This window comes from Ruegeria sp. BF12 (genome assembly GCF_056538705.1).
The window spans coordinates 1-57671 of record NZ_JBQFTP010000011.1 but is presented as its reverse complement, the minus strand read 5'-3'; the positions used below and the strand labels follow the sequence as shown (position 1 = coordinate 57671).

Sequence of the window (57671 nt, the reverse complement as noted above, 5' to 3'; positions counted from 1 at the left end):
TCGAACCTGATCCGGGCAATACCGGCGTAGGGAACGGTCTCACAGTGCTTAGACGTTTTCCATGCCCGTTGCCCATTATGAACCGGAGCAACGACATGGCACCTATTGCTTTAACAATCGCAGGATCTGACAGCGGCGGCGGGGCCGGAATTCAGGCCGATCTAAAGGCGATGTCGGCGCTTGGGGTTTACGGGGCCAGTGTGATCACCGCAGTGACGGCCCAGAATACCAGGGCTGTGACTGCTGTGCATGGTATTCCATTGGATATCATTGCTGCCCAGATCGACGCTGTTCTGACCGACCTTGATGTTGGCGCGATCAAGATCGGCATGCTGGCGACACCAGAGATCATCCACAGCGTCGCCGACAGTATCGAGGGTTTTTCCGGGCCGGTTGTTCTGGATCCGGTCATGATCGCAAAATCCGGCGATGCGCTACTGGTCGAAGAGGCCGTACAAACCCTGCGCGATGTGTTGCTGCCCCGCGCGACCGTTCTGACGCCCAACTTGCCCGAAGCTGCTTGTTTACTGGGCGTTGCGCCGGCGGCCACCCTGGATGAGATGGTCGCACAGGGACATGACCTGTGCGAGATGGGCGCAGACGCAGTTCTGATGAAAGGTGGTCACGGTACTGGCGATATTTGCCACGATCTTCTTGTTACAACCCAAGGTGTGACCGGAGAGTTCACGGCCCAGCGCCAACAGACCCATAACACCCACGGAACGGGCTGCACTTTGTCCTCGTCGATTGCGGCCGGGTTGGCCAAGGGTCTTTCACTGACCGACGCCGTGGCTCAGGCGCACGGCTACCTGCAAGGTGCCATCACACAGGCTGACGGTCTGAATATCGGACAGGGATACGGACCAGTACATCATTTCCATCAGGTCTGGCCCGCGTGACGGTCTGGTCGGTCATAGGGGCCGGTGTGGCCGGATTGGCGGTCGCGTCCGAGCTTGTTTCACGCGGGGCCAAGGTGCAGGTGTTTGACCCCGGCGGCTCACCTGGCCCGCATGGGTGTTCATGGTGGGCGGGCGGTATGCTCGCACCCTGGTGCGAATACGAAAATGCCGAGGAACCTGTCCTGCGCCTTGGACAGGCGGCGATTGACTGGTGGGCCTCGCGGACGCAGGTTCACAGGCGCGGTACGCTGGTCGTCGCAAGCCCGCGCGATCTGCCCGATCTGCGCCGCTTCGCCCGAAGGACCGAAGCCTTTTCTGAGGTCAACGGAGCAAAAATCACGTCATTAGAGCCTGATCTCAACAATTTCAGCAAGGGCCTGTTCTTCAGCGACGAGGCCCATCTGGACCCACGTCTGGCATTGCAGGACTTGTCTCGCCAGCTTTGGGATCAAGGAGTCGAGTTCCACCAAAAGCTCGCGCCGATGCAGTTGGAAAACGCCATTGATTGCCGTGGTCTGCATGCGCGCGAATACCTACACGACCTGCGCGGGGTCAAAGGTGAAATGCTGGTGATCCGGTGCCGGGACGTGACCCTGACCCGACCCGTTCGTTTGCTGCACCCGCGCATGCCGCTCTATATCGTGCCGCGCGGGGATGGCGTCTACATGCTGGGCGCAACGATGATCGAATCCGAGGATAGCAGCCGCATCACCGCGCGTTCGATGCTGGAGCTGCTCAGCGCCGCCTACGCGTTGAACCCCGCCTTTGGTGAAGCCGAAGTGTTGGAAATCGGCGTCGATCTGCGCCCGGCCTTTCCAGACAACCTGCCGCGTATCCGGCGGTTAGGACGAACAATCTATGCCAACGGCCTTTATCGCCACGGCTACCTTCTGGCCCCCGCGCTGGCGCAGGGGGTGGCTGATCTGGCGTTGGATAACAAACATTCGGAGATGGTCGATGAAGATCGTGCTTAACGGCGAACCGCGAGAGGTGCGCGCCGAAACCCTTGCCGAGCTTTTGCAGGAATGCGGGCTTTCGGGCCGTGTTGCCACGGCGGTAAACGAGGACTTTGTGCCTTCTGGCCGGCGCATTGCCCATGCGCTCAATGCCGGTGATCGGGTTGAAATCGTTGCGCCGATGCAGGGGGGCTGAGGGATGAAGACGTTCTACGGCACCCAACTACCCAACCCGCTGATGTTGGGCACGGCACAATATCCCAGCCCCGCGATCCTGGAACGGGCGTTTCGGGACAGTGGTGCCGGCGTGGCCACTGTATCGCTGCGGCGCGAATCTGGTGCGGGACAGGCCTTTTGGCAGATGATCCGCGAGTTGGGCGTGCTGGTCCTGCCCAATACCGCCGGGTGCCATACGGTCAAAGAGGCCGTAACCACCGCCCATATGGCGCGTGAGGTCTTTGACACCAGATGGATCAAGCTGGAACTGATTGGCCACTCGGACAGCCTGCAACCGGATGTGTTCCAACTGGTCGAAGCTGCCCGCATTCTCACCGAAGACGGGTTCGAGGTCTTTCCCTACACAACCGACGATCTGATCGTGGGCGAACGCCTGCTGGCCGCCGGGTGCGAGGTGCTGATGCCTTGGGGGGCGCCCATAGGGTCCGGGCGCGGCCTGAACAACGAATACGCCTTACGCGCGATGCGGGCCGAGTTTCCGGACGTGCCGTTGGTGATCGACGCCGGGATCGGTTTGCCCAGCCACGCTGCGCGCGCGATGGAGCTGGGCTATGACGCTGTTCTGCTGAATACCGCCGTGGCACGTGCCGGTGATCCGGCTGCGATGGCGCGCGCGATGTCGCTGACAATCGAAGCCGGGCAACTGGCCTATCGGGCCGACCCGATCGAGGCGCGCGACATGGCCGAGCCTTCGACGCCCGTCATCGGAAAGGCGTTCCTGTCATGACCCTCGACCAGTTTTACCCGATCTTCGACCATTCCGATTGGTTGCGCCGGATGCTGCCTTTGGGCGTCAAGTTGGTTCAGTTACGGATCAAGGACCAACCGGATGAGGTTGTGCGAGAACAGATCGCGATTTCAAGTGACCTCTGTCGCGCGCATGATGCCGTTTTGGTCGTGAATGACTACTGGCGGCAGGCCATCGATGCGGGTTGCGACTGGATTCACCTCGGACAGGAGGATCTGGACGACGCGGACTTGATGGCAATTCGCAAGGCGGGGCTGAAGCTGGGCGTCTCGACCCACGATGATGACGAGCTTGAGCGCGTCTTGGCCATGAGCCCCGATTACGTCGCCTTGGGGCCGGTATACCCGACAATCCTGAAGAAGATGAAATGGCAGCAACAGGGTCTACCGCGCGTGACCGAGTGGAAATCCCGCGTGGGGAGCATTCCTCTGGTCGGGATTGGAGGGATGAGCGTTGAACGCGCGCCCGGCGTCTTGCAGGCGGGTGCGGACATTGTTTCGGCCGTCACGGACATCACCCTGAACGCGGATCCCGAAGCGCGAGTACGCGAGTGGATCGAGGCCACCCGATGAGCCGCTATTCGCGCCAAATGATCTTGCCTGAGGTGGGCGAGCAGGGTCAGGCCCGTCTGTCCGGGGCGCGGGTTCTGGTGGTAGGTGCCGGTGGGCTGGCGGCACCGGTTCTGCCGTTGCTGGCCGGTGCTGGTGTAGGACACCTGACCATCATGGATCGTGATGAGATTGCGTTGTCGAATCTGCATCGCCAGACAGTGTTTACCGAGCGGGATTGCGGCCGCCCCAAAGCGGAGGTTGCAGCAGAACGTTGCCGGGCTCTCAACCGTGAAATCTCGGTTTTTGCTGAAATTCAGGCTCTAACAAGGGCAAACGCGCAGGAATTTGTTTCCGACTCGGGCATCATCCTTGATTGCGCCGACAGTTACGCCGTTAGTTACACGCTTTCGGACGTATGTCGCGAATTGGACAAACCCCTCATCAGTGCTTCGGTGCTTGGATTGTCAGGTTACGTCGGTGGCTTTTGTGGTGGTGCTCCGTCTTTGCGGGCGGTGTTCCCGGATGCGCCCGAAAGCGGTGCCAGCTGCGCCACCGCGGGCGTTTTGGGTTCGGTGGTTGGCATGATCGGGGCGATGCAGGCGCAGATGGCGTTAAAACTGATCCTTGGTGTCGAGCCTTCGCCCCTTGGTCAGATGGTGCAGTTTAACGCCCGCACGCTGCGCAGTACGTCATTCCGATTTGATGGCGCACCGGAACCAGAGCAGAGCTTTCCTTTTCTTTCCGCGAGCCAACTGACCCGTGATGACCTGATTATCGAGCTGCGTGACCAGGATGAGGCACCCGAACCGATCCATCCCGACGCGCACCGAGTGTCGCCCCGGGCTTTGAAGACAATTCAATGCACCGGCCAACGGCTGGCCTTGTGTTGTGCCACCGGTCTGCGCGCCTGGCGTGCTGCGGAAGAACTGAAACCGGATTGGCCTGGCGAGATCGTGCTCGTCGCGGCCTCAACCTCGTGAACAGAAGGAAACGCGAGAAATGAAAAAGCTGATGACAGCGATCGCCCTGCTGGCCGCCGCGCCGGCCTGGGCGGATGACAAGATGACGGTACTGCTGGACTGGTTCGTGAACCCGGACCATGGGCCTATCATTGTGGCGCAGGAAAATGGCTATTTTGCAGATGAGGGACTGGAAATCGAAATCGTCCCGCCAGCCGATCCCTCGGCCCCGCCGCGTCTGGTGGCCGCCGGTCAGGCCGATCTGGCCGTGTCCTACCAGCCGCAACTGCATCTGCAAATCCACGAGGGCCTACCGCTGAAACGCGTTGGCACGCTGGTTGCGACGCCGCTGAACTGCCTGCTGGTGCTTGAAGATGGCCCGATCAAAACGCTGGCCGACCTGAAGGGTAAAAAAGTTGGTTTCTCGGTCGCGGGTGTGGAAGAGGCCGTTCTGACCGCCATGCTGAACGTCCACGGCGTCGCGCTGGACGATATCGAGATGATAAACGTCAACTTCTCGCTTTCGCCGTCTCTGATGACCGGGCAGGTGGATGCGGTGATCGGCGCCTTCCGGAACTTTGAATTGAACCAGATGGACATCGAAGGCGTTGCGGGCCGCTGCTTCTATATCGAGGAAGAAGGTGTGCCGCCCTATGACGAACTGATCTATGTCGCCAACCCTGACACGATGGATGCCGAAAAGGTTGCCCGTTTCCTGGCTGCGACCGAGAAGGCGACCCAGTTCATCGTCAACAACCCGGAAAAAAGCTGGGAAATCTTCGCCGCCACCTCGCCCGAGCTGCAGGACGAACTGAACGCACGCGCCTGGGTCGACACGCTGCCCCGCTTTGCGCTGCGTCCGGCAGGGTTTGACGCGGGCCGCTACGCCCGGTTCGAAACCTTCCTGAAAGACAGCGGCATGATCGACAGCATCAACCCGGTCAGTGACATCTCAGTCGACGTGACCGTGCAATGAGCGACTATGGCAAAGCGTTCGCGCTGATGCGCGATGCCGCGCAGGAAACGTGGCGGGATTACACCCGCCACGCCTTTGTCGAAGGGATGAAGGACGGCACCCTGCCGCGAGAGGCATTTCTGCACTACCTGCGGCAGGACTACGTGTTCCTCATCCACTTCTCTCGCGCCTGGGCGTTGGCGGTTGTGAAATCCGAGACGCATTCCGAGATGCTAACCGCGGTCGCTACGGTCAATGCGCTGGTGGCCGAAGAAATGCAGCTGCATATCGGGATCTGCGAGGCCGAAGGGATTTCCAGCGAAGAACTGTTTGCAACACCCGAACGCGCGGAAAATCTGGCCTATACGCGCTTTGTGCTTGAGGCCGGGTACAGCGGCGATCTGCTGGATTTGCTGGCCGCTCTGGCGCCTTGCGTGATGGGCTATGGCGAAATCGGCGCGCGTTTGGCGGCGGAAGCCACGTCCGAGACTTATCGCGACTGGATCAACACCTATGCCGGCCCGGATTATCAGGACGCCTGCAAGACGGTTGGAGAGCTGCTGGATCAGGCTCTAATAAGGCGTATTGGTCCGAACTATGCGCTTTCACCCCGCTGGCAGCGCCTGTGTCAAACCTTCCGCACCGCGACCGAGCTTGAGGTCAATTTTTGGCAAATGGGTTTGACCCCGTGACACCAGCGCCCGATCTGACCGTCAGCGGATCCGCCTCCATCGACGGCGCGCCTCTGTTCGCGCCTTTGACCTTGACCCTTGCGGCGGGGCAATGGACCTGCCTGCTGGGCGGATCGGGCGTTGGAAAAACCACCATTCTGCGCCTGATCGCTGGCTTGGATACGGGTGCGGAATTCACCGGAGAGATCAGGGCCAATGACCGTCATCCCGTACCCGAGCGTGTCGCTTACATGGCGCAGGATGACCTGCTTTTACCTTGGGCCACCGTTGCACAGAACGTGTCGCTGGGCGCGCGGCTACGCGGCGAAAAGCCTGACTTGAAACGCCGGGATCGTCTGATCGAACGGATGCGGCTTGAGGATCACCTGATCAAGAAACCCACTGAGCTGTCCGGCGGTCAGCGGCAGCGCGTGGCACTGGCACGCACGCTGATGGAAGATCGCCCCATCGTGCTGCTGGACGAACCCTTCTCGGCCCTCGATGCGCGCACGCGTGCCGACATGCAGGATCTGGCTGCCGAAGCCCTGCAGGGTCGTACCGTATTACTGGTCACCCATGATCCCGGCGAAGCTGCCCGTTTGGGCCAATCGATCGTCGTCATGACGCGGCATGGCCTGACGCCCTGTAGCCCGCCCCACGCAATCGCGCCGCGCAAGGTTGATGACTTGGAAACACTGGAAACCCAAGGCGCACTGCTGCGTTTGTTGCGTGAGGAGGCAGCATGAAAGTGCTGTCAGCCCTTGCGGCGACGATGTTTGCGCTGGCCATTTGGCAGGGGATCGTCAGTCTGACCGGTCTTCCCAAGTTCATTCTTCCGAGTCCGGCTTTGGTGGCCGAGACGTGGTGGCAGAACCGTTGGATTATTGCAGAACACACGTGGGTCACTGCCGTCGAAGTTGTGCTAGGCCTCGCCTGCGGTACGGTTCTTGGGGTTTTGACCGCGTTGCAACTGGCCAACTCCCGGGCCGCGCGGGTGTTGGTGCAGCCGATGCTGGTGTTTACCCAAGCGCTGCCCGTCTTTGCATTGGCGCCTTTGCTGACATTGTGGCTGGGATACGGTCTTTGGTCCAAGGTCGCGATGGCAGTGCTGATCATCTATTTTCCGATCACCTCGTCGTTCTTTGATGGTTTGATGCGGACACCAGCGGGGTACCTGGATCTGGCGCGGACGATGCAGGCCAGTCCGCGCTCGGTGTTGTGGCACATTCGTATTCCCGCCGCTTTACCCTCGCTGGCCTCTGGCATGCGGCTGGCCGCGGTCTATGCTCCGATTGGGGCCGTAATCGGCGAGTGGGTCGGGTCGTCGCAAGGGCTTGGGTACCTGATGCTACTGGCCAACGGCCGTGCCAAAACGGACCTGATGTTCGCGGCGATGCTGACGCTGGGGGTTTTCTCGATCCTGTTGCACCTGATTGTCCGACGCGCCACGGCGCATATGGCCGGCGAAATGCGTTAACCATTCAGAAACCGATTCTGCGGCACGGTGGGACTATGACTCAGGACGCCTTTGCCGAAGCCCCGATGCTGTTTGAAACGGACGAAGCCCCGGCGCAACCGCTGCCCACGGGCCGGTTGCCGTCCTACATCAAGGATCACCGCAAACGCCTGCGCGAACGGTTCATGTCCGGTGGATCGGCGGCAATGCCGGATTATGAACTGCTGGAACTCGTCCTGTTTCGGTCGATTCCCCGGCAGGACGTTAAGCCTCTGGCCCGTGCGTTGATGGACACGTTCGGAGACTTCAATCGCGTTCTGACCGCGCCCGAAGAACGGTTGCGGCAGATTAAGGGCGTTGGGGACTCGGTGATTACCGACTTGAAGATCCTTGAGGCCTGCGCTCACCGTATGGCCCGCGCGCGGGTGATGCAGCGCCATGTGATCTCGGGCTGGGATGCGCTGCTGGACTATTGCCATACCACAATGGCTCATCGTGAAACCGAGCAGTTCCGTGTGTTCTATCTGGATCGCAAAAACGTACTGATCGCGGACGAAGAGCAGGCCAAGGGCACCGTGGATCACGTGCCGGTCTACCCGCGCGAGGTTGCGAAACGGGCGTTGGAGCTTAACGCGTCGGCCCTGATCTTGGTGCACAACCACCCTTCGGGCGATCCGACTCCGTCACAGTCGGATATCGACATGACCAACCGTATTCAGGACGCCTGTGTGGCGCTGGGCCTGACCCTGCATGACCACCTGATCATCGGCAAATCGAATGAGCTGAGCTTTCGGTCCGAAGGCTATTTGTGAAGGTTATTGAACCCACACCTCGACTCGCCGATTGACCTTGCGGCCCCAGTCTGTGTCATCGCAGGCCATGGGCATCGCCTCGCCGAAGGCGTCCACGGCGATTTCGACGCTTTCCGGAATGGCGGTTTCCACGGCGGACAAAACCGCGTTGCGAACGGTCTTTGCCCTCAGCAACGCGATCCGGGCATTTGCCGAGGCCGCGCCGTCTCCGTCGCTAAAGCCGACAAACGTAAGCTTGCGGGCGTCTATGGCTCCGGTTTCCAGCGCATGGGCCAATTGCCGGATGTTCGAGCGCGACTGAGCATCCGGGCGGGAGGAACCGGCCTCGAACCTAAAGGACAGGGACAGGCGCGATTGAGGACGTAGTGTGTCGATCATACGCTGCAGTTCTTCCAGCCCAACTTCGGCACCGCCCGAAACCACGGCATTGGCCAGGCGGTCGCCTTGCAGCCCAATCCGCATCGTTTCCGGAGATTGATCCACAAAGCCGGCCTTGCGGATCACCATTTGAGCCTCGGCGCTTTGGGTATAGGCCAGAAATTGCCGCGCGATGCGCGGCAGGCGAATGGCAGGCAAATACAGGAACATCGGTGAGGTCAGCGGGTAGTCCTCGGTCTTGATGGATTGCCTTGTCGCGACAAGGGCGTGACCGCATCCACCGGTCAAGGGCAGGGCGCGTGTGCCTTCTATTTCGGCTTGGCTGGCGATACCGATGGCAAAGGGATCGTCCGCAACGGTGCTCACGAGATCGCTGCTGCGGGGGTGACGGACCACCTCAGCCAAAAGCGTGGCCCTGGCTGGCACTAGCAGCTTATCCTCAACCCCTTGTGCCAGGCCGGAGCCGGTTTCGGGCAGGTGCAGAGAGACAGGCGCATCAGGCCCACCCAGTTCGGACCAGTTCGTGATGTCGCCGGAAAATACCCGCACAAGATCTGCGGGCGATATCTGCCGCACCGGGTTGTCACGCGCCACGATAGGCACCAACGCATCCAGAGCAATGACCCGCGAAGACAGATTGCCCAACCCGGCAGTTAGCGCATCTTTTTGCTCGGATGGGCGAATTTCACGCAGCGCCATCACCACATCGGTCTCGCTGGCAATCAGTTCCGCAAAACCGCCGCCCGTATTGCCCGGGTTGAAAAAGAACCGACCCAAAGGGGCATCGCGTCCGGTCTGGTGCAGCTCATAGGTAAATTCGCCCGTGTCCAAACGGTGCGGTGTGGCTGACAACCCTTCCTGCCGGGCGAATCCGACAATCAGCGCCGGTAGCACCTTTTCGGCCATGACCGAAGAACCGGAAAAGCGAATTTCGGCGACATAGTCGGTCAGACTGGGGCAGGCTGGCCCTTCGCAGGTTACGCCTGACCCATCTATGGTCAGCTCGCCGAACTGGGTGTCAACGCGGTAGAATTCGCCGTCAAAGCCCAACAGGTTGCCTGTGACTTCGACCTTCCCGTCCTGGGATGTCAGGGTAATGTCCTGTGCGGTCACGTTTGACGCCAGCGTCACCGATATCAGTGTGGCCGCTGCCACACGAAAGAATGTCATAAGAAAGCCAAGCCTGCCTGCGGTTTAGTTTGCAGCGATTGTCAGGTCTTGGAGCAGATTATTCAACACCAGAAACTCACCCGACTGCGCGCAATCAGGCAGGGTCAGCGTCAAATCGCGCGACCGCAGGCGGTGGTCGCTGCGCAGTTCCAGGGTTTGGACGCTCAGATCACGGCCGCAATTCACGTCCGTCACTTCGGCCTCAACCGTCAATTCGATTGATCCGCTCTGACTGATCTCAGCTGCCGGGAAAGAGTAGACTTCGATGTTCTGCGCGTCATCAAAGCCCGAATGACCCAGATGCATGACATTGCCCGCACCTTGCGTCGCAGGGTCCGAAGATACGTGGCCTGTTCCGCCATAGCTGGCCCCAAATTCCAGCGCATGGATTTGCAGGTCTGTTTCGCCCTGCCATTGCAATGCAATGCGGGTATAATCGACCAGATCGGGAATGTGAGTGGTGGCTACGGTCCCAGTCTGATCGTCAACCGAGATCAGAAAAATTGCATATTCCGACAGGGCCGGGATCGTCAGGTCCAGCCTGCCGTTTTCGTCCGTCTTTTGAGTAACCGTCAAACCGCTGTGATGAATTTCGATCCGCTCATTCGTGTGGCAGGGGGCTTTGACGGTCAATCTAGCGGCCGCGCCCGGAATGGCCTTGGCGCGGGCGCTGAGGGCACACTTTGCCTGATCAGAGGGGGCTGAACGACTGGGTTGCAGGGTGCGTTGTAAAGGTTGGCTGCTATTGGATTTGTCCAAAGCTGGAGTCGAGGAGGTCAAGACGATGTCCTCCAGCCCGGCGATAACCGTAGACTGGCTAGAATTCACTTCCAATTGCGCCTGCGCGTCATCAGGTTGCGCCGGCGTTCCATTTTGCATCAGGTAACCAATGGCCAAGGCACAAGCGACGGTGCCGCCGGTGGTCACGTAATTCTTTATTACGAACAAAACACCCTCCCCAGTTGAAGGAGCGAGTCGCACCCTGCAGTTGAATCACGGCCAATATGTGGCCGTGAAGCGGACTCAATGTGTCGGGGTCAGGGTGACGTCAGGTCAGTCTGCCGTGGCAATGTTTGAATTTCTTGCCGGACCCGCAGGGGCAGGGATCGTTGCGCGACGGGTTCCCCCAGGATGAAGGATCGTCTTCGACAAAACCGGGGCGCGCGTCGCCCGAAGCCTGCGCTTCGGCCACTGCTTCGGCGCGATCAGTGGCCTGATCCACCGCTTTTTGTGCCTGTGCCTGCTGCGCCTGCATCTGGGCCAGCATCTCGCGCTGTTCCTCTTCGGTCAGCGGGCGGACGCGCGACAATTGTTGGGTTACGGTCTCACGCAAACTGTCGAGCATGCTTTCGAACAGCTGGAAGCTTTCGTTCTTGTATTCGTTCAGCGGATCGCGTTGGGCATAGCCACGGAACCCAACCACCGAGCGCAGATGTTCCAGCGTCAGCAGGTGCTCTCGCCATTTGCCGTCGATGGTCTGCAGCAGAACCTGCTTTTCGATATTGCGCATGTTCTCGGGGCCAAATGCCACCGCTTTCTGTGCCATCATCTCGTCGGCGGCCTTGATCAGGCGTTCGCGCACCTGCTCGTCATCCACGCCTTCCTCGGCAGCCCAGTCCTGAACCGGCGCGTCGATGGTCAGTTTCTCTTTGATGGCTTCATGCAGGCCGTCTGTGTCCCACTGATCGGCGTAGGTTTTCGGCGGCATGTATTCGTCGATCAGGTCGTCGATCACCTGTTCGCGCATATCCGAGACGATCTCGGACAGGTCATCGGTCGACATGATTTCGCGGCGCTGACTGAACACAACCTTACGCTGGTCGTTCATCACGTCGTCGAATTTCAGAACGTTCTTGCGCATGTCAAAGTTGCGGCCTTCGACCTTGGACTGCGCTCGTTCCAGCGACTTGTTCACCCAGGGGTGCACAATCGCCTCACCTTCCTGCATGCCCAGTGTGGTCAGAACCTTGTCCAACCGCTCCGAGCCGAAAATACGCATCAGGTCGTCTTCGAGGCTCAGGTAGAACACGGTGCGGCCCGGGTCACCCTGACGGCCCGAACGACCGCGCAGCTGGTTGTCGATACGACGGCTTTCGTGGCGTTCGGACGCCATTACATAGAGGCCACCGGCGGCCAGAACCTTTTCCTTTTCCTCGGCATGGCGCGCTTCTTCGGCGGCGCGCAATTCGGCCGGGTCGGCCTCGGGGTTTTCGGCCAGTGCTTGCAGCACCTTCATCTCGACATTGCCACCCAGCTGAATGTCGGTGCCGCGACCCGCCATGTTGGTGGCGATTGTAACCGCGCCCAGACGACCCGCGTCGGCGACGATCTGCGCCTCTTGCTCGTGCTGACGCGCGTTCAGAACATTGTGCTGGATGCCTTCTTTTTGCAGCATCTGGCTGAGCAGCTCGGATTTTTCGATGGATGTGGTTCCCAGCAGAACCGGCTGACCCTTTTCCTGAGCTTCCTTGGTCTGCTCGATCATGGCGCCGTATTTCTCAGCGGCGGTACGATAGACCTGATCGTCTTCGTCCAGACGGGCAATCGGCTTGTTGGTCGGAACCTCGACCACACCCAGACCATAGATTTCGGCAAATTCCTCGGCCTCGGTCAGGGCAGTGCCGGTCATTCCACCCAGCTTGTCATACAGGCGGAAGTAGTTCTGGAATGTGACGCTGGCCAGCGTCACGTTCTCGGGTTGGATTTGAACACCTTCCTTGGCCTCGATCGCCTGATGCAGACCTTCGGACAAACGGCGCCCCGGCATCATCCGGCCAGTAAATTCGTCGATCAGAACCACATTGCCGTCGCGCACGATGTAATCCTTGTCGCGCGTGAACAGCTTGTGCGCGCGCAGGCCTTGGTTGACGTGGTGCACAACCGTGGTGCTTTCGGGGTCATACAGCGAATGGCCCTCGGGGATCAGACCAGCGGCGATCAATTGCTGCTCCAGAAACTCGTTGCCCTCATCGGTGAAGGTCACGTTCCGGGACTTTTCGTCCAGCGTGAAGTGGTCATCGCTCAGCAACGGGATCAAACTGTCTATAGCGGTATAAAGGTCTGAGCGGTCCTGCGAGGGGCCCGAGATGATCAGCGGCGTCCGGGCTTCGTCGATCAGGATCGAGTCGACCTCATCCACAATCGCGAAATTGTGGTATTTCTGGTAAATCTGATCCAGATCGGCCTTCATGTTGTCGCGCAGATAGTCGAAGCCCAGCTCGTTATTGGTGGCGTAAGTCACATCACAGGCGTAGGCGGCCTTTTTCTCGTCATCGGGCTGGCCCGACCAGATCACGCCGGTGGTCATGCCAACGGCGGCAAACACCTTACCCATCCACTCCGAGTCGCGCTTGGCCAGGTATTCGTTCACCGTGACCACGTGCACACCTTTGCCGGTCAGCGCATTCAGGTAGGCGGGGAAGGTGGCTACCAGAGTCTTGCCTTCACCCGTCTTCATTTCCGAGATGTTGCCCTGATGCAGAAACGCGCCGCCCATCAGCTGCACGTCAAAGGCACGCAGACCCAGCGCGCGTTTGGCACCCTCGCGGACGTTGGCAAAGGCTTCGGGCAGCAGGTCGTCCAGCGCCTCACCATCAAGTGCGCGTTTGCGCAGTTCGGCAGTCTTTTCGATCAAGCCCTCATCGGACAACTTTTCGAACTCAGGTTCCAGCGCGTTGATCTTTTCGATCAGGGGGCGGGTCGCCTTGATCTTGCGGTCGTTCGGTGTTCCGAACACCTTTTTGGCGAGCGTTCCGAGTCCCAGCATGTTCACTCCAGCGGATCTGTTCTTATCTTGGTTGCGACAGGCTTGCCCACCTTGCGCGCAACCCATAGATACGGGGGGTGAAAGGCGGCCCTGTCCAAGGCTTCAAAGCGATGTAAGCGGCAGGTTCTGAAGTGTCAACGCCGCGCCCTGTCGCGGCAAAGAAATAGGATGATTCCATGCCCAAAGGCCTCACTTTTCTGCCATCGCTGGCGCTTGCAGCCGTGATGGCGATGCCGCTTGCCGCCGAAACCAAGCCTGATCCGGATACCGTCGTCGCTATCGTGAATGGCGATGAGATCACATTGGGTCACGTTATCGCGTCCGTTGCGGCGCTGCCGCCGAATTACTCCGAGATCGAAGATGACGTTCTGTACGGCTTCATCATCGAGCAGTTGATCCAGCAGCAATTGCTTGCTCAGGAACAGGACGCGCTGACCCTGCTGAACCAGCTGGGGCTGGAAAACGAAGCCCGGTCCATGCAAGCGGTGCAGACAGTCAATGAGCTGGTCGGCGACGCTGCGACGGATGAGGCGATCCAGGCCGCTTATGACGCTCAGTTCGGTGATTTTCAGGGCGAAGATGAGTTTGATGCCAGCCACATTCTGGTAGAGACAGAAGAAGAGGCAAAGGCAATCAAGGCGCTGCTGGATGACGGTGCGGATTTTGCTGAGACGGCCAAGGAAAAATCCACCGGCCCGTCAGGCCCCAATGGCGGGTCTTTGGGATGGTTCGGCAAGGGTCGGATGGTGCCTGAATTCGAAACCGCCGTTCTTGAGCTGGAAAAGGGTCAGGTTTCCGAACCGGTTCAAACACAGTTTGGCTGGCACGTGATTATCCTGAACGATACCCGCAAGTCCGAGGCACCGGCGCTAGCGGCTGTACGCGACCAGCTGGCCCAGTCGATCCAGCAGGAGACCATTCAGGCCAAGATCGACGAGTTGACCCAGAAGGCGCAGATCGAACGTCCCGAACTGGAAGGCGCTGGCCCCGAGGTCATCCGCCAGATCGACCTGATTCAGGAGTAAGTCGCGTGGCCAAGATCACCAAGGTTTCTCCGCTGGCCCCGGCGGCATTTCCCGACTTGCCCGCCATTGACGGTGTACGTTTCGCGACGGCCGAGGCTGGCGTGCGTTATCGGGGGCGTACCGACGTTATGCTGGCGGTACTGGACCCGGGCACTTCGGTCGCCGGGGTGTTTACCCGGTCGGCTACCCGTGCGGCCCCGGTACTGGACTGTCAGGAAAAAATCGGCGCGGCCAGTGACGGACCTGCTGCCATACTTGTGAATTCGGGCAACGCCAACGCGTTCACCGGCCACTATGGTCAAACCTCGGTGGCCGAGGTGACACAGGCGGTGTCAAACACAACCGGTGTACCGGCCGAGCGGGTCTTTACCTCATCCACCGGCGTGATCGGGGAACCGCTGCCGCATGACCGCATCGTGGCGCAGCTTGAAGCGCTCAAGGCCAGCCTCAGCCGTCATGCGGTTGAGGACGCGGCGCGAGCCATCATGACTACGGACACCTTCCCGAAAGGCGCAAGCGCGCAGGTCGAGATTGATGGCAAAACAGTCTCTATTGCAGGGATCGCCAAAGGATCTGGCATGATCGCGCCCGATATGGCGACGATGCTGGTTTACATTTTCACCGATGCCAAGGTCGAACAATCCGCGCTGCAGGCAATGCTGGGCGCACAAACCGACCGGACGTTCAACTGCATCACGGTGGATAGCGATACCTCGACCTCGGACAGCCTGTTGTTGTGCGCCACCGGCGCATCCGGCGTGGATGCTACCGGCAATGACGCTTTTGCGGCAGCTTTGGAAAGCGTAATGCTGGATCTGGCGCAACAGGTGGTGCGCGACGGTGAGGGCGCCACGAAATTCGTGGAAATCCGTGTGACCGGCGCCGCTTCGGACGCGGATGCCAAGGTGCACGGGCTGGCCATCGCCAACTCACCGCTGGTGAAAACGGCCATCGCGGGCGAGGACCCAAACTGGGGTCGTGTCGTCATGGCCATCGGCAAGTCCGGCGCTACGGCGGATCGCGACCTGCTGAGCATCTCGTTCGGCGACATTCTGGTCGCCGAAAAAGGCTGGGTCAGCCCCGAATATCGCGAAGAGGACGCGGCCGAGTACATGAAAGGTCAGGATCTGGTGATCGCCGTCGATCTGGGGCTGGGCGAGGGCAAATCCACCGTTTGGACCTGCGATCTGACCCATGGTTATATCGAGATCAACGCGGATTACCGGTCGTGAAAACAGTTCTTGTTTCTGCGGTCGCCTTGATCGACATCGAAGGCCGGGTGCTGCTGGCGCAGCGCCCGGAAGGCAAATCCATGGCTGGCCTGTGGGAATTCCCTGGCGGTAAAATCGAACCTGGTGAAACCCCCGAGGCCGCCCTGATCCGCGAATTGCACGAGGAGCTGGGCATCGACACCTGGGCCTCTTGCCTCGCCCCGCTGACCTTCGCCAGCCACAGCTATGACGACTTCCACCTGTTGATGCCGCTGTTCGCCTGCCGCAAGTGGGAGGGCATTCCGCAGTCCAAAGAAGGGCAGGCGCTGAAATGGGCCCGTGCCAATGAGCTGCGAAACTACCCGATGCCTGCGGCGGATGTGCCACTGATCCCGATTTTGCGGGATTGGTTGTGATTGAGTGTGCTCGAAGACATTCGAACTGGTCCATCGGATGTAAGATGCGCTGACGCAGCGCTCACTCGATCACTCAAGACCAATGGAACTTTGAGACTAATACCGCTTCTGTGCCTCAAAGAATGCAGCAATGTCTTGCAAGTCTTGGTCGCTCAGCTCTTTTAGCTTCCCAGTCATTGCAGCGTTCTTGCTACTATCTTCGCGTGCACCCAACGCGTAGTTTCGCATCTCTTGAAGCAGGTAAACAGCTGGTTGACCGGCCAACATGGGAACCGGTTGAAACGACGTTGATCGGGCATTTCCATCGACACCATGGCAGTGGGCACAATCTGTTCGCGCAAGATTCCGACCGTTTTCCGGATCACCTTCCGCAAGCATAGGACTTGCCATGCATGAGACGGCCATCACCATTATCGCCAGGACACGTTTAGGCATGTTATGCCTCCGCGCAATCGTTTGCTCATCAGATTGTAACATAATCAATTACAACACGACAATCGCGGCGACTTGGCCTCCGACCTGCATCCACAAAAGGCTCAAACGAGCCACCCGCTCGCTTCGCATCAAAATTCGTTCCTCCAATCAGTGACTCCACCCCATGTTACAATTCGTAAGAATTGAGAAAACATCAGGAAAAAGTTGACGTTGATCTTTCCTGTGTCCCTTATCGGGGCATTGGCATCCGGGGTTGATCCTCGGGTTCGCCGTTTCCGGCCCGGAGAAGGGGTCGGATGGGGAGGAGAAAGAGATTGGCTCAGACGCAGTCGAGCGCTGAAGGGATGCACTCCCTTCCGGCGCTTCTACATCGCAATGCGGCCCGGTTCGGGGATGCTCCGGCTTATCGGGAAAAGGAATTCGGGATCTGGCAATGCTGGACCTGGGCTGAAGCAGCCAAGGAAATCCGTGCCATCGCGCTGGGCTTTCTCGAGCTTGGCGTCGAAAAAGGTGACCACATCGCCGTCATAGGCCGCAACCGCCCGGCGCATTACTGGTCGATGGTCGCTGCCCAGATGGTGGGGGCAATCCCCGTCCCGCTATATCAGGACGCTGTGGCCGAAGAGATGGCCTATGTGCTGGAGCATTGCGGTGCCAAGTACGTGGTCTGTGGCGATCAGGAGCAGGTCGACAAGGTCATCGAGATTCAGGAAAACCTGCATCAGGTCAAACATATTCTCTATACCGACAAGCGGGGGATGCGGAAGTACGACCACAGCCAGATGAACGCGTTGGAAGATCTGATGGCCGAAGGCAACGCCGGGCATCAACGGTTCGACGCGGAACTGGACAATCGCATCGCCGGGATCGGATATGACGACACCTGCGTGATGCTGTACACCTCAGGCACCACTGGTAAACCCAAGGGCGTGGTGCTGTCGAACCGGAACGTGATCGAAAGCGCCAAGAATTCGGCCGATTTCGATCATCTGACCCGGAACGAAGACATTCTGTCCTATCTGCCGATGGCATGGGTCGGGGATTTCATCTTCTCAATTGGGCAGGCCTATTGGTGCGGGTTCTGCGTAAACTGCCCCGAAAGCGCCGATACGATGATGACCGACCTGCGCGAAATCGGACCGACCTATTTCTTCGCGCCGCCGCGCGTGTTCGAGACTCAGCTGACCAATGTGATGATCCGGATGGAGGATGCGGGCAAGCTTAAGCAGCGCATGTTCCACCACTTCATGGCGCACGCCAAAAAGGTTGGCGGCTTGCTGCTGGACGGTAAGCCGGTCGGTTTTGGCGACCGTATCAAATATGCGCTGGGCAATATGCTGGTTTACGGACCGCTCAAGGATACGCTGGGCTATGGCCGCTTTCGCGTGGGCTATACCGCGGGTGAGGCGATCGGGCCGGAGATCTTTGACTTCTATCGCTCGCTGGGCATCAACCTGAAGCAGCTTTACGGCCAGACCGAGGCCACAGTTTTCATCACCGTGCAGCCGGATGGCGAAGTGCGCGCAGATACCGTTGGGGTTCCTGCACCGGATGTCGAACTGAAAATCGATGATAAGGGCGAGATCCACTACCGCTCGCCCGGTGTCTTCGTGGAATATTACAACAATCCGGACTCAACGGCCTCGACCAAAGATGCCGAAGGGTGGGTTGCAACCGGCGATGCCGGGTTCATCGAGGAAAGCTCGGGCCATCTGCGGATCATCGACCGGGCCAAGGACGTCGGCAAAATGGCCGATGGGTCGATGTTTGCGCCGAAATATGTCGAGAACAAGCTGAAGTTCTACCCCGATATCCTTGAGGTCGTGCTGTTTGGTAACGGCAAGGACCGTTGTGTGGCCTTTATCAATATTGACCTGACTGCGGTTGGGAATTGGGCTGAACGCAACAACGTGGCCTATGCGTCTTATCAGGAACTGGCGGGCCATCCCCGTGTGTTAGAGACGATTCAAAACCACGTTGAAGAGGTGAATAAATCCGTTGCCGCTGATGAAATGCTGTCAGGCTGCCAGGTGCATCGCTTTGTCGTGCTGCACAAGGAACTGGACGCGGATGACGGCGAAATGACCCGCACGCGGAAGGTACGGCGCGGGTTTGTCGAGGATAAATTCAGCGACATCATCGATGCGCTTTATGACGGGTCCAATCAGGTGTCGACGACAACCGAGGTCACGTATGAGGACGGCCGCAAAGGGTCGATCAGCGCAACGCTTGAGATCGTGGACGCGGCCGTCGTGCCGGTTGCTCAGCACAAGGTGGCGGCAGAATGAGGGCCGGTCGTGCGCCGCTCGACCTGCGGTCATCGCCCCGCCCGCCGTCCCGTTTTTCCGCAAGTCAGGGAGTGACTGATGCTGGATAACTCCGAAGGATATGTCACCGAAGACGGCCGCAAGATCGGCGGTGTGGTGATGGAGATGAAGAACATTACCCTGCGCTTTGGCGGCGTAGTGGCGATCAAGGATATCTCGTTCGATATCCGCGAAGGTGAAATCCGCGCCATTATCGGGCCAAACGGGGCGGGCAAGTCCTCGATGCTGAACGTGATCTCCGGGTTCTACGTGCCTCAGGAGGGTGAGGTCTGGTTCCACGGGGCGAAACGCCCTCCGATGCGCCCTTATGAAGTGGCGCGGCAGGGGATTGCCCGGACGTTCCAGAACATCGCCTTGTTCGAAGGTATGAGCGTTCTGGACAACGTCATGACCGGACGTCTGAATTACATGAAGACGAACATTCTGCAGCAGGCCCTGTGGAAGGGCAAAGCCGAGGCAGAAGAGGTCGAGAACCGTGAAACCGTTGAAAAGATCATCGACTTCCTTGAAATCCAGCACATCCGCAAAACGCCGGTTTCCCGCCTGCCTTATGGTTTGAAAAAGCGCGTCGAACTGGCGCGCGCGCTGGCGGCGGAACCAAAGCTGTTGCTGCTGGATGAACCGATGGCGGGCATGAACGTCGAAGAGAAAGAGGACATGAGCCGCTTTATCCTCGATGTGAATGACGAGTTTGGCACCACCATTGCCCTGATCGAGCACGACATGGGTGTTGTCATGGACCTGAGCGACCGCGTGGTCGTGATGGACTACGGCAAGAAGATCGGCGACGGCACCCCGGACGAGGTGCGCAGCAATCAGGAAGTCATCGACGCCTATCTGGGGGTGAGCCATGACTGACCAACTGACAGACATGAGAGGGGGCGCACATGCCTGATCAGCTGATTTTTGCGATGGAGGTCATCCTCAACGGCCTGATGGCGGGGGTGCTCTATGCGCTGGTGGCTCTGGGCTTTGTGCTGATCTACAAAGCCTCTGGGATTTTCAACTATGCCCAAGGGGTTATGGCCCTGTTCGCAGCGATGACACTGGTCGGGATCATGAACGGGCAGGTGCCGTTCTCGCATCTGATCAACGCAATATTCGGGACTCATATCCACAAGTTCGGATGGAACGTTCCGGCGTTTCTGGCGATTATCCTGACCATGGGTGTCATGGTGGTATTGGCCTGGGCGGTGCAGCGCTTTGTCATGCGGCATCTGGTCGGGCAGGAGCCGATTATCCTGTTCATGGCCACCATCGGATTGGCCTATTTCCTTGAAGGCGTGGCCGACCTGATGTGGGGCTCTGAGATCAAGACGTTGGATGTGGGTCTGCCGCAGGGTATCAACCTATGGATCGATGAGACCACGTTTAACATCTTTGGCTACGGGTTCTTCATCGACAATCTGGATATCGTCGCGACGATCATTGCCGCGCTTCTGGTGGCCGGGCTAGTCGCGTTCAGCCAGTACACAAAACAAGGCCGTGCGATGCGTGCGGTAGCCGATGACCATCAGGCGGCGCTGTCGGTCGGCATCTCGCTGAACTTCATCTGGATCATGGTGTGGTCGGTCGCGGGCTTTGTTGCCCTGGTTGCGGGCATCATGTGGGGCACCAAGTCGGGCGTTCAGTTCTCGCTGTCGCTGATCGCACTCAAGGCGTTGCCGGTGCTGATGCTGGGCGGTTTTACCTCGATCCCCGGAGCCATCGTCGGCGGCCTGATCATTGGTGTGGGCGAGAAACTGTTCGAGTTCGCCATCGGTCCCTTGGTGGGCGGCGCGACCGAGAACTGGTTCGCCTATGTGCTGGCGCTGATCTTCCTCGTGTTCCGGCCGCAGGGTCTGTTCGGTGAGAAGATCATCGAGAGGGTGTAGCCCGATGACCAAGCTGATCGCCATCGTCAACGTCATCTCGTGGGCCGGGTTCTGGGCTTTTGGGTACATCGCCCTCACCTCGGACGATCTGAGCAAAGGCCAGATGACGATTGCGGCGATCCTGGCCTTTGCCGGGTTGGTCATGGGCATCCTGGCCTACCTGAAACTCGTGCGCGCCTCGGAGGCGAGCGGATATGCAAAAGGGTCCAACCAACTGGACGCCGCAGCCCGCAACCGGGCGCAGGAAGAATGGGAAAAGTAAGACATGTTCTATCGTGAGGCCGGAGATTTCAAAACCTCCTACGTGGATGACAGCCAGACCTTCCCGATCAAGTTCGACCGCTATCGGTATTACGCGGTGCTTGCAGTGGCGTTCGGGATCATCCCGTTCATCATCAATGATTACTGGGCCAATGCCCTGCTACTGCCTTTCCTGATCTACGCGATCGCGGCGATCGGGCTGAACATTCTGGTGGGCTATTGCGGGCAGGTGTCCTTGGGTACCGGTGGTTTCATGGCCGTGGGTGCCTATGCCTGCTACAAGCTGATGACCGCCTTTCCCGATGTCAGCATGTTCATTCACGTCATTCTGGCAGGAGGCATCACGGCAATCGTCGGAGTGCTGTTTGGCCTGCCCAGCCTGCGGATCAAGGGCTTTTATCTGGCGGTGGCCACACTGGCGGCGCAGTTCTTTCTGGTGTGGCTTTTCAACCGAGTGCCGTGGTTCTACAACTACTCGGCTTCGGGCCAGATCAACGCGCCGGAGCGGGACGTGTTCGGCATTATCATCACCGGCCCGAACGCGCCGGCCTGGGCCACCTATCTGTTTTGCCTGATCTTCCTTGCTGTAAGCGCCCTGATCGCGCGCAATCTGACGCGCGGCACTACGGGCCGGACATGGATGGCGATCCGTGACATGGACATCGCGGCCGAGATCATCGGGGTAAACCCGCTGAAGGCCAAGATGAGCGCTTTTGCCGTCAGTTCGTTCTTCATCGGCATCGCGGGCGCACTGTTCTTTGCGGTCTACCTTGGCGCGGTCGAGGTCGGCGAAGTCTTCGGTATCCAGAAGTCGTTCCTGGTGCTGTTCATGATCATTATCGGCGGGTTAGGGTCTATTTTTGGGTCATTCGCTGGTGCGGCTTTCCTTGTTCTGCTGCCGGTGGTCCTGAAGGTTGTCGGCGTCGACGTGCTGGGCTGGCCCACGGATATCGTGGCGCACCTGCAGCTGGTAATCGTCGGCGCGCTGATCATCATGTTCCTGATCCTGGAACCGCACGGGCTGGCGCAGCTGTGGCGCGTGGCGAAAGAGAAACTCAGACTCTGGCCGTTCCCGCACTAAGGGGCCGGCCCAATGAAAAGACGGGCGGCACAAGCCCGAACGCAACATCGGACTAACCAAGGGAGGAGACACCCGATGAACAAGACACTGGCAACCATGGCGCTGGGCGCCCTGATGGCCGCAGGGCCGGCGATGGCGGATCTGGTAATCCCGGATCTCAGCTATCGGACCGGGCCCTATGCCGCAGGCGGTATCCCGTTCTCGGACGGGTACAACGACTATTTCACCCTGCTGAATGAACGCGACGGCGGTATCGGTGGCGAACCGATCCGCGTGGTAGAATGCGAAACCGGATACAACACTGAAAAAGGTGTTGAATGCTATGAATCGACTAAGGGTGAAGGCGCGCTGGTGTATCAGCCTCTGTCGACCGGTATCACCTATCAGCTGATCCCCAAAGTAACCGCAGACAACATCCCGTTGCACACGTTGGGCTATGGCCGCACCTCGGCGGCAAATGGCACCGTATTCAGCCACGTATTCAACTACCCGGCGAACTACTGGAATGGGGCGTCCGGCGCGATCAACTATTTGCTCGACGAGAATGGTGGAGACCTGAGCGGTAAGAAAATCGCGCTTGTCTATCACAACTCGGCCTATGGCAAAGAGCCGATCCGTACTCTGGAAACTCTGGCGGAAAAACATGGGTATGAGCTGGCGTTGCTGCCCGTTGACCACCCGGGCCAGGAACAGAAATCCCAGTGGCTCCAGATCCGCCGTGACAGACCCGATTATGTGATCATGTGGGGTTGGGGCGTCATGAACCAGGTCGCCGTGCAGGAGGCCGCCAATATCCGCTTCCCGATGGAAAATTTCATCGGTGTCTGGTGGTCCGGTGCCGAATTTGACGTCGAACCAGCGGGAGAAAAAGCCAACGGATACAAGGCATTGACCTTCACTGGGTTGGGTATGGACTACCCTGTGTACGGCGACTTGCAGAAACATGTCGTTGACGCAGGTAAAGCCGCTGGTGCTGGCGATCAACTGGGCTCGGTCCAGTACAACCGGGGTCTTTATGCCGCGATGCTTGCTTCCGAGGCAATCAAGACGGCTCAAGAGATCCACGGCGTTGCCGACATTACCCCCGCGATGATGCGCGACGGCATGGAAGCGTTGGAAATGACCAACGCAAAGATGGATGCGCTTGGCATGGCAGGCTTTGGACCCGAGTTCACGGTTTCATGTGAAAACCACGGCGGCCCCGGTTTGGTCGGTGTTGTCCAGTGGGATGCCTCGGCCAAAACCTGGAACACGGTTCAGGACTTCAAACCAACCGATGCCGAAGTGATCGGCGCGCTGATCGCCGAAGACTCGGCGGCCTATGCGTCCGAGAACAACATCGAACCGCGCTGTAACTAAGGCGCTTTGAACTCCGGGGCGGCGGCAGACCGCCGTCCCGAACCCAACACACGCACGAGGACACACCCAGATGCTGGATGCGGCTCAAACCACTGATGTGCAGGCGGAAACCCTGCTTGAGGTCAACAATATCGAGGTGATCTACAATCACGTGATCCTCGTCCTGAAAGGCGTCAGTCTGACCGTGCCCAAGGGCGGCATCACGGCCCTGCTGGGTGGCAACGGCGCTGGCAAGACCACGACCCTCAAGGCGGTGTCCAACCTGCTGCATTCGGAAAGGGGTGAAGTCACCAAGGGGTCGATCACCTATCGTGGGACCAGCGTGCATGAAAGCGATCCCGCCGATCTGGTGGAAAAGGGCGTCATCCAGGTGATGGAAGGCCGCCATTGTTTTGAACATCTGACCGTTGAGGAAAACCTGCTGACCGGGGCCTATACCCGCAAGGATGGCAAGTCGGCCATTCAGCAGGACCTTGAACTGGTCTACACATATTTCCCCCGCCTCAAGGAACGCCGCCGATCGCAGGCGGGCTACACCTCTGGCGGCGAACAACAGATGGTTGCGATGGGTCGGGCGCTGATGTCGCGACCTGAAACGATCCTGTTGGACGAACCCTCGATGGGCCTGGCCCCACAGCTGGTCGAAGAGATTTTCGGCATCGTGAAGGACCTCAACGAGAAGGAGGGCGTATCCTTCCTGCTGGCCGAGCAGAACACAAATGTGGCTCTAAGGTTTGCACATTACGGCTATATTCTGGAATCCGGGCGCGTCGTGATGGACGGTCCGGCCGCCGATCTGCGCGAAAACCCAGATGTGAAAGAGTTTTATCTGGGCATGTCCGACGAAGGCCGCAAAAGCTTCCGTGACGTGCGATCTTACCGCCGCCGCAAGAGGTGGCTGTAAGGGAATGGAGGATCTGGCGATGACCTATTACGACGCACTCGAAACCCGATCAGCCGATGAACGTGCCGCAGATCAGGCGCAGGCGCTGCGCACTCAGATTGACCGCGCTCTGTCCGCCCCCGGCTTTACTGCTCATCTGGCCGACGCCGACACTGGCGCTGTAAAGTCCGTTGAAGACCTGGTCAAACTGCCTGTGTTGCGGAAATCCGATCTGGCGCAGGCGCAGGCGTCGCGCCCGCCTTTCGGCGGGTTCACTGTCAAACCGGCGCGGCACTTCCATCACGTGTTCCAGTCGCCCGGTCCGATTTATGAACCCGGCAGCACGGATCATGATTGGTGGCGCATGGGGCGGTTCCTGAATGCGGCAGGCGTGGGTCCCGGTGATATCGTTCAGAACTGTTTTGGCTATCACCTGACGCCAGCTGGCATGATCTTTGAAAACGGGGCTCGGGCTGTTGGGGCTGCTGTGCTGCCTGCGGGCACCGGCCAGACGGAACTTCAAGTGACAGCGGCGCGGGATGTAGGCTGTACCGCCTATGCGGGTACGCCGGACTATCTGAAGGTCATTCTGGACAAGGCTGACGAGATGGGCGTGGCGCTGCATTTCTCGAAGGCCGTTGTCGGCGGCGGGGCGCTGTTCCCGTCTCTGCGTCAGGACTATGCCAATCGGGGCATTTCCTGCCTGCAATGCTATGCCACGGCCGATCTGGGCAATATCGCCTACGAGAGCGCCGCGATGGAGGGCATGATTATCGACGAACACGTCATCGTCGAGATCGTCACTCCGGGCACCGGAACACCGGTGGCTGTTGGTGAGGTGGGTGAGGTTGTGGTGACCTCTCTGAATCCTGATTACCCGCTGATCCGGTTCGCCACCGGTGACCTGTCTGCGATTATGCCGGGCGTCTCGCCTTGCGGGCGTACAAACGCCAGAATCAAAGGCTGGATGGGCCGTGCGGACCAGACCACCAAGATCAAAGGCATGTTCGTGCGACCTGAACAGGTGGCCGCACTGGTCGACAAGCACGAAGAAATCGTCAAAGCCCGTGTCATCGCCGCCCGTCAGGGTGAGATGGACACGATGACCGTTCAGATCGAAAGCGCGGGCGGGGATGATATGGCCTACGCCAAATCTGTGGTCGAGGTGCTGAAACTGAAAGGCGCGATCGAGGTCGTGGCCCCCGGATCGCTGCCCAAGGACGGTTTGGTGATCGAAGATCAGCGCGTCTACGAATGATCTTCTGACAATTCTGCGGCAGTATGTGCCGCAGAATTGTTCCCCTGCGGACTGGTGTTTCTTAGCATTTTGGTCGATTAAAGGCGGATCAATAGCCAACGCCAGTCACAAACCGGGTCCATGGCCGAAATCGACTATTCAGAACACGGAAAGCGCAATCGCGGCGCGCTGGGCACCCGGCTGGTGGGTATCGTTGCCTATCTGGTCGCGGCGGCTTGTCTGCTGCCGATGGTGGCGGTCGTATTGGCGGCGGTCACTGGCGGGACAGATACGGTCTCACACCTGTTAGTGACGGTGCTGCCCGGTTACGCACTTACAACTGTGATACTGGTCGTTTTGGTGGCGGCAGGGACTTTCTCCATCGGCGTTGGCGCAGCCTGGCTGGTGACGATGACGCGCTTTCCCGGTGTCCGTTTTCTGGAAATCGCACTGGTCCTGCCTCTGGCCTTCCCGGCCTATGTCCTGGCCTACGCCTATACGTTCATTCTGGACCATCCCGGAATTGTGCAGACCACGCTGCGGCAGGTGACCGGATGGGGGCCGCGCGACTATTGGTTCCCCGAAATCCGCTCGACCGAGGGCGCGGCCGTGATGCTGATCCTCGTGCTCTACCCTTATGTCTATCTGCTGGCGCGCGCGGCGTTTCTGCAGCAAAGCGCCACCGCCTTTTTAGCCGCCCGTGCGCTGGGCAAAAGCCCGTGGCTGGCGTTCTGGCACGTGTCTTTGCCGATGGCGCGCCCGGCTATTGCGGGTGGTGTCTTGCTGGCGATCATGGAGACCATTGCAGATTTCGGGACAGTGGCCTATTTCGGCGTTCAGACGTTTGCCACCGGCATCTACACCAGTTGGTTCTCGATCGGAGATCGGGCTGCTGCCGCGCAACTCGCCCTGTGTTTGTTGGGCTTTGCATTGCTCATGGCCGTGGCCGAGCGGATGCAACGCGGCAAGGCCAGGTATTATCAGGCGGGCAAAAGTCATGCTTCTCTGCCGTCGGCTCAACTGAAGGGTTGGCAGTCTGTGGCGGCCTTTACGCTCTGCATTATACCGGTGTTGCTGGGCTTTTTGCTGCCGGTGTTCATCCTGATCCAGATGGGTATGACGTCGGAACAGAACTTGCTGTCGCGGCGGTACATTGGGTTCATCCAGAACTCGCTGACATTGGCCGGGGTTGCGGCGGTTGTCACAGTCTGTGCCGCGATCTGCGTGGGGTTCTTTCAGCGGCTGCGTCCGGGTCGCAGTTCGGCCACCGCGGGCTATCTGGCGCGGCTGGGTTACGCTGTGCCCGGCGGCGTGATCGCCGTTGGTCTGATGGTCCCCTTTGCCAGCTTTGACAACGCGCTGGACGCCTGGATGCGCGAGACGTTCGACGTCTCGACGGGTCTGCTGGTCACAGGTTCGATCTGGCTGCTGGTGGCGGCTTACATGGTGCGTTTTCTGGCCGCTGCGCTGAGCGCCTATGAAGGCGGGCAGAGCACCGTTCATGCCAACATGGATGCGGCGTCACGGTCTTTGGGTCAAACGCCGCTGGGAACGTTGCGCCGGGTGCATCTGCCGATCCTGACACCTTCGTTGCTGACCGCGCTGTTGATCGTTTTTGTTGACGTGATGAAAGAGCTGCCCGCAACCCTGATCATGCGGCCGTTCAACTTTGATACACTGGCCGTGCAGGCGTATCGGTTGGCCTCGGATGAGCGGCTGGAGGGGGCTGCGGTGCCGTCTCTGGTCATCCTTGCTGTGGGGCTTTTGCCGGTGATTCTGATCTGTCGGCAGGTCGGGCGGCGCTAGGGCCCAGCGATCCAAAAATACCACACCTGTCGCCACCGGACTTGATTCAAACGCGTTTTCCGGCAAGGCTGAGGGTATGAACATGCAGCCTCCCAGCCGGTTTTCTGCAAACTCGGCCCAGATGCCAGTCGCGTTCGACCGGCGCGAGATGTCACATATCCTGTCCGTCTATGGCAGGATGGTCGCCGCCGGAGAATGGCGCGATTACGGCATTTCCAACCTGCGCGACATGGCGGTGTTTTCCATCTTTCGACGTACGGCAGAGCACCCGATCTATCGGGTCGAAAAGCACCCGCGCCTGCGATCGAAGCAGGGGATGTACTCGGTGATCGGTATGGATGGGCGCATCCTGAAGCGTGGCCATGATCTGCGCACTGTTTTGCGGGTCCTGGAACGCAAGCTGATCCGGTCCGTAGACCTTGATTAGAGCCGTTTATGGGCCGTTACAGGCCCGTCTCCCTGCTCCAGAATTCGGGTGATGGCCTGGTCCATCGGCTCAAACGTCACGTCCATGTGGTAGGCATTGGCATGCAGCAACATGTTGTCGCCATAGACCCATGCGACATGGCCCTTCCAGAACAAAAGATCGCCCCGTTTTGGTTCCGTCCCGGCGGAAAGTGCCTCGCCCAGTTTGCGTTCCTGATCCCCGCTGTCCCCAGGGCACGCCACGCCGCAGGCCAATAACCCGGCCTGAACCAACCCGGAGCAATCGATACCAGAACGGCTGTTGCCGCCCCACAGGTAGGGCGTGCCCAGAAACAACTCGGCCACAGTGACCGGATCGGTGAGCCGCGTTGCGCTGAGTTTGGCGTGAATTGCCGGTATGAACCCCAGTTCTGTCTCAAGAAACCGGTCCTGTTCGGACAGCACATGCAGTCTGCTGCCGAAACTCAGTGATACCCGGTCGGGGCTTTTCATGTCTGGCCGTTCATAGGCATGGGTCGCCGGTGCGGTGACCCAGTGGGTCTCTGTAGCCTCGGGTCCCAGATGTTCGGACCGGACCCAACCGGGATAGCCGTCCTTGTCCGAAGTGATCCGGCTCCATCCGTCGGTTTCCTCGGCAACATCTACCGGGTCACCAAACAACAGTTGCCGGTCCCGAGGGCCATTCGGATCGCGCAGCAGGTCCACAACCGGCTGTATGATGCGCCGGCGTGTCATAGGCCCAGAATTTCGGGCAGAGCGGTCAGCAAGGCGCGCGGTCCTTGTCCCAGTCCGCCTTTGCTGCGTCCGGGGGCTTTGCTGGGCTGCCAGGAATAGATGTCGAAATGCATGTAAGGAGTATCGCCCACAAACCGGCGCAAGAACAGGGCTGCGGTGATAGAGCCTGCAAATCCGCCTGCCGGGGCATTGTCCAGATCGGCAATGCCGGGTTCGATCATCGCCTCATACGGTTCATGGAACGGCATCCGCCAGACCGGGTCAGCGGCTTTCTTGCCTGCTCGTGCCAGTGCCTCCGCCGTGCTGTCGATATCGGTGTAGAACGGTGTCAGATCAGCGCCAACGGCAACTCGGGCTGCGCCGGTCAGCGTCGCCATCGAGATGATCAGGTCTGGCTCACCCTCGTCCGCCAATGCCAAAGCATCTGCCAGAACCAACCGTCCTTCCGCATCGGTGTTATTGATCTCAACGGTCAGGCCCTTGCGTGAGGTCAGGACGTCCCCGGGTCGGAACGCATTGCCGGACACCGAATTCTCGACCGCCGGGATCAGAATGCGCAGCTGCACCGGCAGCTCCAACGCCATGATCATCCGCGCCAGACCCAACACATTGGCCGCGCCACCCATGTCTTTCTTCATCAAAGCCATCGAGTTGCCCGGCTTAAGGTTCAACCCGCCCGTATCAAAACAGACGCCTTTGCCAACCAGCGTCAACTTGGGGCCGGATTTACCCCAGTTCATCTCGATCAGGCGCGGTTCCTGCGCGGCGGCGCGGCCAACGGTGTGGATCATAGGGAAGTTCTGTTCCAGCAGAGCGTCGCCCCGGATCACGGCACAGGATGCGCCGAATTCCTGCGCCAACACTTCGGTTGCCGCATGCAACTGGTCCGGACCCATGTCGGAGGCCGGAGTGTTAACCAGGTCGCGGGTCAGAGCCTCGGCATTTGCCAGAACCTCGATCCGAGCGGCATCGACACCTTCGGGCGCGACAAGGCGGGCCTTGGCCGCGGATTGCGTAGCATAGCGGTTATAGGCGTACCCTGTCAGCAACCAACCTAGGCATTCGGTGCTCAACGCGTCTTCGGGCACTCCGGAGGCGATGTGATAGGCCCCTTTTGGCAACGCTTCGGCCGCGGCAGCCAACGGGAACCGTTTTCGCGCGCGATTGGCGGCTTTGCCGTAACCAGCCAAAGCAAATCCCGACCTGGCCTTCGCGCCTGGAACCAACAACGCCTGACCCATCGCGCCGGTAAACCCGTTGGCCTCGACCCAAGACACGACGTTATCCGGCTGCTTTTGCAGCCAGGCGTCCAGATCGGGTTGCGCAATAACATGAAGCGGAACAGAAGATTCGGATGGCGAAGCGAAGGACAGGGTCATGGGGATCTCGGCTGGTTCGATTTGCGCCCAGCCTAGCTGCCCACAATCCGTCCGCAAGCCCCGTCAGACGGAAAGATCCTGCTGATCCCAGATCACGGTCAGTGATTTCTCACCGACACGGATCAGCCGCGACAGGGTGGCGCCGGTTGCAACGGCGTCCCCTGTATCCACGTTTTGCGCCACGTCGTCGGCCACCCGGGCCAGCGCGGTCATACCGACCTGCTCGGCGATGGCCACCAGCGAACGTGCGCATTTGCGCAGCCCGGCCCAGTCGCGTCGTCGCCAGAAACGCTCGCAATTCGACAGTCGTACCGCCAGTTCCTCGACCGTACGGCACAACACATCCAGGGCATTCTTGTCGCCCAACTGGTGATGTAACCCGTTCAACCTATCCGAATCCAGTCGCACGGTTTCTTTGTGTTCAAGCGTGATTATGTTAGCCACCACAATTACCCCAATTCTTTACGCCCCCACGGCATAGCTGGACTTTGGTGGTAGAATCCTTTGCAAAACCTTGCATCTGTGTTTGAAAATGGGTCGAATTTTTCGCGAATTCAGTTTACAGCAGCCGACAGACACAAGAACAGGGACACGAGAATGGACTTAGCCAAACCTCTGCCGACCTATCTGGTCAAGCGGTACCACGGCTGGAAAGCCACCACCTATTCGGAAAACCAGGTCTGGTATCGCCGCCTGGCCACCGAAGGACAGCGCCCACGTGCGATGGTGATTTCCTGCTGTGACAGCCGGGTTCACGTGACATCGATATTTGGTGCTGATCAGGGCGAGTTTTTCATTCATCGCAATATTGCCAACCTCGTGCCGCCTTATGCGCCCGATGGTGATCACCACGGCACCAGCGCGGCTATCGAATACGCGGTTACCGCGCTGAAAGTTGCACATCTGATCGTGCTGGGCCATTCGCAATGCGGTGGCGTTCAGGGCTGCATCGACATGTGCAAGGGCAAAGCGCCACAGCTGGAAGCAAAAGAAAGCTTTGTTGGCCGCTGGATGGACATCCTGAAACCGAAATACGATTTGGTTGCCGATGTTGAAGACGGCGTCGAACAGGCACGGCAGTTCGAACGGCAGGCGGTCGTGGCCTCGCTGGAAAACCTGATGACATTCCCCTTCGTGTCTTCGGCCGTCGAGGATGGCTCGCTCAGCCTTCACGGCTTGTGGACCGACATCGGTGAAGGCGGGCTGCAGTGCTATGACCCAAAGGAGAAGAAATTCGTGGTTGTCTAGACGACCCGATGTCTGAGAGTTTTTGTGGCGCGGATCAGGTCTCTGATTTCGCGCCATTTTTTGTTATGCTCAGGGCAAATCTTTTTGGATCAGGAGCGCACAATGCGATTCATTAAACGTATTCTCGTCACTCTGCTTTTACTCATTCTGGTTCTGGTCGGCGTCTCTTACCTTTTGCCCAGCAAGGCCGAAGTGTCCCGCAGCATTATGATCGACGCACCGGCCAGCGCGATCTTTCCTTATGTGAATTCGATGCAGGAAACCGAAAAGTGGTCGCCCTGGCTGTCGCGCGACCCTGAAACCCAACTGTCCTATAGCGGTCCCGAGGCAGGCGTTGGCAACACCCTGAACTGGACCTCTGAGCACCCGCAGGTTGGCTCCGGGACGCAAGAAATTGTCGAAAGCGTGCCGGACCAGACAGTCAAAACGGCGCTTGACTTCGGTCCGATGGGTACGGCTTCTGCATCCTTCGATCTGACGCCCGAGGGCAATCAGACTCAGTTAACATGGGGATTTGAATCCGATCTTGGCATGAATCCAATGTCGCGTTGGATGGGCCTGATGATGGATAACTGGGTCGGTGGCGATTACGAGCGCGGGTTGGCCAATCTCAAGGCACTTGTCGAAGGGCAGGGGTGATCAACGCCGGGCGCGACATTTGTTAAGATTTGGCGGTGGCGATACCTGACAAGATTGACCTGTAGAGCGACCAATTCTGTCACATCCTGAACCGATTTGGTCGGTGACACGCGTGAGTTTGTGGGAAGTGAAGTCCCGGTCAAATTCACCGGCTAGATCAACGATACGGAAGGCTATGATCCAAAGCCAAAAAGACCAAAAGAAGGATTGTTAACCTCAATTTCTTTTTGCCCTTCTAAATCAAAAGTACCCTGCAGGCTTCTGAACGCTGCCAATTTGAAAACAGTATTGCTCCGCAAAGCCTAATAAAAAAAAGCCCCACCGATCACTCGACGGGGCCTCGTTCATTTACGTCTGTGGACTTAGCCCTTCTTCAGAACCTCACGGCCCAGCAGTTCTGCGATCTGCACCGCGTTCAGCGCGGCACCTTTGCGCAGGTTGTCCGAGACGCACCACAGGTTGATGCCGTTTTCAATCGTCGAGTCCTGACGGATGCGGCTGATAAAGGTGGCGAAATCGCCTGCGCATTCGACCGGCGAGACGTAGCCACCGGCTTCGCGCTTGTCGATCACCATGATGCCCGGTGCTTCGCGCAGGATGTCACGCGCTTCGTCTTCGTCCAGGAATTCCTCGAACTCGATGTTCACAGCCTCGGAATGGCCAACGAACACCGGAACGCGGACGCAGGTGGCTGTGACCTTGATTGACGGGTCGACGATCTTCTTGGTCTCGACAACCATCTTCCATTCTTCCTTGGTCGAGCCGTCTTCCATGAAGACGTCGATCTGCGGAATGACGTTGAAGGCGATCTGTTTCTGGAACTTTTTCGGCGGAACGTCCGAGGTAGGGTTGTAGACCGCTTTGGTCTGATCCCACAGCTCGTCCATGCCTTCCTTACCGGCACCCGAAACCGACTGGTAGGTCGACACGACAACGCGCTTGATCTTGGCGCGGTCATGCAACGGCTTCAGCGCGACAACCATCTGCGCGGTCGAGCAGTTGGGGTTGGCGATGATGTTCTTGTTTTTGTAGTCGTGGATCGCCTCGGGGTTACATTCCGGCACGATCAGCGGAATCTCGGGGTCATAGCGATACAGCGACGAGTTATCGATCACCACGCAGCCAGCGGCCGCCGCCTTGGGGGCATAGGTCTTGGTTGCGTCCGAGCCAATGGCGAACAGGGCCATGTCCCAGCCGGTGAAGTCAAAGGTGTCGATGTCCTGGGTCGTCAGTGTCTTGTCGCCAAAGCTAACTTCTGTGCCCAGCGAACGACGGCTTGCCAGAACGGCGAGTTCATCGACTGGGAACTGGCGTTCCGCCAGAATGTTCAGCATTTCGCGGCCCACGTTACCCGTGGCGCCGGCGACAACGACGCGATAGCCCATTTCATGTCTCCAAAGTTAAGGACGCGCGTTCATAGCTGCGTTGCGGCGAAGAAAAAAGAGTTTTCGGGGTATTATTGCCGGAATGACGCCGATTTTACGCAATGCAGCCCGTCAGGCGTCGCTGAGAAGCCGTTCATAGAGGGCGACAAGTGTTTTTGCTTCACCATTGATGTCGAAATTCTGCTCGACATGGGCGCGTGCGGCGATGCCGGAACGGGCCAGGGATTCGCGGTCGAACAGCATCTCGGCGGCGGCGTCGGCCAGCGCGGGAATGTTCCCGGGTTCGACCACACGGCCCAGAGACGGGTCGGTGACAATCTCGGAGAACGCACCTACATCGGTGGCAACAACCGGCACGCCACAAGCCATCGCCTCGAGAGGCGTGAGGCCAAAGCCTTCCCACCGTTGAGGGGCGATGAACAGGTCCAGCACCTGATACCACTCGGCGATCTGATCGACGGTCACTTCGGGCATGAACAGAATGCGGTCAGCCAGGCCGGCCTTGGCGACCCTGTCTTTCAGTTCGGTCAGAAAGCCGGTGTGTTTCTCGGTCGCGCGTCCCATGACGATGCCATGGACGTCGTCAAACCGCCCGCACAGGTCGATCATTGCGTCGACAAACGCGTCGGTGCCTTTCTGATGCCGGATACGGCCATAGCAGCCCAGCAACAGGCCATCAGGCAAGCCCAGCCGGGCACGGACAGCGGCCTTGTCTTCGGGAGGCGTGAAATCCTGCAGGTTGATACCGTGCATGATCACCTGCGCATCACGCTCCAGATACCCGGCAGTTTTGCGCGAGGTGGCAACCACGGCGTCCATCTTGTCGATCAGCCACTTGGTATAGCCGCTATGGGCGCGTTGCGAAGCGCTGGTGAACAGCAGTTTCAGGCGCAGGCGGAGGATATTGCGCAGGAACAGGCCCAGCAGCATCTCGGTATTGCGGCGCGCATGCCAGACGCGCAGGGTTTTGCGTGACAGAAAAGGCAGGCGACCCAGCGGAATATGAGGGATGTCAGCGGGCAGGCCCGGACCTGTTGCGGCGATCTCGATCCACTGCACCTGCAGCGGCACAAGCCGCGCAATCGTCGCCGTCACACCCGAAAGCCTGCGTTTGAGATTGGGGGCAAGGACGCGCGGGTCGGACACTGGGATACTCCTGACTGATCCAGCGTCAGTCGACGCTGTCTCGGCTGAACAGATAGATCACGCATCCGATGGCAAGCGCGACCGCAAAAAAGCCGAATATCGCTGTGTAGGGCGCGGTTGGACTGATGTCCACCGTGGCCGCGTGTATCCGGCCGGTGACAAATTGCGCCAGACCTGCGCCGCCGATGCCAAAGAGATTCAGCAGGGTCATACCACGCCCGACCAGATGCGGCGGCACGAAGGCGCGGCCATGGGCCATAATGACCGGAAAGCTGGCGCCCAGAAAACCGATCGCTGCCATCAGCACCACGGACAGCCAGACCGCGCTGTCGATCCAGAGACACATCAGAACCAAGCCAGCCGCACCCAGCGCGTTGCCGCCGAAGATCACCCACTTCCGGGTGCCCAGCATCCGATCCAGCGGGCCATAGGCAAAGGTGCCCGCAATCATCGCGGCACCCATGATCAGGGTTGCGGTTCCGATCTGAGTGGTGCTGAGGTTGAAGATGTCGCTCAGGTATGGCCCGGCCCAAAGGCCCCGCGTGGCTGCCGAGGGCGCATAGGCGACCAGCATCAGCGGCAGGATTGCCCATAGTGCAGGTTCTTTCAGCAGATCCAGAAGTGAGCCACGATGTGCGGTCTCAACCCGTTTGGGATCATGCACGGTGAACAGGATGCCCAGCGCGATAGCGCCCGAAAACAGGGCAAGCACCCACATCGTTGCGCGCCACCCCAGAAGTTCTACGGCCAAGGCCGTTGGGTAAGAGGCCACCAGATTGCCGACGGAGCCAACACCCAACATCACCGCGGCCAAGGTCGCAAAGCGTGCTGGCGGATATTCCCGCGCAAAGATGTAGTAAGACGCCATCAGGACCGGAGAGCACCCAATGCCGATCAGCCCCATGGCGATCGCAATGTGAAACGGCGTGCTGGACAGCGCGAACAACGCCGCACCGCCTGCGCCTCCAACGAAAAGCAGAATCGCGGCCGTCAGGCGCGGCCCGACCTGGTCCAGCGCCCAGCCCACGGGCAATTGCATGGCGGCAAAGACCAGGAACCAGAGGCCGGAGGCAAAGGCCAGATCCTCGGGGGTGGCGCCAATGTCTCGCCCCAGATCGACGCTAAGCACTGCGAGAAAGGCGCGAAAAAACTGGCTGAGCACATAGCCCAGACACAACACCACCAGACCTGCCTTCATGAAAAGCCTCTTCCCCGAACCTGCGCAGAAATGCTTGGCACGTCACGGTGCCACACACAAGCGCGTGTGCTATACTGTTTTCACCGGACAGCGATCACATTCGGGCTATCCTTGTCCCTACCGAACATCCGAGGTGCCAATGAAAGACGCCCAGGCCGCGTTCTATGACAGTCTTCCCCTGTTGCGGGACTTCAACCGCCTGGTGGAGCCGGAACGGTTTTCGGCGGTGCCCAGTGACTGGGCGCTGGGCGTTGCGGATATCGTCGACTCCACCGGCGAAATCGCAAAGGGCCGGTACAAGACGGTGAACATGGTTGGTGCAGCAGTGATCTCGGCTATGATTAATGCGCTTCGGGGCAAAGAGTTTCCTTATGTTTTTGGCGGTGACGGTGCCGGATTTGCCGTACCTGCCAGCGAGATCGATACTGCGCGCGCCGTTCTGGCCGACGTTAGACGGTGGGCAGAGGAAGAGTTTTCGATATCTTTGCGCGGGGCGTTGGTGCCGGTTTCAAATATCCGTATGGCAGGCAAGGACCTACGGGTTGCACGCTACGCGCCATCCGACGGTGTAGACTACGCCATGTTCTCGGGTGGGGGTCTGGCTTGGGCCGAAGCGCAGATGAAAGCCGGAGAATTCACCGTCCCAGTTGCCGAGCCCGGCGCGCAGCCGAACCTGACCGGGCTGTCTTGCCGCTGGTCCAACAGCAGGGCGCGCAACGGCCAGATCGTGTCGGTCGTCGTGCAACCCACTGCAAGGGCGACTGAGAGTGATTTTGCCGATCTCGCCCGATCCGTTCTGTCCGCCTCGGAGGGTTTGGAGCGTTCGGGACATCCGGTTCCGGAAAACGGCCCGCCGATCAAATGGCCGCCCCCCGATGTCGGGCTGGACGCCCGCGTTGCGCGAGCCGGTCGCAACCTGCTTATGCAGCGGGTCAAGTTGCTGGGACAAAACCTGTTGATTGCCTTGTTGTTCAAATCGGGGAAACGGTTGGGCAATTTCGAACCCGAACACTACAAGCGCATGGTCAGCCGCAATGCCGATTTCCGCAAGTTCGACGACGGGCTGAAAATGACGCTGGACTGTGATCCGGCCACGCTGACACAGATCCAGACGATGCTGGAACTAGCCCGGGGTCGTGGAAAGATCCGCTATGGGCTGCACGCGCAGGACGAAGCGATGATGACCTGCTTCGTCCCCTCGGCCACGCGCGATGACCATGTCCACTTCGTGGACGGGGCCTCGGGCGGCTATGCGCAGGCTGCTGCCGCCATGCAGGCTTAACGTCTCACTTCGCCTTCCATTCTGCCGCCAAGGCTCGCGACACCTGCGCGAGCAGCATCACGTCAATGCCGACCGCCAGAAACTGCGCGCCCATCTCGAGATAGGCTTGGGTTGCTTCTGCGTTGGTGCCAAGAATGCCGGGAGCTTTGCCGGCCGCGCTGATCCGTGTCATCGCATCGGCAATGACGGCGCGCACTTCAGGCGCGGCGCTGTTGCCCTGGTGGCCCATATCTGTCGACAGGTCTGCCGGGCCGATAAAGACCCCGTCAATTCCCTCGACCTGCAGAATGTCATCCAGCGCCGCCATCCCGGCGCGATTCTCCACCTGAACCAGCAAGCAGATTTGATCGTCGGCGGATTGAATATACTCGGTGACCGACCCGTACATCGTCGCCCGGGCGGCACCAGCTCCGACACCGCGAACGCCTTGCGGCGGATACTGGCACGCCTTCACCAGTTCACGCGTCTGTTCGGCGCTTTCGACCATCGGCACCAGGATCGTCTGTGCTCCGGCATCCAGTACCATTTTGATCAGCGCGGTATCGCCCACCGGCACCCGCACCACCGGGTGCGAGGCGCTGGCCGTCAGCGCGATCAGCTGGTCGCGGATCGAGCGGATGTCGTTTGGTGCATGTTCACCATCAATGACCAGCCAGTCGAAGCCGGCGGTGCCCATGATCTCGGCGGTGACGGTTTCGGCAAAGCTCATCCAGCAGCCGATTTGTCGCTCTCCGTTTCTGAGGGCGTGTTTGAAGCGGTTCATGGGGGCGGGCATCGCGGAACCTCCTGTTTACGTCAGCGAGCGGGCGATTTCGGTAATCACGTCAAAGGCCATTCTAACATCGTCTTCGGTCGTCTCGAACTGACCGGCCTGGAACCGGATCACCAGATCGCCATCAACCCGGGTTTGTGTCAGATAAATGCGGCCATCATCGTTGATAGCATTCACCAGCCGCAAGTTCAGATCGTCCAGATCAGCATGACCCGACGGAGCATACCGGAATGTCCACAGTGACCACATCGGTTGGGTCACGATTTCGAAGTCCGGTTCAGCCGCCAGCCGGTCATGAAGTGCAACGGACCAATTGACGTGGTTGCGCAGACGGTCGCGCAGCCCTTCCAGCCCATAGGCGCGCATCACGAACCACAGTTTCAGCGCACGGAACCGGCGGCCCAATGGCACCGACCACTCCGAGTAGTTGATGATCCCATCCTTACCGTGGGTCTTCAGGTATTCCGGGCTGATGGCCAGCGTCTGCACCAGATCGTCGGGGTCTTTCAGGAAATGCGCGCAGCAGTCGAACTGAATGCCCAGCCATTTGTGCGGGTTGAAGACGATGCTGTCGGCCTGATCCACACCGGGCCAATAGCGGCGATATTCGGGGCAGATCATGGCCGACCCCGCCCAGGCCGCGTCCACATGGGAATAAAGCCCATATTTCTGCGCGATCTTCAGACATTCATCGACCGGATCGGTCGCCCCCGTGCCCGTGCCGCCGACGCAGAGAATGACGCCAGCAGGATGCAAACCAGTGTCTAAATCGGACTGAATTGCCGCTTCCAGCGCTTCGGGGTCCATCCCCCGCCAATCCCCTTTGATCGGAATACGCACCAGATTGTCCTGCCCGATCCCGGCAACCCATATGGCGCGATCAACGGATGTGTGCACTTCGGCCGAACAATAAACGCGCAGTGGTTTCCGCCCGAACAATCCTTGTTGGTTCCCTTGCCAGTTCAGGGCTTTCTCTCGCATCGTCAACACTGCGGCCAGTGTCGCTGAGGAGGCGGAATCCTGAATGACACCCGCAAAGCCTTCCGGCAGGTCCAGCGCCTGACGCAGCCAGTCCATCATCCGCGTTTCCATCTCGGTCGCGGCCGGCGAGGTCTGCCACAACATGCATTGCGGGGCGATGGCGCTAGCCAGGAACTCGGCCAGGACCGATGGGGCCGAGGCGTTCGAGTTGAAATAGGCAAAGAACCGAGGATGCTGCCAATGGGTGATCCCCGGCATCACGATGTCCTCGAAATCGCGGAAGACGTCCTCCATCGGCTGCGCGTGCTCCGGCGGATGTGCGGGCAGCGCGTTGAGAATGTCCCCCGGTTCGGTTCGGGCGCGTACAGGTTTGTCACCGACCGTCATGTGATAATCCTGTGTCCACTCGGCGATTTTCTTGCCCCAGTCCGAAAACTCATCCCACTTCATGCTAATCCTCAGATTTCCATCAAACCCGAGGCCGCCCCGAGCTGAGTTTCTTTATGTCGACAGTCATGGGCATTCAGCGCCAAAGGTCAATATTAATTGCTATGTTTACTAAATTTGATACCGCTTTGACGCGGGTTAGCGCCATTCATTAAGTCTCTAATAAACGAAATTCAGATAATAACGTACGAATTTGACTGGTCAGTTGCAGTAACGCCCGAATTCGGCAAAGATTCCGTATGACCAGCGACTTACCTAAAACGTCTCGCTCATTGCCGATTGCACTGCTGCGGGCGCGCGAAAGGGTCATGGGACCTATTCGGAATATGCTGGCTGATGCGGGTGTAACGGAACAACAATGGCGCGTTTTGCGCGTTCTGAAAGAGGAAGGCCCGCAGGAGCCAACGCGTATCGCGGATCGTGCGTGCCTTTTGCTGCCCAGTCTGACGCGAATCCTGCAAAAACTGGAAGCCAAGGGTTTGATCCGGCGCAAAGCTCATTCCGATGACAAGCGTCGCCAGATTGTCGACATCACCGCGAAAGGTGAAAAGATCATACAGGACAACATGCAGGTGACGCTGCACCTGGCCGAAGAGATCAAGGCCCAGTTGGGACCCGACCGGCACGAAGCCCTGTTGGATCTGCTGAATGATTTGCATGATCTGAAGACCTGATCGCGTGTGCTGCAGGATGCGGGCACAGCCCCCGCCGGAGAGATAGGGGGTATCCTCCGACGGGGTGGCCAGACTTTGACTGGACTTTCTGTCTGGCCCCGCGGCCAGATGTTCCGGGTTACCCTTTCCCATCCAGCTCACGTTTCAGAGAAACAGCCGACCTGAAATTAGGCGGACATCCGGACACAAAGACCGTGTTGGGGGTGATGATCTTTGGCCGTCGTTCTCTGATACAGTCGCACCCAACAGCGGGTGAGTGGCTTCAGCTGCGGCGGGTGTCTTGAGGTCAACGCTAGGTCTCCGGCTATATGTCTCCGGATTCGCATGACTTTCTTTGTCTGGTCACATAGCCCGTGTCGGGTGCTTGCCAAGGCAAAAAACCCAATTGTGAACACGCGCTGAAAGCTGCCCGTTCCCGCAATGGTGATAAAGGGTGCGTTCCCGCGCGGCTTGTCCAAGTGATCATGCCGACTTAGAAACGACGTGCGTGTTGCAGTTTAGGGGGCATTGATGCCGGACAATCTGTTTTCCTTACCCGAACCGGTCGCAATTCCGGTAGAGGGTGTTTCGTCAACATATCCCGTAGGTCGAATTTTCTGTGTCGGACGCAATTATGCGGCTCATGCGGCGGAAATGGGGAATGAAGTCGACCGGGAAGCGCCTTTTTACTTCACGAAATCTGCTGCGAACGCGGTTTTGTCCGGTGCGACAGTGCCATATCCACCGGGCACAGAGAATTTTCACTATGAGATGGAGTTGGCGGTTGCGATCGGCAAATCGGTATTCCGTGCAGGCAGTGCCGAGGCGCTGAGTGCTGTTTACGCCTATGGGTGCGCCTTGGACATGACCCGCCGCGACCTGCAAATCCGCGAGCGGAACAAGCAACGTCCATGGGATTTGGGCAAGGATCTTGAAAACGGAGCCGTGTTCGCGCCCTTGACCCGCGCTGCGGACTGGGCCCCGGACGCCAACAAACGAATTCACCTGAGCGTGAACGGCGAGATCCGGCAGGACGCGACGCTGGAAGAGATGATCTGGAAAATTGACGAGATCATCTGCCACTTGTCCGGTTTCTACCACTTGCGGCCGGGTGACCTGATCCTGACTGGCACCCCGGCAGGGGTTGGCCCGGTCCAGGCAGGCGACGTTTTGGAAGGCGGCATTGACGGGTTGCGGCCGATCGGCCTGACATTGACGCGGTGAAAAAGACCCTACTTGGGGGCTTTTAGCCAATCTGCCGCGAATACCACGCTGTCGAGTCCGGTAAATCGGCGGACGCGGTCGAGTTCTGATTGCAACCTGTTGGTCCGTGCATCGGACCAGCGCACGGATCGTTCCGGCCACAGTGCATTGACCTGAAGCACACCGCGATCCCGTTGCGCCTTCATGTCTATACGGCCGATCATCCGGTCACCTTCCAGCAGTGGGAAGACGTAATACCCGTAAGTTCGCTTTGCCGCCGGCACGAATACCTCAATCCGGTAGTGGAACCCGAACAGTCGCTCGGCGCGATTGCGATCCCGTAGCATGGGATCAAAGGGGCTGAGGACACGGATGCGGCCTGACGGGCGCGGCACGGTCGCGGCCATTTCCGAAACAGACGGGCGAGCGATCACTTTGCGCACATTCCCGTCCGCACACGTAATCTCGACCTCTTCCAAAACACCCTTGATTAGACCCTGTTCACACCAGGATTTCGCTTCGGACACGGAAACGGTATCCCAGAACGCGGCCAATTCGCCCGAGGTCGCGAACCCCAACCGATCCAGTGCCGCATTGCAAAGCCAGTTCACTGTTTCCTTGGCGTCGCAGGGGGCGTTCCCAGGGCAAAGATGCGTTTCGATCACCCGTTCCGTCAGGTCATAGCGCTTTTGAAACCCCTGCCGCCCTATGACCGTTAGCGCGCCTGAGCGCCACAGATACTCAAGCGCGGTTTTTGACGGGTGCCAGTCCCACCAACCGCCCGAGCCCTTTTTCTCATCCTTGCCAACATCGGATGAGGACACGGGGCCATGGTCGCGGATGTGCTGCAGGACAGTGGCAAACTGCTGTTCGAACCCGTCCCGGCGCCAGTTCTTCCATCGGGATTTCAGCAAATCGGCGTCGCGCTGAAAGCGCAGGTGCCAATGGGGATAAAACTCCATAGGAATGACAGCCGCGTCATGGGTCCAGTGTTCGAACAAAGCCCTGTCGCGTTCGTACAGACGTTTGAGATTGCCCGCGCGGTAGGATGGCCTCCGCGAAAACAGGATCATGTCATGCGCGCGCGCAACCGTGTTGATGCTGTCCAGTTGCACAAAGCCGAGCCGGTGGATCAATTCCAGCAGGTCCGAACCTTTGGAGCCACCTGACGGCGGTTCAGCCAATGCATGGCGATCCATGAACAGCGCGCGGGCTGTCCGGTTGTCCAGCCGTTGCATGGCCATGTGGTCAGCGCCGTTTCAGCGTGTCGCCATAACTGATCTTTGGGGTCAGGGTTACGCGTGTTTCGATCTCGGCATTGGGATCGGCCAATTGCGCCGCGATGATTTCCGCCGCCTTCCGGCCGATTTCCAACCGGCAGGCGTCCATGGTGGCCAGCTTGCGTGGCAGGCCCTGCAAAAGTTCGACGTTGTTGAACCCGGCCAGGCCGATCTGCCCTGGTACATCAATCCCCTGATCCAGCAGGTACAAAAGCCCACCGGCACCGATCATGTCGTTAGAGTAATACAGGAAATCCAGATCCGGAGACCGCTCCAGCATGGCCTGGGTCATCTCGCGCCCCTTGGCCAAGGCCGACCCGCCCGAATAGAACTCGCGATCTTCGATCTCGACGCCGTGTTTGCCCAGAACTTCGGTAAAGCCTTCGAACCGTTTGCGCGCGCGGTGGTCCAGCGGCATCTTGGTGCCCATGAACCCGATATGTTGATAGCCAGCCTTCAGGATCGCCTGTGCCATTTCTCGCCCTGCGCGACGATGAGAGATCCCTACCATCGCATCCACGGGTTTGCCGTCTGTATCCATGACCTCGACCACCGGAATACCGGCCGAATCCAGCATCGCCCGTGCCGCCTCGGTATGTTCCAAACCCGCGATGATTACACCGGACGGCCGCCACGAGAGCATCTCGTACAGCACCTTTTCCTCTTTTTCCGGCATGTAGTCGGTGACCCCGACAACGGGCTGCAGTTCGGTGTCTTCCAGCACCTGATTGATGCCGGTCAGCACCTCGGGGAACACCATGTTAGACAGCGATGGGATGATCACCGCCACGAGATTGACCCGGCTGGAAGCAAGCGCGCCTGCGATCTTGTTGGGCACGTACCCCAGCTCTTTCGCAGCTGCCAGAACACGGGTTCGCGTGGCGTCCGAAACATCGCCTCTGTTTCGCAGGACCCGACTGACCGTCATTTCTGACACTCCGGACGCTTCCGAGACATCACGAAGGGTAAGCGGGCGTTTGGTATCTGTTGTCACTGGGGTACCTGCGAAGTTGTTTTGCCCGATGGTAGCGTGAACAGAGGAAGATTTACAACCATTGTGCAAAGGCCATGACAACCCCGAAAAACCCGGTTACAGAGGGCGTTGCGCGCCCCCGTGGCTCAACTGGATAGAGCAGCCCCCTCCTAAGCGAATGGTCAAGGGGTGAATTTGTCTTTGAAATCAAGGGGCCGTTAAACTACTGAATGGTTGCGAACAGTCTTCCGAACTGTTTTTGTGAGAATGTGGCCCCGTGGCTCAACTGGATAGAGCAGCCCCCTCCTAAGGGGCAGGTTGTAGGTTCGAATCCTACCGGGGTCACCATTATTTCCCTTTTATCACAATTGGTTGTGGAAGAAAACCCTTTGAGCAACCACGTGCTCTACTACTACCGTAGACCGATGCAGATCCCCACCAAGTCGTTCAAAATTGGCTCTGTGCATGCCACGCATAGTAAGGTGATTTTTCTGTTCTGCGGGTGTCTATCTTTACCCTCTAACCTCATTGCCAGGATGTTCAATTCTCGAGTCAAACGCGGTCGAATTGAGCTGGGTGTTTAGACGCATTTGTACCGGGCTTGCTTGCCAAGCGAGATGGGCAACGCGCGCATAGATTAGCAACCGAGCAGTTGAAGGATGGAGGCAACACAAATCTCTTCCGGGAGTAACTGAAGGAACTCCGATATCGCTCAGCCTCGAATTCCCTTGGGGGCAGCAAGAGTTTTGGGGGGACCAGTCTGTTTATATCTGGTCGCGCGGTTCGCTTGCGCCGCAGCCTTTAGAAAGCGCATTTTTAGCGCTTTCGTATTGGGCTCACCAAAGACTGGATGCAGGTGATGACATCGACGAAATACTTAGGCTGGTTCTTTCTGGGAACGAGTGCGTGGCGGCAATCGGTGTTGCAGCTTCCATTGTAATCGAAGCAACACATGTTTCTGAAGTTAGCCTTCCGATAGTGGCCAACTTCCGTGTTTGGGACATGGACATTTATCGCCAGGCGCAAGAGTTTGGCCGGAACCTAAATTTGTTGGGTATTGATCCGCTACACGGTCTTTCCGAGCGAGAACGAGACGAATTGAAGTACATTGATGATCGCGCGCACAAGTCAATGACACTGCGGAACGTCGCGCCGGCTGCGCTGTTTACACCAGAAGAAGTGTTACGGGAGGCATTCAAGTCAAAGTTAACGAATTTCGACAGTCACCTGCCGATCCATTTCGAAGAAGAACTCGATGATCAAAATTGCATGATGGAAGTCCGGCGCCGGGCGAGCGAATGGGCGCGTATGGCCGAAACCAGCAGCTACCAAATCGTCTCTGAACCCGAGGCGGACGGTAAAGCCGCGATCGCCTATGTTCCGCCTCAACCATCGACCGAAAAGGAAAAAGAAGAGCAAAAAGAAGCCCAGGCAAGGCTTGGCGAGTACAACGTTTTCCTATGGGCCAAAGCGCATTTGTGTGGCGATACACCCTCGGTTGACTTTGCCATGGAGGATGTCATTTCGTTCGCAAAAGAGCGCATCCGCAAGGACTCCTTCGAGAGACTGGATCGCGCAGGAGAAGGTATTCATCAAGCCTCATTGGCAGCAGCTGCGTCATTGATTCAACGAGAATCGGACGTGGACGAACACGTTAGGTGGGCTTGGGATCTGCTGGATGAAATTGATGACATTGCTCCCAATGAGTCGGAACGGTTTCATAGCAAAAATCAAATGGATCCCAGGCATTACTTGATCGCGGCGCTGGGAGACGTCCTGAGGAAAGAAAGTATCCCAGAAGTCCAGCTGGCAGCAGAGCGTCTCTTACATCTTGCCTGCATGGACGCCGAAGACATTTCTGAAATGGCATTTCTTGCGCTCTTTAATGCGGCAAAGGCGTATCCGAAGGCCGCTTGGGCAGGATGCATTTTGGCAAGCAATTTGGCCTGCTTGCCGGGGTCGGCTCGCTTTCGCATAGACGAAGCCGAGGCTAATGCAAATGTAGCTGCCCGCGATGATGCGCTAAGACAAAGTCGAGAGGTGCTAAGAGGAACCCGCGATGCGCAGTTGAAAAAGGTTCCGCCAGCTTGGGTCTTTGCAATCGATGAAGACCGATCTTTTGGTGCAACCAAAAAGATTGAGCACTGGAGACAACCCAACGTTCGATTTGATTGGGGTTTGGGGCAAAGAGTGTTCAGGAGATTTCCGATTGAAATATGGATGCAAGACGAAATGTTGTGTCCATTGGTCAAGTCGTATGTGCGACAGCTTGTGACTTGGATGAAAGACAGCCTTAACCCCTCGTGGATGGAAAAAAGTGATCGTCGGCGTCGCACGTCACATTATGGGGAGTTTCCTAAAGTTCTGGGCAGCCTGATTGCGCGTATTGCTCCGCATTTCACCCCAGATGAGTGGTACAAGGACTTTGTGAAACCCTTCGATTTTAAGGAGCACGATTCTGGAGACGCTGTCCTTGCGGAAATTATTAGTGGACACTGCTGTCGTCAGATATTGGACAACCCGACACTGACTAACGATGCTGTCGAGATACATCGAATATTCCTCGGTTGGTTGGCATCTCGCAGAGAGTTCCATCGGACGGGATACAGGGACGGTCATATTTATGGACACTATGTCCCGTACATCATCAAAGATCTATTGTTGGTTTCCGTAGAGAAAGCCTCCGAAAGCGCCCGCTTTGCCAATGGTGATTGGGAAGATCTCCATCGCCTTTCAGAAGGAGTTTCGAAGTTTATGGCCAAAGCTGGATGGGTTCCATTTGTAATGGAGCAATACCTCAAATTGTGCTCTCGGGCTGGAGCTTCCCAACCAATCGACGCATTTTGTGATGATATCCTCATCTCACTCAAGGTTGTCGCCAAACGTCCCGAGCTATGGGCTGGGACTGGTATCTTGGCGCAGATTTCTGCCCGAGTTCAATATTATGCTGAAGCAGCAGAGCCGTTGGCTCAAAACAACAAGCACAGATTACTACAAGTGTTAGACGGGCTGATTGACTTGGGTGATCGTCGCGCGGTTTCACTTGAACAGTCAGAGGTTTTTCGCAACTTACAAAAACTCCACTGATTAGGTTGTTTTGGCAAATGGCGTAGCCATGGGCGGATTGATGTGATGTCGACGAAGCCAAGGAAGCTCTCGGCTGTCTTGTCGTAGCGGGTGGCGAGCTGTCCACGTCTGCCTAGCCTCATAGTCTCGGTATTTTGGTAGGCAGATTAGCGATGTTGCGCGTTTCGGACCGGGCAAAAAACAAAGTCCGAAGTACTCAGAAAATGTGCAGTTTCCTCAGTGTGTTGTACATCACGAGTCACCGACAAGCCTTTTCAGATATCGACCATACTCATTTTTTTCGAACACTCTGGCGCGCTCTAAAAGTTGGTCCCGGTCGATCCACTTTTCGTAGAAGGCGATTTCTTCTAGGCATCCGACCTGTTGGCCCTGTCGTTCTGTGAGTGTGCGTACAAAGTTCCCGGCATCCAGCAGGCTTGTATGCGTACCTGTGTCGAGCCAGGCAAATCCACGTCCCATGCGTTCGACAGACAGCGTACCCTCGCTTAAATACATTGACAGAAGCGATGTGATCTCAAGTTCGCCACGGCAGGATGGTTTAACTTGCGCAGCTAGCTCCGGTGCTCTCCCGTCTAGAAAGTAAAGCCCTGTAACAACGTGGTTCGACGGTGGTACCTTTGGTTTTTCGATGATTTGTGTCACGCGCCCTTCCGCATCGAAATCGACAACGCCATAGCGCTCGGGGTCTGCGACCTGATATCCGAAAACCGTACCGCCGAAATTTTTTTGCGACGCGGTGCGCAACATATCGGTGAGCCCTTGCCCGAAAAAAATATTATCCCCTAAGACCAAGGCAGACGGGCTGCCGGCAAGGAAATCTTCGGCGAGGACGTACGCTTGTGCGAGGCCGTCAGGAGACGGCTGTACGAGCCACGTGAAGGACAAACCCCATTGACTTCCATCCCCCAACAGTCGCTTAAACAGTGGTTGATCTTCGGGCGTTGTGATGATGGCAATTTCCCGGATCTCCGCCAGCATTAACACAGACAGCGGGTAGTAGATCATCGGCTTGTCGTACAACGGCAGTAGCTGTTTTGAGACGCCCATTGTAATTGGATAAAGCCGAGTGCCAGAACCACCGGCGAGGACAATACCTTTTCTTTGCGTCATTTGTGCTTATCCATTTCGTTCAATTTTTTAATCAGAGTCTGTTCCAGTCGTATTGCGGAACGTGAAGCGCTAAAATAGCCCAAGGTGATTTCGTTGGTCGTTTGACCCGCTCTTCGCGCTGCAAGGTGCAGCGCCGAAGTCGTTCGCCTGGTCGCGTTCAAGCGCACAGGCAATCAAAAATTGTATTGCATCCGTTGCGAATTGATCTGAGTAACAAAAGGTTGGAGTTATCATTCCTGACACTCTCCTGCGGTGCCCTGACGTACACCAACACCATCACGCGACAGCAACGGGCGCCACCAGCTTTCGTTTTCGAGATACCACTGGACGGTGCGCTCCAACCCTTCGTCGATGGATACCGAGGGGCGCCAGGAAAGCTCATTGCGAATGCGTGTCGGATCAATCGAATAACGGGCATCGTGCCCAGGACGATCCGCGACAAAGGTTATGAGATCAGCATAGTCACCTTCGCTGCGGGGACGCAGCCGGTCAAGGATTTTGCAAATGGATTGAACAAGAGATAAATTACTTCGCTCGTTCTCACCACCGATGTTATAGCTGCGCCCGGTTTGGCCCTTTTCGATGACTAAAAGGAGCGCGTCGGCATGATCCTCCACATAGAGCCAATCGCGGATGTTTGAGCCATCCCCATAAACCGGCAGAGGTTCGCTGGCCAACGCTTTTAATACAACCAACGGGATAAGTTTTTCGGGGAATTGATAGGGACCGTAGTTGTTTGAGCAATTGGTGAGCACGATGGGCAAGCCAAACGTCTCGTGCCACGCCCGCACCAGATGGTCCGAACTTGCTTTGGACGCCGAGTAGGGGCTGCGCGGATCATAAGCTGTGTCCTCGGTGAACTGTACCAAAGGGTCGGCAGGCAGAGAGCCAAACACTTCGTCCGTTGATATGTGGTGAAAACGGAAGGTCTCGGGACTGCCCTTGGCGTACCAATAGCTGCGTGACGCCTCCAACATGTTGTATGTTCCGGTAATATTGGTCTCGATGAAGTCGCCGGGACCATCTATGGACCGGTCTACATGAGACTCGGCGGCCAAATGCATCACGACTTCGGGTTGATGGGCTGCAAATATTTGGTTCAGAATTTCTCGCTCTCGGATATCTGCATGTTCGAACGAGTAAAGCGGATCAGTCGCAACCGATGCGACGTTTTCCTGAGAGGCCGAATAGGTTAGCGCATCTAAATTGACCACCGAATGGCCTCGTTTAACAGCAAGCCGCACAACCGCTGATCCGATGAAACCGGAACCGCCTGTGACAAGGATCTTCATTGCACGTCTCCGTTAAACTCAGGTGCGCGTGTATTTGTCCATTTGATTGAAAGTCACAAGCCACAGTTAGATTCAGAAAGCCAGACAATAAGTTTTCCGGCGAATTCGCCAGTCTTCTTTTCCTGGCACGGGTGTCGCCGCCGTACTGCAACTACTATTGAGAGAATATCTTTGGCGCATATCGTGCGTTGAAGAAGTCGAATACCTAGATCATTCATAGTTGGCTCGCCCCAACAAACCCTGAAACAACTCGTGCCATTTCAGATACGTCTCAGCTTAGCTCGCGCCAAGCCTCAGAGGAATGACGAGCGAACACTCATGGAAGCCTTTCAAATTAATAAAAGTGTTCGTTTTCCACGCGGATCGCCGCTCTTATACAGGTCAATATTAATTATTGCGTTCACCATATTTGACTTCATGGCGTCACACTGGCGTCGGCGAGATCGGTAGTCGGAATACATGCCGCAGAGGATTAGGTTAGAGACAGAGTTATGCGCCAACTTGCTCGATACCAGAGAACAACTGCGTAACCCCAATCAGGGGTTTCTCAGGTCAAACGCAGCTTTCCAATAAGCCTGATCTCTTGCACGCATTCTATCTCTCTTGCTTTTGATCACACCTGCAGGAAGCTTTGGTGCAAGTACGATCCTGTCCATGTTGCCACCTGGAGAGTCGGAATGAGTAATATCCGCGAGCTGCTCAACTTCATGGTTCGTTGGATGCATGGCCATCTGCAAGAAAAACTCTGCCCATATCGGCGACGAGATCGTAGCGGGTGAAAAAATTTCGAGCAGGAAACGGTAGTCTTCAACAAACTTAATTACGCCAGCTTGAGCCTTTGCAGCCAAACGCTGGTGCTCTCGTTCCTGTTCACCCTGCGTCTCAAGCACCGGATTGATCTGGTCGCCTTCCTGTGCCAGATCGATGGTCGAGCCGTGATCCGCAGTCAGCACGAATTCCATCAACTCAACACCACCCGTCAGTAGCGCTGTGTTAAATTCTTCATATCGATCCGACGCATTCAACCAACCCTGCATGGGCAAGCCCAGATTCTGGTTGGGGTGCACGAAGTCCCTATGCAGGCTCACATAAAACCCTTCAACCCGCTGGTAAGCAGTTGGATCAGACAAAGAATGACTGAAACATCTTTGGAGATTGCCCACCCAACCAATATCTACCAAAGCCAAACGCTCGCTACCTTCGAGCGCTCGGTCATAGTAAGCGCCGAATCGGGTGCGCATCTCCACCGATTTTTTCAAAACATCGAAGTGAACCTCGTTCAAAAGCCCGAACACACTTTCGCGTTGCGATGGGTTCAGTGGTTCTTTGAAATCAGAAATGCCCTTTTCATTAAGCATTTCCTGATAATCTTGGGGGCTCAAATTCGCGGCAAGAAAGGCACGTTCGGCGTTTTGATCCGTCTTTCCACCGATGTAATTCCAAGCCCGCTCTGGATCCCAATCGCGTGCGCCGGTTTTGTAACCAGTTTTGCGTGACATATAAAAGTATTCGGTCTCAACACCCGGCATCGGCGAAACATCTCTGCACAGCTCGTAGAGATGCTTCATCAACCAACCGTCTCGTGCAACGAACAACGCGCGGTCGATTTCCTTTTCCTTAAATTGAGTCATCAGCCAGCAAACGTAGCCAAAAAGCATAGGACCCCAAACCTGATAACCGATACGTTCCAGTGGGTCCTCAGGTAAGCGTTGAGCGGCCTGGGGTAAAGAAAGCCCTTCAACAAGTGAGTAAATAAAGTCACCTGCGAATATGCTGCACCGTTCGGTAGGTACGTTATCAACCTTCGCCCAGGTTGCGTGGTGACCGTTTATTCCTGCCGCGCGCGCCTGTTTTACATCTGCATGACGATTATCACCGATATGTACCCAGCTTGAGTCCAGTGCCCACCCTTCCGCTTCAGCGACATGATTGTAAAGCGCCCCTGAGCCTTTAGAAACACGCACCTCACCGGAAACGTAAGTTGGGTGCGATTTGGCTTGTGTATACCCAAGTTCCAAAAGTCGATCTGTCAGCCATTCTGACGGAAGGTACATGTCGCTCAGGAAAGCAATTTTCTTCCCTTCAGATAGAGCCTGGGAATACAGTTTCAGCCCTTCTTGGGAAGCGTAGAAAACGCGCTGCTCGCTATCAAGCTCCAACGACTTTAGCCAATCAGCCACTTCTTGCGGCGCATCGTTGTCCTGCGCCCACTGCGCATAAATCTCGTCGAGTGTAATCTCACCTTCGCCGCCGTGCTGCCGGAAGCGGGCATCTCGTGCGTCGCGCTCGGCCTCCCAGCGCGACTTCGCAAAGCTATCCAGCAGGTCATGGTAGTAAAGGCTACGCTCATCTTCGAACGCGCGCATTCTCACCATTTCGAAGACATCAACTGGGGCTTTGGTAAGCCGGTGCAACAATGTATCGAAAATATCAAATGTAACGACACTGGATTTCGAAAGAAACCCTTGTTCCAGGCCCGAAATCGTCACTGTTTGTACCTCAGCGCTTTGCGTCGATAGTTCAAATCAGAGAGGACTTTTGCAAGCCCGGTTTTCTTCTTCTTCGTCACGCCAGGTGTTCGATTCGGAGGGTTGGAATCCGGTGCATAAGCCGGCCGCATCTCCATCTTGTCAAATTCGAGCCCCTGTTCACGCAAAAGTACAGATAGTTGCGAGTTTACGCCTTGCCCCTGCGTTGCGGCGCGAAGCCAGCGATTGCGAAGCAGAGTGTTATACATGAGGTGTTTGGACCGCCCGGCAATAACGGTATTTCCCAACGCTCCTGTGGCGTTTTGCCGGTGATGATAAAAGGCCAGTGCTTCGGGGTGGACCCAGACGTCATAGGCCATGCAGAAGCGCTGATGGAAATCCCAGTCGCCTAGAACTGGCAAAGTCTCATCGAACATTCCCAATTCTCTGCACACCTCAAGATCAAAAACGAACCCGATCGGCGGGAACTGGTTTTTGACCAGCATTCGGGACAAATCAATCAAGCCTTCCTGCAGTTCGTCCTTATCACCACGTTGCCATGGTTTGATATCCTCAATCCTGACGTTGTTTCCGACAACTGTCTCACGAACCCAATTGATACGCGTTGCAATTCCCCTGATCGTCGGCATCACCGTGTTCTGCTGCCTGAGAATACCTGTGGTCACCGCCAGCATATCCGGGGCCCAGCTGTCGTCGTCGTCGTGAATTACGGCAAGATCAGTACTCAATTGCACAAGACCCGCGTTGCTCGCCGCTTCCATCCCTTTGGAGGTCTCATGGTGCAAGACCTTCACTCTGCTGTCTTCACCGAAAATGGAAGAAACAAGCTCGTTCACCGGCTCAGGCGCACCGCCGTCGTTTACAACAACCAATTGCCAATGCGGATACGTTTGATTGGATACGCTTTCAAGCGCCCGCCGCAGCAAAACCGCGCGATCCTTCGTTCGGGTCACGATACCGACCGAACAATTGTTATCATAGCGTGAAGTCGGGCCTGTCGCAGGTTTCATTTTACGCTCTTTCTTAGGTGCGATAATTGCGAAATTATCTTGGAAAATTAAATTGATATCGGTTCGGGCCGAAAGGATATACCCTTGATCCGTCATGAATTTGATGATGGCGTCAGAGTTGCCCGCTACAAAATGGTCCGAAGGTTCGACTTGTACTACAACAGGGCGGCACCTGCTCCAATCCAGGTCCTGCAAGACCTGCAGGTCCATACCTTCGATGTCTATTGCCAGAAATACCGGTGGTTCGTCCTCAAAGTTCTGTTCAATAAGCCTGTCGACGCGCATTGCGGGGACAGTGCGAACATCGGCAATACCGACTTCGCCGCCCCGCCACTCTTCAACAAAACGCCGATGCAGAGAGCTCAATTCCGATTGATTTGAGACAAAGAAATCAATCGTTTCCACGTTATCCGGAGTGACGGCACAGTGAACTACTGTATCGTTTGGTCTTGCGTTTCGAAGCGTTTCGATAAGCTCATCATTGGCTTCAACAATGACACCGGTCATCCCATACCGGCGATTCAACAAAAACGTGGCGCTTGTCGCGAAGGGGTGATTTCCACCGATCTCAAGGTATTTCAGCGATTTCAGATCTGCATCGGCTCGGACCGCCCAAGCAGAAAGTAGTGAGTCTACAATCACATCCTCAGCCAGTTGACCGTATTGTTCGCACAGCGGAACCTCAATGTCCGGTTTGGGAACGCCTTCTTTTTGGATCAGTTCATCTAAGTAGGGGTTTGGATGCATTTATTAACTCCGCGGACGCGTCTGAACGGTCAACTCAGAGCAATCCCACCTATCAAATCTGATACTCAAACCATTGCTCAATTCGGGCCGTCTTTTCCGGCTTGCTGTGGCAATAGTCAACCCCTTTTGCCCTGCCGTCGGCATCATGAAGCTGATTGAGCATTGGCGCGCTCTGTTTTTCCGGCTTGTGTCGCTTTAGGCTTGCCGAGCGCAAACCACCGGCCTGATTCATCGGTCGAAACCTGAAACTCACTTAGAAATAGGTGAAGTTCACACCCCGTCACGTGTGCTGCCCCCGAGGGCAAGGGCCCATCTAAATGGCCTCTGAAACATCGTTTTGTCTATACCTGTTGCGAATAAGGGGCAGCAGAGCATACAATATATTTCCAACAAACCAAAAATTGTCGCTATCAACCCATTTGCCAAATTATAGACAAATTTCGCGGGCTTTTTGCCGCCGTTTGCAAGTGTGATTATTCTGTTAACAAGTGAGTACCCGCGTCGATTCAACGATCCACGGCATCGTTGAACCGCGGCGATGGTTTGAACGAGCAAGAATTGTAAGTCTCTTTTGGGGCCAAGTAGCAGAAGAAACGGAACGACAGTGGCTGTCTATACAAACGATCAGATCGCAAATTACCTCATCTATGAATCAGGCCAACCCGCAACCAAATGGGCAGTTTCTAACATTTCCTACAATTTGGATGGCGTTGCGCCCAATGCTCGGCATTTGGTGACAACCGCACTTGAGACTTGGTCAAGTGTCACGGGCTTGTACTTTTACCAGGCAAGTGTTTCGCCGCTGATCACCTTCGATGACAATTACGCCGGAGCTTATGCGAGTTACTCGTACTTCAGCTCACCGGGTGGCGGAGACCGTACGTTTCACCGAGCAAATGTGAATGTCAGCAAAGATTGGATCGCTGATTTCGGAACTGGATACGATAGTTATTCTTTTCAGACATACCTGCATGAAATCGGACATGCCATTGGGTTAAATCACGCTGGAGATTACAATGGGAATGCAACTTATGGCGTGCATAACCACTATGACAACGACAGCTGGCAAGCTACGGTCATGTCTTATTTCCATCAACAGGAAAACACCAGCGTGAATGCATCATTTGCGTTTGTTCTGACTCCGATGATTGCGGACATATTGGCGGTGTGGTCCCTTTACGGTGCACCGAACAACATCCGGACAGGCGACACAAAATATGGGTATGGATCTAACGCAGGCGGCGTGTACGACCAGATCACCAATTTCGGTGATAGGGTGACGTTCACCATCGTTGACGATGGCGGCGTCGACACCATCGACTTCTACTATGATAGATCCAATCAACGGGTTAATTTGAATGGAGAAACATACTCCGATGTCTTTGGCCTGACCGGCAATATGGCAATCATGCGTGGAACTGTTATCGAAAACTACATCGCTGGGCAGGGGCACGACACAGTATACGGTAACGATCAGAACAACTATATGCGCGGGAGCGGAGGAAACGACCGGCTCTTTGGTGAAACGGGCAATGACGCGTTGCACGGAGGTGACGGAAACGACCTTGTTGTGGGCGGATCGGGAAATGATGCGCTGTTCGGAGATGCGGGCGCTGATACTCTGGTCGGGAACGATGGCGCAGACTTTTTGCGGGGCTGGACTGGCACCGACACTCTTTGGGGCGATTCCGGAGACGACAGTTTACATGGCGGTCAGGGCAGGGATGTCCTACAGGGTGGCTCGGGTAATGACGCATTGTTCGGTGACGAAGGCGCCGACGTATTGGTTGGGGGCATCGGGAACGATTTTCTTCGTGGTTGGACCGGCGCAGATGAGTTGTGGGGCGAATCTGGTGACGACACGCTACACGGTGGTCAGGAAAACGATGTTCTCGTTGGCGGCGGGGGCAACGATGCCCTATTTGGCGATCACGGAGATGACACGGTCGTTGGTAGCGATGGAAATGACTGGCTCACCGGATGGGAGGGGTCGGATAAACTCTGGGGAGGTAACGACAGCGACACCTTGTTGGGTGAAACCGGAAACGATTTCCTACTTGGTGAAGCTGGCAACGATACGCTGATCGGTGGATTGGGTGATGACGAACTCACCGGCGGAGGTGACGAGGATACGTTCATTTTCCGGAGCAATCACGGAAACGACCGGATCAGGGACTTCTCATCTGATGCAGATATCATTCGGCTGGAAGGAATTGCCAAAAGCTTTGCAGAGCTTCAGATTACGTCTTCGCAGAACGGCGCCTTGATAGATACCGGCTCGGGAACGATTCAACTTGACGGAGTTTCGGCGTTGAGCCTGACTGCGGATGACTTCCAGTTTATCTAACGCATTGGACGCTACCCTAAATAAACAATGGCCTCCGAAGGCGTTGTCGTCACTCCATTGATCTCTTTGGCGTACAAGTCTTGGAAAACTGGTAAAGTCGGTTATTCGAGGGCTTGCAACATTCGTTGTAGTTATTTGATTGCTTTCCAAAGCCGTACGGCTGGTGAACCTTCTGCCACTAGATTTGCGCGGTTAACCGAAACAGATCAAAGTTCATTTTGGCGCGACCAATGAGTTTGCTCCGCACTTCCATTCAGCTGTCGAGGAGCAGATCGCTCCGCGTTTGCTAAGGAAAAACTACATCGAGCCAAAAGTTAGAAATGTTAGCAGGCAGTTGGCATCAGCTGTGGCATTTTTTGTTTGAATTGAATGCGGTGGCCACGATTGCGCAGAATCGGTCTTATCCCACGATCTTTTAGCTCACCTAATAGACAACGACCTAATTGACGACCCGCTCGATAGAGTTTTCCGGATTCAAGCCACGGTATTTTGGAGCACAGCCTTGAAGGGCTGCCTCAGTCAACAAGGCGGTGCGAGAGGCACTTAGGAAGGATCACAACACCAGGTTGGCACGAGAGACACAATCCCTACAACAGTAACCTTCAAACATGTTAATAGTAGTGAGCATCTTGGCGTCTACCTTGATTTCCTTCCGTTCAACGTTGTGCGTATAAGGACGAAGCGATCAGGCGGAATCCGATGCAAATGCGCGAAATGATAATTGTTCATCGCTCTGACGCGCTTCATGCCGAGATAAGGAACAAAAATGGAAATTGACAACAATTTTGTTCTGCACGCAAAGCACCCATTATCAAAAGTGTTTGTAGACCAATACTTGGACCAAAGTCGTTGTGCGAGCGAACGATCCCCCGCAACAGTCTCTGGTGAAGAACGCTACTTTGAAGAAATCGGAGCCACGGTCTTGGCACCATTTGTAACAGCATTTTGCGTTTGGCTTGCTGAATCCGCCAGTCGGCAGAACATCCGGGATTTGGCGTTTCTCGCGCGGGATGGGCAGTTCATCAAAAAGGTTTTCGATCTTTTGTATCCTCAAGGATGGTCCACAACATATGTTGCGGCCTCGCGGCGTATGACGACCCTGCCATTTACCCGGCTAGATCCAGAGACGATAGCCAACCATTTTCACCGGACGCTCGAAAACTCCAAATCAATTTCCGAGTTCTTTTCGAAGCTCAAATCATCCGACAGCATCCGGATGGACATGCGAGAGTTGGGTTTTGACCTTGACGCTAGCCTCGATCGAAAGTCGCGAAAGATTTTCCTTAAATATCTGTCAGAAAACGCTGAATCGTTGCGCCGAACCTTTGATCAAGAAGTACTCACAACAACCAGCTACTATGAGATGTGCTTTCCCGCTGACCAGAAAACTGGCTTAGTCGACTTAGGTTGGCGTGGCAGTTTGCAGTCTGCAATACTGGACTGTTTGGGTGATAGCCGCAAAGTCGTAGGTTTCTACTTTGGAACCAGCGAGGATGCGATAGAAATTCTTGAGCGCAAGAACTACGTGCATGAGGCATTCATATGCCGAAATGGATCGGACAAGTATCAAGCAGACATGTTGGACAGATACCGCGATTTAATCGAGTTTCTGTTTTCTGCGGATCACGGCAGCATTTACTCAGTCGCAGAGCGTTCTGAGGGATTTGTCTGGCAAAAGTACGATCTTTCCGCTTCCGAGCTTTCAAATGCTCAAATTGCTGGCCGCATTCAAAATGGTGCTTTTTGCGCCATCGAAACAGTTCTGAAAAGGAGTTCCATCAACGATGTTTCTGATTTGTGCAGAAGTTACGATGCCCAGGATGTTTGGAGCTATTTTCAGAACCCGACCAGACGAGACGGAATAAGATTTTCCAAAGTCCGGGTTTTTTCCGGAATAGGAGATAACGTTGGGGAGAGTTTGACTAGGATAGGTGAGGGGTGGTCCCATTATCGAAATCTAAAGCGAAGCAACTGGCCCGAAGCGTACTCTACTATGCTCGGTAGATTGTCACGCATTTGGGTGAATGTAATTCGAAAAAGCAAGAACCTGCCCGAGATCTGACAAAACGTGCACGATCAACCGTAGATCTGCAGTTGCTAAGGTTCGGGCGGGCTTACGATCAGAGAAAGTTTCACTCCAAAAGAACTCGGAAATACCCCAACGCTTTAGCGTCGGGACCCATTGATTTCCGTTTTGCGGCGTGATTCACGGTTCAAAAACGAGCGGTGAACATGTCTGATCTCTTCTGGCTTGCGGATGCGCAAATGGCGCGTCTGTAGCCCTTCTTCCCGAAGCCCCACGGCAAGCCGCGCGTCGATGACAGGCGTGTGGTGAGCGGGATTATCTTCATCAATCGCAATGGTTTGCG

The 57671-nt window shown here is 57.1% G+C and carries 51 protein-coding genes, 1 tRNA gene, 2 pseudogenes and 1 riboswitch (1 of these 55 running past the window's edge); of the genes and pseudogenes, 34 read left to right on the top strand and 20 right to left on the bottom strand.

Annotated elements, in window-relative coordinates; translation table 11 throughout:
• A riboswitch (TPP riboswitch) is annotated at positions 1-50 on the top strand (it extends 56 nt beyond the left edge of the window).
• Between the two features lie 45 nt (positions 51-95).
• Genes thiD through radC form a run of 11 tightly spaced genes read left to right on the top strand, consistent with a single transcriptional unit; the run spans position 96 to position 8244 of the window.
• On the top strand, positions 96-899 hold the full coding sequence (gene thiD / locus ACR0J0_RS16845) for a bifunctional hydroxymethylpyrimidine kinase/phosphomethylpyrimidine kinase (protein WP_480665301.1): 804 nt from the start codon (positions 96-98) through the stop codon (positions 897-899).
• On the top strand, positions 896-1873 hold the full coding sequence (locus ACR0J0_RS16840; protein WP_480665300.1) for an FAD-dependent oxidoreductase: 978 nt from the start codon (positions 896-898) through the stop codon (positions 1871-1873). The genes thiD and ACR0J0_RS16840 overlap by 4 nt, the downstream gene beginning before the upstream one ends.
• Positions 1857-2051 (top strand): sulfur carrier protein ThiS, encoded by a 195-nt coding sequence (gene thiS, locus ACR0J0_RS16835; protein WP_480665299.1) that lies wholly within the window; start codon positions 1857-1859, stop codon positions 2049-2051. Before ACR0J0_RS16840 ends, thiS begins: the two co-directional genes overlap by 17 nt.
• 3 nt (positions 2052-2054) lie before the next feature.
• Positions 2055-2819 carry a thiazole synthase gene (locus ACR0J0_RS16830; RefSeq protein ID WP_480665298.1) on the top strand — a complete coding sequence of 255 codons (765 nt, stop codon included), beginning with the start codon at positions 2055-2057 and terminating at the stop codon, positions 2817-2819.
• Positions 2816-3412, top strand: coding sequence for a thiamine phosphate synthase (locus tag ACR0J0_RS16825; RefSeq protein WP_480665297.1), 597 nt, complete (start codon positions 2816-2818; stop codon positions 3410-3412). Before ACR0J0_RS16830 ends, ACR0J0_RS16825 begins: the two co-directional genes overlap by 4 nt.
• Complete coding sequence (locus ACR0J0_RS16820; RefSeq protein ID WP_480665296.1) at positions 3409-4371, top strand: HesA/MoeB/ThiF family protein; 963 nt, start codon at positions 3409-3411, stop codon at positions 4369-4371. The genes ACR0J0_RS16825 and ACR0J0_RS16820 overlap by 4 nt, the downstream gene beginning before the upstream one ends.
• A 19-nt stretch (positions 4372-4390) precedes the next feature.
• A complete protein-coding gene (locus ACR0J0_RS16815; protein WP_480665295.1) occupies positions 4391-5326 on the top strand; it encodes an ABC transporter substrate-binding protein in 936 nt (311 codons plus the stop codon).
• Positions 5323-5997, top strand: coding sequence for a thiaminase II (tenA, locus tag ACR0J0_RS16810; protein ID WP_480665294.1), 675 nt, complete (start codon positions 5323-5325; stop codon positions 5995-5997). The genes ACR0J0_RS16815 and tenA overlap by 4 nt, the downstream gene beginning before the upstream one ends.
• Positions 5994-6722 carry an ABC transporter ATP-binding protein gene (locus ACR0J0_RS16805; RefSeq protein ID WP_480665293.1) on the top strand — a complete coding sequence of 243 codons (729 nt, stop codon included), beginning with the start codon at positions 5994-5996 and terminating at the stop codon, positions 6720-6722. Before tenA ends, ACR0J0_RS16805 begins: the two co-directional genes overlap by 4 nt.
• Positions 6719-7453 (top strand): ABC transporter permease, encoded by a 735-nt coding sequence (locus tag ACR0J0_RS16800; RefSeq protein ID WP_480665292.1) that lies wholly within the window; start codon positions 6719-6721, stop codon positions 7451-7453. The genes ACR0J0_RS16805 and ACR0J0_RS16800 overlap by 4 nt, the downstream gene beginning before the upstream one ends.
• Positions 7454-7488: 35 nt before the next feature.
• On the top strand, positions 7489-8244 hold the full coding sequence (gene radC / locus ACR0J0_RS16795) for a RadC family protein (RefSeq protein WP_480665291.1): 756 nt from the start codon (positions 7489-7491) through the stop codon (positions 8242-8244).
• A gap of 3 nt (positions 8245-8247) precedes the next feature.
• Here radC and ACR0J0_RS16790 read toward each other — a convergent pair whose 3' ends face one another.
• From ACR0J0_RS16790 to secA, 3 genes are all read right to left on the bottom strand, one after another.
• On the bottom strand, positions 8248-9792 hold the full coding sequence (locus ACR0J0_RS16790; RefSeq protein WP_480665290.1) for a phosphate ABC transporter substrate-binding/OmpA family protein: 1545 nt from the start codon (positions 9790-9792) through the stop codon (positions 8248-8250).
• Between the two features lie 24 nt (positions 9793-9816).
• Positions 9817-10740, bottom strand: a complete 924-nt coding sequence (locus ACR0J0_RS16785; protein WP_480665289.1) for a hypothetical protein — start codon at positions 10738-10740, stop codon at positions 9817-9819.
• Between the two features lie 100 nt (positions 10741-10840).
• On the bottom strand, positions 10841-13558 hold the full coding sequence (secA, locus tag ACR0J0_RS16780; RefSeq protein ID WP_480665288.1) for a preprotein translocase subunit SecA: 2718 nt from the start codon (positions 13556-13558) through the stop codon (positions 10841-10843).
• A 176-nt stretch (positions 13559-13734) separates the two neighbouring features.
• Between secA and ACR0J0_RS16775 the strand changes: the two genes are divergently transcribed.
• Genes ACR0J0_RS16775 through mutT form a run of 3 tightly spaced genes read left to right on the top strand, consistent with a single transcriptional unit; the run spans position 13735 to position 16210 of the window.
• Positions 13735-14583, top strand: a complete 849-nt coding sequence (locus tag ACR0J0_RS16775; protein ID WP_480665287.1) for a peptidylprolyl isomerase — start codon at positions 13735-13737, stop codon at positions 14581-14583.
• Positions 14584-14588: 5 nt separating this feature from the next.
• The gene (gene argJ, locus ACR0J0_RS16770; RefSeq protein WP_480665286.1) at positions 14589-15815 is read left to right on the top strand and encodes a bifunctional glutamate N-acetyltransferase/amino-acid acetyltransferase ArgJ; all 1227 of its coding nucleotides are present in this window, start codon (positions 14589-14591) and stop codon (positions 15813-15815) included.
• Positions 15812-16210 carry an 8-oxo-dGTP diphosphatase MutT gene (gene mutT, locus ACR0J0_RS16765; RefSeq protein WP_170404924.1) on the top strand — a complete coding sequence of 133 codons (399 nt, stop codon included), beginning with the start codon at positions 15812-15814 and terminating at the stop codon, positions 16208-16210. Before argJ ends, mutT begins: the two co-directional genes overlap by 4 nt.
• A 96-nt stretch (positions 16211-16306) precedes the next feature.
• Here mutT and ACR0J0_RS16760 read toward each other — a convergent pair whose 3' ends face one another.
• Complete coding sequence (locus ACR0J0_RS16760; RefSeq protein WP_480665285.1) at positions 16307-16645, bottom strand: c-type cytochrome; 339 nt, start codon at positions 16643-16645, stop codon at positions 16307-16309.
• A 344-nt stretch (positions 16646-16989) separates the two neighbouring features.
• Here ACR0J0_RS16760 and ACR0J0_RS16755 point away from each other — a divergent pair, with 344 nt between their 5' ends.
• The 10 genes from ACR0J0_RS16755 to ACR0J0_RS16710 all read left to right on the top strand — a co-directional run bounded on the left by ACR0J0_RS16755 (position 16990) and on the right by ACR0J0_RS16710 (position 27900).
• Positions 16990-18933, top strand: a complete 1944-nt coding sequence (locus ACR0J0_RS16755) for an AMP-binding protein (protein ID WP_480665378.1) — start codon at positions 16990-16992, stop codon at positions 18931-18933.
• A gap of 78 nt (positions 18934-19011) precedes the next feature.
• Entirely contained in the window at positions 19012-19830 is an 819-nt protein-coding gene (locus ACR0J0_RS16750) for an ABC transporter ATP-binding protein (RefSeq protein ID WP_480665284.1), read from the top strand.
• 29 nt (positions 19831-19859) lie between these two features.
• On the top strand, positions 19860-20846 hold the full coding sequence (locus ACR0J0_RS16745; RefSeq protein ID WP_480665283.1) for a branched-chain amino acid ABC transporter permease: 987 nt from the start codon (positions 19860-19862) through the stop codon (positions 20844-20846).
• Positions 20847-20850: 4 nt separating this feature from the next.
• On the top strand, positions 20851-21108 hold the full coding sequence (locus tag ACR0J0_RS16740; RefSeq protein ID WP_480665282.1) for a hypothetical protein: 258 nt from the start codon (positions 20851-20853) through the stop codon (positions 21106-21108).
• Positions 21109-21111: 3 nt separating this feature from the next.
• The gene (locus ACR0J0_RS16735) at positions 21112-22188 is read left to right on the top strand and encodes a branched-chain amino acid ABC transporter permease (protein WP_480665281.1); all 1077 of its coding nucleotides are present in this window, start codon (positions 21112-21114) and stop codon (positions 22186-22188) included.
• Between the two features lie 75 nt (positions 22189-22263).
• The gene (locus ACR0J0_RS16730; RefSeq protein ID WP_480665280.1) at positions 22264-23547 is read left to right on the top strand and encodes an ABC transporter substrate-binding protein; all 1284 of its coding nucleotides are present in this window, start codon (positions 22264-22266) and stop codon (positions 23545-23547) included.
• 70 nt (positions 23548-23617) lie between these two features.
• Positions 23618-24451 carry an ABC transporter ATP-binding protein gene (locus ACR0J0_RS16725; RefSeq protein ID WP_480665279.1) on the top strand — a complete coding sequence of 278 codons (834 nt, stop codon included), beginning with the start codon at positions 23618-23620 and terminating at the stop codon, positions 24449-24451.
• 19 nt (positions 24452-24470) lie between these two features.
• Positions 24471-25688, top strand: coding sequence for a phenylacetate--CoA ligase family protein (locus ACR0J0_RS16720; RefSeq protein WP_480665278.1), 1218 nt, complete (start codon positions 24471-24473; stop codon positions 25686-25688).
• A 120-nt stretch (positions 25689-25808) separates the two neighbouring features.
• A complete protein-coding gene (locus ACR0J0_RS16715; RefSeq protein ID WP_480665277.1) occupies positions 25809-27473 on the top strand; it encodes an ABC transporter permease in 1665 nt (554 codons plus the stop codon).
• Positions 27474-27549: 76 nt separating this feature from the next.
• On the top strand, positions 27550-27900 hold the full coding sequence (locus ACR0J0_RS16710; RefSeq protein ID WP_480665276.1) for a DUF2794 domain-containing protein: 351 nt from the start codon (positions 27550-27552) through the stop codon (positions 27898-27900).
• On the opposite strand, the gene ACR0J0_RS16705 is transcribed toward ACR0J0_RS16710, so the two are convergent.
• The 3 genes from ACR0J0_RS16705 to ACR0J0_RS16695 form a co-directional block, all read right to left on the bottom strand.
• Positions 27897-28634 (bottom strand): C40 family peptidase, encoded by a 738-nt coding sequence (locus ACR0J0_RS16705; protein ID WP_480665275.1) that lies wholly within the window; start codon positions 28632-28634, stop codon positions 27897-27899. The genes ACR0J0_RS16710 and ACR0J0_RS16705 overlap by 4 nt on opposite strands.
• On the bottom strand, positions 28631-30013 hold the full coding sequence (locus tag ACR0J0_RS16700; RefSeq protein ID WP_480665274.1) for a leucyl aminopeptidase family protein: 1383 nt from the start codon (positions 30011-30013) through the stop codon (positions 28631-28633). The genes ACR0J0_RS16705 and ACR0J0_RS16700 overlap by 4 nt, the downstream gene beginning before the upstream one ends.
• Before the next feature lie 63 nt (positions 30014-30076).
• Entirely contained in the window at positions 30077-30460 is a 384-nt protein-coding gene (locus ACR0J0_RS16695; protein ID WP_480665273.1) for a hypothetical protein, read from the bottom strand.
• A gap of 150 nt (positions 30461-30610) precedes the next feature.
• Here ACR0J0_RS16695 and ACR0J0_RS16690 point away from each other — a divergent pair, with 150 nt between their 5' ends.
• Positions 30611-31261 (top strand): carbonic anhydrase, encoded by a 651-nt coding sequence (locus ACR0J0_RS16690; RefSeq protein ID WP_480665272.1) that lies wholly within the window; start codon positions 30611-30613, stop codon positions 31259-31261.
• Between the two features lie 102 nt (positions 31262-31363).
• A complete protein-coding gene (locus tag ACR0J0_RS16685; RefSeq protein ID WP_480665271.1) occupies positions 31364-31900 on the top strand; it encodes an SRPBCC family protein in 537 nt (178 codons plus the stop codon).
• 362 nt (positions 31901-32262) lie between these two features.
• Here ACR0J0_RS16685 and ACR0J0_RS16680 read toward each other — a convergent pair whose 3' ends face one another.
• The 3 genes from ACR0J0_RS16680 to ACR0J0_RS16670 all read right to left on the bottom strand — a co-directional run bounded on the left by ACR0J0_RS16680 (position 32263) and on the right by ACR0J0_RS16670 (position 35629).
• Positions 32263-33285, bottom strand: a complete 1023-nt coding sequence (locus tag ACR0J0_RS16680; RefSeq protein ID WP_480665270.1) for an aspartate-semialdehyde dehydrogenase — start codon at positions 33283-33285, stop codon at positions 32263-32265.
• A 111-nt stretch (positions 33286-33396) separates the two neighbouring features.
• Positions 33397-34437: a glycosyltransferase family 4 protein gene (locus tag ACR0J0_RS16675; RefSeq protein WP_480665377.1), complete on the bottom strand. Its 1041-nt coding sequence runs from the start codon at positions 34435-34437 to the stop codon at positions 33397-33399.
• 19 nt (positions 34438-34456) lie between these two features.
• Positions 34457-35629 (bottom strand): MFS transporter, encoded by a 1173-nt coding sequence (locus ACR0J0_RS16670; RefSeq protein WP_480665269.1) that lies wholly within the window; start codon positions 35627-35629, stop codon positions 34457-34459.
• Between the two features lie 139 nt (positions 35630-35768).
• Here ACR0J0_RS16670 and ACR0J0_RS16665 point away from each other — a divergent pair, with 139 nt between their 5' ends.
• A complete protein-coding gene (locus tag ACR0J0_RS16665) occupies positions 35769-36911 on the top strand; it encodes a DUF3095 domain-containing protein (RefSeq protein ID WP_480665268.1) in 1143 nt (380 codons plus the stop codon).
• A gap of 4 nt (positions 36912-36915) precedes the next feature.
• On the opposite strand, the gene ACR0J0_RS16660 is transcribed toward ACR0J0_RS16665, so the two are convergent.
• A complete protein-coding gene (locus tag ACR0J0_RS16660; protein WP_480665267.1) occupies positions 36916-37686 on the bottom strand; it encodes an HpcH/HpaI aldolase family protein in 771 nt (256 codons plus the stop codon).
• Positions 37687-37701: 15 nt separating this feature from the next.
• On the bottom strand, positions 37702-39114 hold the full coding sequence (locus tag ACR0J0_RS16655) for a pyridoxal phosphate-dependent decarboxylase family protein (protein ID WP_480665266.1): 1413 nt from the start codon (positions 39112-39114) through the stop codon (positions 37702-37704).
• A gap of 236 nt (positions 39115-39350) precedes the next feature.
• Here ACR0J0_RS16655 and hpaR point away from each other — a divergent pair, with 236 nt between their 5' ends.
• Positions 39351-39785 carry a homoprotocatechuate degradation operon regulator HpaR gene (hpaR, locus tag ACR0J0_RS16650; protein WP_480665265.1) on the top strand — a complete coding sequence of 145 codons (435 nt, stop codon included), beginning with the start codon at positions 39351-39353 and terminating at the stop codon, positions 39783-39785.
• Between the two features lie 510 nt (positions 39786-40295).
• Positions 40296-40988, top strand: coding sequence for a fumarylacetoacetate hydrolase family protein (locus ACR0J0_RS16645; RefSeq protein WP_480665264.1), 693 nt, complete (start codon positions 40296-40298; stop codon positions 40986-40988).
• 8 nt (positions 40989-40996) lie between these two features.
• Here the strand turns inward: ACR0J0_RS16645 and ACR0J0_RS16640 are convergent, their stop codons facing one another.
• Positions 40997-42211, bottom strand: coding sequence for a winged helix-turn-helix domain-containing protein (locus tag ACR0J0_RS16640; RefSeq protein ID WP_480665263.1), 1215 nt, complete (start codon positions 42209-42211; stop codon positions 40997-40999).
• Positions 42212-42215: 4 nt separating this feature from the next.
• Positions 42216-43241 carry a LacI family DNA-binding transcriptional regulator gene (locus tag ACR0J0_RS16635; RefSeq protein ID WP_480665262.1) on the bottom strand — a complete coding sequence of 342 codons (1026 nt, stop codon included), beginning with the start codon at positions 43239-43241 and terminating at the stop codon, positions 42216-42218.
• A gap of 250 nt (positions 43242-43491) precedes the next feature.
• Between ACR0J0_RS16635 and ACR0J0_RS16630 the strand changes: the two genes are divergently transcribed.
• Together ACR0J0_RS16630 and ACR0J0_RS16625 are read left to right on the top strand one after the other, a co-directional pair.
• Positions 43492-43568 (top strand) — tRNA-Arg (locus ACR0J0_RS16630).
• A 558-nt stretch (positions 43569-44126) separates the two neighbouring features.
• Positions 44127-46307, top strand: a complete 2181-nt coding sequence (locus ACR0J0_RS16625) for a hypothetical protein (RefSeq protein ID WP_480665261.1) — start codon at positions 44127-44129, stop codon at positions 46305-46307.
• Between the two features lie 14 nt (positions 46308-46321).
• Here the strand turns inward: ACR0J0_RS16625 and ACR0J0_RS16620 are convergent.
• The 6 genes and pseudogenes from ACR0J0_RS16620 to ACR0J0_RS16595 form a co-directional block, all read right to left on the bottom strand.
• Positions 46322-46408 (bottom strand): annotated as a pseudogene (locus tag ACR0J0_RS16620) (IS5/IS1182 family transposase); the annotation flags it as partial.
• A 130-nt stretch (positions 46409-46538) separates the two neighbouring features.
• Complete coding sequence (gene rfbA, locus ACR0J0_RS16615; protein ID WP_480665260.1) at positions 46539-47417, bottom strand: glucose-1-phosphate thymidylyltransferase RfbA; 879 nt, start codon at positions 47415-47417, stop codon at positions 46539-46541.
• 230 nt (positions 47418-47647) lie between these two features.
• Positions 47648-48709 (bottom strand): dTDP-glucose 4,6-dehydratase, encoded by a 1062-nt coding sequence (rfbB, locus tag ACR0J0_RS16610; protein WP_480665259.1) that lies wholly within the window; start codon positions 48707-48709, stop codon positions 47648-47650.
• A 536-nt stretch (positions 48710-49245) separates the two neighbouring features.
• Positions 49246-51198, bottom strand: a complete 1953-nt coding sequence (locus tag ACR0J0_RS16605) for an HAD family hydrolase (RefSeq protein ID WP_480665258.1) — start codon at positions 51196-51198, stop codon at positions 49246-49248.
• Entirely contained in the window at positions 51195-52955 is a 1761-nt protein-coding gene (locus ACR0J0_RS16600; protein ID WP_480665257.1) for an FkbM family methyltransferase, read from the bottom strand. The genes ACR0J0_RS16605 and ACR0J0_RS16600 overlap by 4 nt, the downstream gene beginning before the upstream one ends.
• A 52-nt stretch (positions 52956-53007) precedes the next feature.
• Positions 53008-53187, bottom strand: coding sequence for a hypothetical protein (locus tag ACR0J0_RS16595; protein ID WP_480665256.1), 180 nt, complete (start codon positions 53185-53187; stop codon positions 53008-53010).
• Positions 53188-53559: 372 nt separating this feature from the next.
• On the opposite strand from ACR0J0_RS16595, the gene ACR0J0_RS16590 reads away from it, so the two are divergent.
• The 3 genes and pseudogenes from ACR0J0_RS16590 to ACR0J0_RS16580 form a co-directional block, all read left to right on the top strand.
• Positions 53560-55302, top strand: a complete 1743-nt coding sequence (locus ACR0J0_RS16590; protein ID WP_480665255.1) for a M10 family metallopeptidase — start codon at positions 53560-53562, stop codon at positions 55300-55302.
• Positions 55303-56068: 766 nt separating this feature from the next.
• Positions 56069-57364 carry a hypothetical protein gene (locus ACR0J0_RS16585; protein WP_480665254.1) on the top strand — a complete coding sequence of 432 codons (1296 nt, stop codon included), beginning with the start codon at positions 56069-56071 and terminating at the stop codon, positions 57362-57364.
• A gap of 170 nt (positions 57365-57534) precedes the next feature.
• Positions 57535-57671, top strand: a pseudogene (locus ACR0J0_RS16580) (transposase); the annotation flags it as partial.

Excerpts from the sequence above, each read along its gene's own strand:
- ACR0J0_RS16645 (WP_480665264.1), top strand. The coding sequence starts at position 40,296 with ATGCCGGACAATCTGTTTTCCTTACCCGAACCGGTCGCAATTCCGGTA.
- ACR0J0_RS16685 (WP_480665271.1), top strand. The coding sequence starts at position 31,364 with ATGCGATTCATTAAACGTATTCTCGTCACTCTGCTTTTACTCATTCTG.
- thiD (WP_480665301.1), top strand. The coding sequence starts at position 96 with ATGGCACCTATTGCTTTAACAATCGCAGGATCTGACAGCGGCGGCGGG.
- secA (WP_480665288.1), bottom strand. The coding sequence starts at position 13,558 with ATGCTGGGACTCGGAACGCTCGCCAAAAAGGTGTTCGGAACACCGAAC.
- ACR0J0_RS16745 (WP_480665283.1), top strand. The coding sequence starts at position 19,860 with ATGCCTGATCAGCTGATTTTTGCGATGGAGGTCATCCTCAACGGCCTG.
- ACR0J0_RS16825 (WP_480665297.1), top strand. The coding sequence starts at position 2,816 with ATGACCCTCGACCAGTTTTACCCGATCTTCGACCATTCCGATTGGTTG.
- tenA (WP_480665294.1), top strand. The coding sequence starts at position 5,323 with ATGAGCGACTATGGCAAAGCGTTCGCGCTGATGCGCGATGCCGCGCAG.
- hpaR (WP_480665265.1), top strand. The coding sequence starts at position 39,351 with ATGACCAGCGACTTACCTAAAACGTCTCGCTCATTGCCGATTGCACTG.
- ACR0J0_RS16700 (WP_480665274.1), bottom strand. The coding sequence starts at position 30,013 with ATGACCCTGTCCTTCGCTTCGCCATCCGAATCTTCTGTTCCGCTTCAT.
- ACR0J0_RS16705 (WP_480665275.1), bottom strand. The coding sequence starts at position 28,634 with ATGACACGCCGGCGCATCATACAGCCGGTTGTGGACCTGCTGCGCGAT.
- ACR0J0_RS16820 (WP_480665296.1), top strand. The coding sequence starts at position 3,409 with ATGAGCCGCTATTCGCGCCAAATGATCTTGCCTGAGGTGGGCGAGCAG.
- ACR0J0_RS16800 (WP_480665292.1), top strand. The coding sequence starts at position 6,719 with ATGAAAGTGCTGTCAGCCCTTGCGGCGACGATGTTTGCGCTGGCCATT.
- ACR0J0_RS16660 (WP_480665267.1), bottom strand. The coding sequence starts at position 37,686 with ATGCCCGCCCCCATGAACCGCTTCAAACACGCCCTCAGAAACGGAGAG.
- ACR0J0_RS16760 (WP_480665285.1), bottom strand. The coding sequence starts at position 16,645 with ATGCCTAAACGTGTCCTGGCGATAATGGTGATGGCCGTCTCATGCATG.
- radC (WP_480665291.1), top strand. The coding sequence starts at position 7,489 with ATGACTCAGGACGCCTTTGCCGAAGCCCCGATGCTGTTTGAAACGGAC.
- ACR0J0_RS16680 (WP_480665270.1), bottom strand. The coding sequence starts at position 33,285 with ATGGGCTATCGCGTCGTTGTCGCCGGCGCCACGGGTAACGTGGGCCGC.
- rfbA (WP_480665260.1), bottom strand. The coding sequence starts at position 47,417 with ATGACGCAAAGAAAAGGTATTGTCCTCGCCGGTGGTTCTGGCACTCGG.
- ACR0J0_RS16830 (WP_480665298.1), top strand. The coding sequence starts at position 2,055 with ATGAAGACGTTCTACGGCACCCAACTACCCAACCCGCTGATGTTGGGC.
- ACR0J0_RS16715 (WP_480665277.1), top strand. The coding sequence starts at position 25,809 with ATGGCCGAAATCGACTATTCAGAACACGGAAAGCGCAATCGCGGCGCG.
- ACR0J0_RS16655 (WP_480665266.1), bottom strand. The coding sequence starts at position 39,114 with ATGAAGTGGGATGAGTTTTCGGACTGGGGCAAGAAAATCGCCGAGTGG.
- ACR0J0_RS16790 (WP_480665290.1), bottom strand. The coding sequence starts at position 9,792 with ATGACATTCTTTCGTGTGGCAGCGGCCACACTGATATCGGTGACGCTG.
- rfbB (WP_480665259.1), bottom strand. The coding sequence starts at position 48,709 with ATGAAGATCCTTGTCACAGGCGGTTCCGGTTTCATCGGATCAGCGGTT.
- ACR0J0_RS16670 (WP_480665269.1), bottom strand. The coding sequence starts at position 35,629 with ATGAAGGCAGGTCTGGTGGTGTTGTGTCTGGGCTATGTGCTCAGCCAG.
- ACR0J0_RS16640 (WP_480665263.1), bottom strand. The coding sequence starts at position 42,211 with ATGGCCATGCAACGGCTGGACAACCGGACAGCCCGCGCGCTGTTCATG.
- ACR0J0_RS16710 (WP_480665276.1), top strand. The coding sequence starts at position 27,550 with ATGAACATGCAGCCTCCCAGCCGGTTTTCTGCAAACTCGGCCCAGATG.
- ACR0J0_RS16740 (WP_480665282.1), top strand. The coding sequence starts at position 20,851 with ATGACCAAGCTGATCGCCATCGTCAACGTCATCTCGTGGGCCGGGTTC.
- ACR0J0_RS16585 (WP_480665254.1), top strand. The coding sequence starts at position 56,069 with ATGGAAATTGACAACAATTTTGTTCTGCACGCAAAGCACCCATTATCA.
- ACR0J0_RS16720 (WP_480665278.1), top strand. The coding sequence starts at position 24,471 with ATGACCTATTACGACGCACTCGAAACCCGATCAGCCGATGAACGTGCC.
- ACR0J0_RS16750 (WP_480665284.1), top strand. The coding sequence starts at position 19,012 with ATGCTGGATAACTCCGAAGGATATGTCACCGAAGACGGCCGCAAGATC.
- ACR0J0_RS16815 (WP_480665295.1), top strand. The coding sequence starts at position 4,391 with ATGAAAAAGCTGATGACAGCGATCGCCCTGCTGGCCGCCGCGCCGGCC.
- ACR0J0_RS16735 (WP_480665281.1), top strand. The coding sequence starts at position 21,112 with ATGTTCTATCGTGAGGCCGGAGATTTCAAAACCTCCTACGTGGATGAC.
- ACR0J0_RS16665 (WP_480665268.1), top strand. The coding sequence starts at position 35,769 with ATGAAAGACGCCCAGGCCGCGTTCTATGACAGTCTTCCCCTGTTGCGG.
- ACR0J0_RS16730 (WP_480665280.1), top strand. The coding sequence starts at position 22,264 with ATGAACAAGACACTGGCAACCATGGCGCTGGGCGCCCTGATGGCCGCA.
- ACR0J0_RS16755 (WP_480665378.1), top strand. The coding sequence starts at position 16,990 with ATGCACTCCCTTCCGGCGCTTCTACATCGCAATGCGGCCCGGTTCGGG.
- thiS (WP_480665299.1), top strand. The coding sequence starts at position 1,857 with ATGAAGATCGTGCTTAACGGCGAACCGCGAGAGGTGCGCGCCGAAACC.
- ACR0J0_RS16725 (WP_480665279.1), top strand. The coding sequence starts at position 23,618 with ATGCTGGATGCGGCTCAAACCACTGATGTGCAGGCGGAAACCCTGCTT.
- ACR0J0_RS16600 (WP_480665257.1), bottom strand. The coding sequence starts at position 52,955 with ATGCATCCAAACCCCTACTTAGATGAACTGATCCAAAAAGAAGGCGTT.
- ACR0J0_RS16775 (WP_480665287.1), top strand. The coding sequence starts at position 13,735 with ATGCCCAAAGGCCTCACTTTTCTGCCATCGCTGGCGCTTGCAGCCGTG.
- ACR0J0_RS16690 (WP_480665272.1), top strand. The coding sequence starts at position 30,611 with ATGGACTTAGCCAAACCTCTGCCGACCTATCTGGTCAAGCGGTACCAC.
- ACR0J0_RS16595 (WP_480665256.1), bottom strand. The coding sequence starts at position 53,187 with ATGAATCAGGCCGGTGGTTTGCGCTCGGCAAGCCTAAAGCGACACAAG.